The organism is Arthrobacter sp. 147(2020) (genome assembly GCF_013116715.1).
GTDB lineage: Bacteria > Actinomycetota > Actinomycetes > Actinomycetales > Micrococcaceae > Arthrobacter_D.
Genome location: NZ_JABFOM010000012.1, coordinates 1 through 57,156, shown reverse-complemented (window position 1 = coordinate 57,156; position 57,156 = coordinate 1). Strand labels below are relative to the sequence as shown.

General features: G+C 64.7%; 49 protein-coding genes and 2 pseudogenes. 28 read left to right on the top strand and 23 right to left on the bottom strand.

Features of this window, described 5'->3' with window-relative positions:
- Window positions 1-49: 49 nt before the first annotated feature.
- On the top strand, window positions 50-1,531 hold the full coding sequence (locus HMI58_RS09985) for a glyceraldehyde-3-phosphate dehydrogenase (RefSeq protein ID WP_318779182.1): 1,482 nt from the start codon (window positions 50-52) through the stop codon (window positions 1,529-1,531).
- A gap of 155 nt (window positions 1,532-1,686) precedes the next feature.
- On the opposite strand, the gene HMI58_RS09980 is transcribed toward HMI58_RS09985, so the two are convergent.
- Window positions 1,687-2,475: an NAD(P)H-binding protein gene (locus HMI58_RS09980; protein WP_171619450.1), complete on the bottom strand. Its 789-nt coding sequence runs from the start codon at window positions 2,473-2,475 to the stop codon at window positions 1,687-1,689.
- Between the two features lie 107 nt (window positions 2,476-2,582).
- On the opposite strand from HMI58_RS09980, the gene HMI58_RS09975 reads away from it, so the two are divergent.
- Window positions 2,583-3,566, top strand: a complete 984-nt coding sequence (locus HMI58_RS09975) for an aldo/keto reductase (protein ID WP_171619448.1) — start codon at window positions 2,583-2,585, stop codon at window positions 3,564-3,566.
- A 206-nt stretch (window positions 3,567-3,772) separates the two neighbouring features.
- Here the strand turns inward: HMI58_RS09975 and HMI58_RS09970 are convergent, their stop codons facing one another.
- From HMI58_RS09970 to malQ, 5 genes are all read right to left on the bottom strand, one after another.
- Window positions 3,773-5,176, bottom strand: a complete 1,404-nt coding sequence (locus HMI58_RS09970) for an OFA family MFS transporter (protein WP_171619446.1) — start codon at window positions 5,174-5,176, stop codon at window positions 3,773-3,775.
- 151 nt (window positions 5,177-5,327) lie between these two features.
- On the bottom strand, window positions 5,328-6,116 hold the full coding sequence (locus HMI58_RS09965) for a class I SAM-dependent methyltransferase (protein ID WP_318779183.1): 789 nt from the start codon (window positions 6,114-6,116) through the stop codon (window positions 5,328-5,330).
- A 9-nt stretch (window positions 6,117-6,125) separates the two neighbouring features.
- Window positions 6,126-7,703, bottom strand: a complete 1,578-nt coding sequence (locus tag HMI58_RS09960) for an EAL domain-containing protein (protein WP_171619444.1) — start codon at window positions 7,701-7,703, stop codon at window positions 6,126-6,128.
- Window positions 7,704-7,706: 3 nt separating this feature from the next.
- Window positions 7,707-8,063, bottom strand: a complete 357-nt coding sequence (locus tag HMI58_RS09955) for an STAS/SEC14 domain-containing protein (RefSeq protein ID WP_318779186.1) — start codon at window positions 8,061-8,063, stop codon at window positions 7,707-7,709.
- 146 nt (window positions 8,064-8,209) lie between these two features.
- Entirely contained in the window at window positions 8,210-10,339 is a 2,130-nt protein-coding gene (gene malQ / locus HMI58_RS09950; protein ID WP_171619440.1) for a 4-alpha-glucanotransferase, read from the bottom strand.
- Between the two features lie 46 nt (window positions 10,340-10,385).
- Here malQ and HMI58_RS09945 point away from each other — a divergent pair, with 46 nt between their 5' ends.
- Window positions 10,386-10,670: an acylphosphatase gene (locus tag HMI58_RS09945; protein ID WP_171619438.1), complete on the top strand. Its 285-nt coding sequence runs from the start codon at window positions 10,386-10,388 to the stop codon at window positions 10,668-10,670.
- Between the two features lie 80 nt (window positions 10,671-10,750).
- Complete coding sequence (locus HMI58_RS09940) at window positions 10,751-12,733, top strand: acyl-CoA dehydrogenase family protein (RefSeq protein ID WP_171619436.1); 1,983 nt, start codon at window positions 10,751-10,753, stop codon at window positions 12,731-12,733.
- A gap of 42 nt (window positions 12,734-12,775) precedes the next feature.
- Here the strand turns inward: HMI58_RS09940 and allB are convergent, their stop codons facing one another.
- Window positions 12,776-14,152: an allantoinase AllB gene (allB, locus tag HMI58_RS09935; protein ID WP_171619434.1), complete on the bottom strand. Its 1,377-nt coding sequence runs from the start codon at window positions 14,150-14,152 to the stop codon at window positions 12,776-12,778.
- 165 nt (window positions 14,153-14,317) lie between these two features.
- Between allB and HMI58_RS09930 the strand changes: the two genes are divergently transcribed.
- From HMI58_RS09930 to xdhC, 9 genes are all read left to right on the top strand, one after another.
- Entirely contained in the window at window positions 14,318-15,601 is a 1,284-nt protein-coding gene (locus HMI58_RS09930) for an aldolase/citrate lyase family protein (RefSeq protein ID WP_171619432.1), read from the top strand.
- Window positions 15,594-16,409 carry a bifunctional allantoicase/(S)-ureidoglycine aminohydrolase gene (locus HMI58_RS09925; RefSeq protein ID WP_171619430.1) on the top strand — a complete coding sequence of 272 codons (816 nt, stop codon included), beginning with the start codon at window positions 15,594-15,596 and terminating at the stop codon, window positions 16,407-16,409. The genes HMI58_RS09930 and HMI58_RS09925 overlap by 8 nt, the downstream gene beginning before the upstream one ends.
- 178 nt (window positions 16,410-16,587) lie before the next feature.
- Complete coding sequence (gene uraD / locus HMI58_RS09920) at window positions 16,588-17,082, top strand: 2-oxo-4-hydroxy-4-carboxy-5-ureidoimidazoline decarboxylase (RefSeq protein WP_171619428.1); 495 nt, start codon at window positions 16,588-16,590, stop codon at window positions 17,080-17,082.
- Window positions 17,079-17,411, top strand: coding sequence for a hydroxyisourate hydrolase (gene uraH / locus HMI58_RS09915; protein WP_171584409.1), 333 nt, complete (start codon window positions 17,079-17,081; stop codon window positions 17,409-17,411). The genes uraD and uraH overlap by 4 nt, the downstream gene beginning before the upstream one ends.
- Before the next feature lie 2 nt (window positions 17,412-17,413).
- A complete protein-coding gene (gene pucL / locus HMI58_RS09910; protein ID WP_171619426.1) occupies window positions 17,414-18,361 on the top strand; it encodes a factor-independent urate hydroxylase in 948 nt (315 codons plus the stop codon).
- A 120-nt stretch (window positions 18,362-18,481) separates the two neighbouring features.
- Window positions 18,482-20,089 carry a nucleobase:cation symporter-2 family protein gene (locus HMI58_RS09905; RefSeq protein ID WP_171619424.1) on the top strand — a complete coding sequence of 536 codons (1,608 nt, stop codon included), beginning with the start codon at window positions 18,482-18,484 and terminating at the stop codon, window positions 20,087-20,089.
- Between the two features lie 99 nt (window positions 20,090-20,188).
- Window positions 20,189-21,736, top strand: a complete 1,548-nt coding sequence (locus HMI58_RS09900; protein WP_171619422.1) for an FAD binding domain-containing protein — start codon at window positions 20,189-20,191, stop codon at window positions 21,734-21,736.
- A complete protein-coding gene (gene xdhB / locus HMI58_RS09895) occupies window positions 21,733-24,150 on the top strand; it encodes a xanthine dehydrogenase molybdopterin binding subunit (RefSeq protein WP_171619420.1) in 2,418 nt (805 codons plus the stop codon). Before HMI58_RS09900 ends, xdhB begins: the two co-directional genes overlap by 4 nt.
- A gap of 43 nt (window positions 24,151-24,193) precedes the next feature.
- Window positions 24,194-25,021, top strand: coding sequence for a xanthine dehydrogenase accessory protein XdhC (gene xdhC / locus HMI58_RS09890; RefSeq protein WP_171619418.1), 828 nt, complete (start codon window positions 24,194-24,196; stop codon window positions 25,019-25,021).
- Here the strand turns inward: xdhC and HMI58_RS09885 are convergent.
- Window positions 25,018-25,566 (bottom strand): acyl-CoA thioesterase, encoded by a 549-nt coding sequence (locus tag HMI58_RS09885; RefSeq protein ID WP_171619416.1) that lies wholly within the window; start codon window positions 25,564-25,566, stop codon window positions 25,018-25,020. The two genes, xdhC and HMI58_RS09885, sit on opposite strands and share 4 nt — an antisense overlap.
- A gap of 102 nt (window positions 25,567-25,668) precedes the next feature.
- On the opposite strand from HMI58_RS09885, the gene HMI58_RS09880 reads away from it, so the two are divergent.
- A complete protein-coding gene (locus HMI58_RS09880) occupies window positions 25,669-26,409 on the top strand; it encodes a maleylpyruvate isomerase family mycothiol-dependent enzyme (protein WP_171584402.1) in 741 nt (246 codons plus the stop codon).
- Window positions 26,410-26,466: 57 nt separating this feature from the next.
- On the opposite strand, the gene HMI58_RS09875 is transcribed toward HMI58_RS09880, so the two are convergent.
- Complete coding sequence (locus HMI58_RS09875; RefSeq protein WP_171584674.1) at window positions 26,467-27,423, bottom strand: ribose-phosphate pyrophosphokinase; 957 nt, start codon at window positions 27,421-27,423, stop codon at window positions 26,467-26,469.
- Between the two features lie 156 nt (window positions 27,424-27,579).
- Here HMI58_RS09875 and HMI58_RS09870 point away from each other — a divergent pair, with 156 nt between their 5' ends.
- Window positions 27,580-28,968, top strand: a complete 1,389-nt coding sequence (locus HMI58_RS09870; protein ID WP_171619414.1) for a TIGR00366 family protein — start codon at window positions 27,580-27,582, stop codon at window positions 28,966-28,968.
- Between the two features lie 28 nt (window positions 28,969-28,996).
- Here HMI58_RS09870 and HMI58_RS09865 read toward each other — a convergent pair whose 3' ends face one another.
- From HMI58_RS09865 to HMI58_RS09855, 3 genes are all read right to left on the bottom strand, one after another.
- Window positions 28,997-29,827: an SGNH/GDSL hydrolase family protein gene (locus HMI58_RS09865; protein WP_171619412.1), complete on the bottom strand. Its 831-nt coding sequence runs from the start codon at window positions 29,825-29,827 to the stop codon at window positions 28,997-28,999.
- Window positions 29,828-29,874: 47 nt separating this feature from the next.
- A complete protein-coding gene (locus HMI58_RS09860) occupies window positions 29,875-31,008 on the bottom strand; it encodes a glycosyltransferase family 1 protein (RefSeq protein ID WP_171619410.1) in 1,134 nt (377 codons plus the stop codon).
- 151 nt (window positions 31,009-31,159) lie between these two features.
- Window positions 31,160-31,825: a pyridoxal 5'-phosphate synthase gene (locus HMI58_RS09855; protein ID WP_171619408.1), complete on the bottom strand. Its 666-nt coding sequence runs from the start codon at window positions 31,823-31,825 to the stop codon at window positions 31,160-31,162.
- Between the two features lie 40 nt (window positions 31,826-31,865).
- Between HMI58_RS09855 and HMI58_RS09850 the strand changes: the two genes are divergently transcribed.
- Window positions 31,866-32,645: a phosphatase PAP2 family protein gene (locus HMI58_RS09850; protein WP_171619406.1), complete on the top strand. Its 780-nt coding sequence runs from the start codon at window positions 31,866-31,868 to the stop codon at window positions 32,643-32,645.
- A 209-nt stretch (window positions 32,646-32,854) separates the two neighbouring features.
- The gene (locus tag HMI58_RS09845; protein ID WP_171619404.1) at window positions 32,855-33,253 is read left to right on the top strand and encodes a hypothetical protein; all 399 of its coding nucleotides are present in this window, start codon (window positions 32,855-32,857) and stop codon (window positions 33,251-33,253) included.
- A 117-nt stretch (window positions 33,254-33,370) separates the two neighbouring features.
- On the opposite strand, the gene HMI58_RS09840 is transcribed toward HMI58_RS09845, so the two are convergent.
- Window positions 33,371-34,756, bottom strand: coding sequence for an alpha-amylase family protein (locus tag HMI58_RS09840; RefSeq protein WP_171619402.1), 1,386 nt, complete (start codon window positions 34,754-34,756; stop codon window positions 33,371-33,373).
- Between the two features lie 461 nt (window positions 34,757-35,217).
- Window positions 35,218-35,757, bottom strand: a complete 540-nt coding sequence (locus tag HMI58_RS09835; protein ID WP_171619400.1) for a CPBP family intramembrane glutamic endopeptidase — start codon at window positions 35,755-35,757, stop codon at window positions 35,218-35,220.
- 239 nt (window positions 35,758-35,996) lie between these two features.
- On the opposite strand from HMI58_RS09835, the gene HMI58_RS09830 reads away from it, so the two are divergent.
- Window positions 35,997-36,584, top strand: a complete 588-nt coding sequence (locus tag HMI58_RS09830) for a TetR/AcrR family transcriptional regulator (RefSeq protein WP_171619398.1) — start codon at window positions 35,997-35,999, stop codon at window positions 36,582-36,584.
- A 294-nt stretch (window positions 36,585-36,878) separates the two neighbouring features.
- Here the strand turns inward: HMI58_RS09830 and HMI58_RS09825 are convergent, their stop codons facing one another.
- The 3 genes from HMI58_RS09825 to HMI58_RS09815 form a co-directional block, all read right to left on the bottom strand.
- Window positions 36,879-37,961 carry a TerC family protein gene (locus HMI58_RS09825; RefSeq protein WP_171619396.1) on the bottom strand — a complete coding sequence of 361 codons (1,083 nt, stop codon included), beginning with the start codon at window positions 37,959-37,961 and terminating at the stop codon, window positions 36,879-36,881.
- Between the two features lie 234 nt (window positions 37,962-38,195).
- Entirely contained in the window at window positions 38,196-38,525 is a 330-nt protein-coding gene (locus tag HMI58_RS09820) for a hypothetical protein (protein WP_171619394.1), read from the bottom strand.
- A gap of 110 nt (window positions 38,526-38,635) precedes the next feature.
- Window positions 38,636-39,760, bottom strand: coding sequence for a Vms1/Ankzf1 family peptidyl-tRNA hydrolase (locus HMI58_RS09815; RefSeq protein ID WP_171619392.1), 1,125 nt, complete (start codon window positions 39,758-39,760; stop codon window positions 38,636-38,638).
- 186 nt (window positions 39,761-39,946) lie between these two features.
- Between HMI58_RS09815 and HMI58_RS09810 the strand changes: the two genes are divergently transcribed.
- From HMI58_RS09810 to HMI58_RS09800, 3 genes are all read left to right on the top strand, one after another.
- On the top strand, window positions 39,947-40,624 hold the full coding sequence (locus tag HMI58_RS09810; protein ID WP_171619390.1) for a phosphoribosyltransferase family protein: 678 nt from the start codon (window positions 39,947-39,949) through the stop codon (window positions 40,622-40,624).
- Window positions 40,625-40,705: 81 nt separating this feature from the next.
- Window positions 40,706-40,954 carry a hypothetical protein gene (locus HMI58_RS09805; protein ID WP_171619388.1) on the top strand — a complete coding sequence of 83 codons (249 nt, stop codon included), beginning with the start codon at window positions 40,706-40,708 and terminating at the stop codon, window positions 40,952-40,954.
- 45 nt (window positions 40,955-40,999) lie between these two features.
- Complete coding sequence (locus tag HMI58_RS09800; protein WP_171619386.1) at window positions 41,000-41,644, top strand: alpha-ketoglutarate-dependent dioxygenase AlkB; 645 nt, start codon at window positions 41,000-41,002, stop codon at window positions 41,642-41,644.
- Between the two features lie 25 nt (window positions 41,645-41,669).
- Here HMI58_RS09800 and HMI58_RS09795 read toward each other — a convergent pair whose 3' ends face one another.
- Entirely contained in the window at window positions 41,670-42,191 is a 522-nt protein-coding gene (locus tag HMI58_RS09795) for a DUF664 domain-containing protein (RefSeq protein WP_171619384.1), read from the bottom strand.
- Window positions 42,192-42,233: 42 nt separating this feature from the next.
- Window positions 42,234-42,911, bottom strand: coding sequence for an FCD domain-containing protein (locus tag HMI58_RS09790; protein WP_171619382.1), 678 nt, complete (start codon window positions 42,909-42,911; stop codon window positions 42,234-42,236).
- Between the two features lie 143 nt (window positions 42,912-43,054).
- Between HMI58_RS09790 and HMI58_RS09785 the strand changes: the two genes are divergently transcribed.
- Window positions 43,055-44,284, top strand: a complete 1,230-nt coding sequence (locus HMI58_RS09785) for an alpha-hydroxy acid oxidase (protein ID WP_171584384.1) — start codon at window positions 43,055-43,057, stop codon at window positions 44,282-44,284.
- Window positions 44,285-44,297: 13 nt separating this feature from the next.
- On the opposite strand, the gene HMI58_RS09780 is transcribed toward HMI58_RS09785, so the two are convergent.
- Window positions 44,298-45,224 (bottom strand): alpha/beta hydrolase, encoded by a 927-nt coding sequence (locus HMI58_RS09780; protein ID WP_345890619.1) that lies wholly within the window; start codon window positions 45,222-45,224, stop codon window positions 44,298-44,300.
- 156 nt (window positions 45,225-45,380) lie between these two features.
- On the opposite strand from HMI58_RS09780, the gene HMI58_RS09775 reads away from it, so the two are divergent.
- The 3 genes from HMI58_RS09775 (at window position 45,381) to HMI58_RS09765 (ending at window position 49,809) form a co-directional block, all read left to right on the top strand.
- A complete protein-coding gene (locus tag HMI58_RS09775) occupies window positions 45,381-45,698 on the top strand; it encodes a hypothetical protein (RefSeq protein WP_171584382.1) in 318 nt (105 codons plus the stop codon).
- Between the two features lie 210 nt (window positions 45,699-45,908).
- Window positions 45,909-47,747 (top strand): S-layer homology domain-containing protein, encoded by a 1,839-nt coding sequence (locus HMI58_RS09770; protein WP_171584381.1) that lies wholly within the window; start codon window positions 45,909-45,911, stop codon window positions 47,745-47,747.
- A 430-nt stretch (window positions 47,748-48,177) separates the two neighbouring features.
- Window positions 48,178-49,809: a ribonuclease J gene (locus HMI58_RS09765; protein WP_171584673.1), complete on the top strand. Its 1,632-nt coding sequence runs from the start codon at window positions 48,178-48,180 to the stop codon at window positions 49,807-49,809.
- Window positions 49,810-49,900: 91 nt separating this feature from the next.
- Here HMI58_RS09765 and HMI58_RS09760 read toward each other — a convergent pair whose 3' ends face one another.
- Complete coding sequence (locus HMI58_RS09760; RefSeq protein WP_171619378.1) at window positions 49,901-50,329, bottom strand: DUF1801 domain-containing protein; 429 nt, start codon at window positions 50,327-50,329, stop codon at window positions 49,901-49,903.
- A 609-nt stretch (window positions 50,330-50,938) separates the two neighbouring features.
- On the opposite strand from HMI58_RS09760, the pseudogene HMI58_RS09755 reads away from it, so the two are divergent.
- The 3 genes and pseudogenes from HMI58_RS09755 to HMI58_RS09745 all read left to right on the top strand — a co-directional run.
- Window positions 50,939-51,859 (top strand): annotated as a pseudogene (locus HMI58_RS09755) (ABC transporter substrate-binding protein); the annotation flags it as partial.
- Between the two features lie 56 nt (window positions 51,860-51,915).
- A complete protein-coding gene (locus HMI58_RS09750; RefSeq protein ID WP_171619376.1) occupies window positions 51,916-52,809 on the top strand; it encodes a glycoside hydrolase family 43 protein in 894 nt (297 codons plus the stop codon).
- The gene (locus HMI58_RS09745) at window positions 52,806-54,929 is read left to right on the top strand and encodes a hypothetical protein (protein ID WP_171619374.1); all 2,124 of its coding nucleotides are present in this window, start codon (window positions 52,806-52,808) and stop codon (window positions 54,927-54,929) included. Before HMI58_RS09750 ends, HMI58_RS09745 begins: the two co-directional genes overlap by 4 nt.
- Before the next feature lie 944 nt (window positions 54,930-55,873).
- Here HMI58_RS09745 and HMI58_RS14685 read toward each other — a convergent pair.
- Together HMI58_RS14685 and HMI58_RS09735 are read right to left on the bottom strand one after the other, a co-directional pair.
- A pseudogene (locus HMI58_RS14685) lies at window positions 55,874-56,149 on the bottom strand (transposase); the annotation flags it as partial.
- 200 nt (window positions 56,150-56,349) lie between these two features.
- On the bottom strand, window positions 56,350-56,889 hold the full coding sequence (locus HMI58_RS09735; protein WP_171619372.1) for a GIY-YIG nuclease family protein: 540 nt from the start codon (window positions 56,887-56,889) through the stop codon (window positions 56,350-56,352).
- Between the last annotated feature and the right edge of the window lie 267 nt (window positions 56,890-57,156).

Sequence of the window (57,156 nt, the reverse complement as noted above, 5' to 3'; positions counted from 1 at the left end):
GCTGGCCGGACACAGCGCTGGAACCCCCAGCGGCAGGAAGGGACTGATAGTGCACCGCGACCCATCGGAATGCCTTGACACATGGATGAGCCGAGAGGCTCTGGCCGAGGGAATGATCCCCGTCATCGGGCGGCTGTACCGCGAGAACAACGTGGTGATCAGCATTCACGGGCGGAGCCTCATCAACAAGTCGGCGATGAACATCCTCAAAGCCCACCGGTTTGCCCGCCGGATCAGCAAGGAAGAGCTGTTCCTGGAGGAGACCGCACCGCTGCTGCGCACCCTGGTGGACCTGGATCTGGGTGCCGCGGCCATCGATATCGCCCGGCTCACCCAGAAGTTCAAGGCCGACGGCGGCGGGGCCTCCCTGGAGGACTTCCTCCGGGCGGAACTGGCTGACGTCGTCGACAAGCGCGGCGCTGACGAACGCACCAGCACCGACGTCGTGCTCTACGGGTTTGGCCGTATCGGCCGCCTGGTCGCCCGACTCCTCATCGAGAAGGCCGGCGGTGGCCACGGGCTGCGCCTGCGCGCCATCGTGGTCCGCAAGGGCGCCGACAATGACCTGATGAAACGGGCCAGCCTGCTCCGCCGCGACTCGGTGCATGGCAGCTTCGAGGGCACCATCCGGATTGACGAGGAAGCCAACACGATCACCGCGAACGGTGTCCACATCCAGGTCATCTACTCGAACGACCCCTCCACCGTCGACTACACCGCCTACGGCATCAGGGATGCACTGCTGGTCGACAATACCGGCCGCTGGCGCGACGAGGAGGGACTGTCCAAGCACCTGCAGAGCAAGGGCATCGCCCGCGTGCTCCTCACCGCACCGGGCAAGGGCGCCCTGAAGAACATCGTGCACGGCATCAACCACAACACGATCCTGCCCACCGACCAGATCGTCACCGCCGCCTCGTGCACCACCAACGCCATCACCCCGGTGCTGAAGGCGATCAACGACCGGTTTGGCGTCGTGCACGGGCATGTGGAGACGGTGCACTCCTTCACCAACGACCAGAACCTGATCGACAACTTCCACCAGGGCGACCGGCGTGGCCGTTCGGCGGCGTTGAACATGGTCATCACTGAGACCGGCGCAGCGAAGGCCGTCGCGAAGGCGCTACCCGAGCTTGAGGGCAAGCTGACGGGCAGTTCCATCCGCGTACCAACTCCCGACGTGTCGATCGCCATCCTCAACCTCACCCTGGCCGACGGCACCAGCAAGGACGAGGTCAACACCTACCTCCGCGAGACGTCGCTGCACTCCGATCTGCGGAAACAGATCGACTACATCGACTCGCCCGACGTCGTTTCGACCGACTTTGTCGGCTCGCGCCGGGCCGGGATTGTTGACGGGCTGGCAACCATCGCGAACGGCACCAACCTGGTGCTCTACGTCTGGTACGACAACGAATTCGGCTATAGCTGCCAGGTGGTTCGCGTCATGGAGGAAATGGCCGGCGTGAACCCGCCGTCGTTCCCCGCCAAGGAACCCGTCGCGGCCACCGTGCGGTCCTCCGCGGTCTAAGACACGCCGCCCGCACCACAGCACCGCCACCAGAATCGCCGGTTAGGATCAGGTTCGCCGCTTGCTAGCGGCGGATCTTGCCCTAACCGGCGATTCTGCGTTCGGCGGCCCCGGGTCGGCGGCCGCGTCAGGGGATCTTGCTCGGAACAGGGTCCTTACGGCGAGCGGTGGCGGAGCCAGTCCTCGAAGGAGAGCCCGTCGACCGGGCTGTCCGGGGCGAGGTTGTCGCCGCTGCTGAAAAATTTGCCCAGCGCACCGGGCAACGGGACGGTGACCTGCCGGCTGGTGGTTCCGGTGACGTCGCGGTAGATCCGGGCAAGCTCGGCCATGGCGAGCACGCGCGGTCCGCCGATGTTGATCACTCCGGTGGGGGCAGGCTCGTGGGTTGCCGCATCGGCCAGGGCGCCCGCCACATCCTGGACGGAGATCGGCTGGAACGCTGCGCCCTTCAGGACCGGCAGAAGTCCCACCTTCCCTCCGGCGTCAAACACTCCGGCCACGAGGTTATGGAACTGGGTGGCCCGCACGATGACTGAGGGGACCGCCGAGTTCTGGTAGATCTTCTCCTGCCGCACCTTCGCACGGTAGTACGAGAAGTCCGCGCGATCCGCGTTGACGATCGAGAGCAGCACCGCCCGGTGCACCCCGGTCCGGAGGGCGGCCGCCAGCAGGTTCAGCGCGCCGTCGTCGAGCGCTCTTGCCCCTTTCCCGACCCGGCCGTCCAGGACGTCGATCAGGACGTCGGCCCCGTCCAGCGCCTCAGCCAGATTGTCGCCTTCCGTCACATCGGCCTGGACGTACTCGGCACCTGAGACCCAGCGGCGCGAGTGATGGGCGGGAACGTGGCGGCTCACTGAGCGTGTTTGGTGGCCGCGTCTGACGCACTCGTCCACCACGTGGTGACCCACCAGGCCTGTGCCCCCGACAACCACTACTTTCGCCATGGCCCTCAGGGTACGCGAGGGTGGAAGGACGTGCCAGAGGGCGGAACCTAGGCCGTCCGGACTCCCGGAAGCGGAGGTTACCCGCGCCGGACTACTAGAGTCGAAGCATGGAACAACGAACTCTAGGCAAAACCGCACGCTCCGTTTCGACCGTAGGGCTGGGCACCTGGCAGCTCGGCGCTGACTGGGGGGATGTCGACCCGAAGGACGCCACCGCGATCCTCCACGCCGCAGTCGACGCGGGGATCAACTTCTTCGACACCGCCGATGTGTACGGCGATGGGCGCAGCGAACAAACCATCGGCGCCTTCCTGGCGGACAACCCCGGGCTGGACATCACCGTCGCCACCAAGATGGGCCGCCGGGTGGAACAACAGCCGGAGAACTACACGCTGGCCAACTTCCGCCAGTGGATCGACCGGTCGCGCACCAACCTCCGCATGGACACCCTCGACCTGGTGCAGCTGCATTGCCCGCCGTCGTCCGTGTATTCGGACGCGGAGGTCTACGATGCGCTCGACACCCTGGTCAGCGAAGGCGCCATCCGCAACTACGGTGTCAGCGTTGAACGCACCGACGAGGCCCTGGGCGCCCTGAAGCACGGCAATATTGCCACCATCCAGATCATCCTCAACGCCTTCCGGCTCAAGCCTCTCGACGAGGTGCTGCCGGCAGCGAAGGCCGCCGATGTCGGCATCATCGCGCGGGTCCCGCTGGCCTCGGGCCTCCTGTCGGGCAAGTACTCGAAGGATACGACGTTCGCCGAGAACGATCACCGGAACTACAACCGCACGGGGTCAGCATTCGATGTCGGTGAGACGTTCTCGGGCGTCGACTTCACCACCGGACTCACCGCGGTGAAGGAGTTCGAGGAACTGGTTCCCGACGGCGTCACCACCGCCCAGGCGGCCATCGCCTGGATTGCGGCCCAGGACGGAGTCACCAGCGTGATTCCTGGTGCCCGCACCGTGGAGCAGGCACGCGCCAACGCCGCGGCTGCCGACACCGGCGCTCTCGGCGCTGAGCTCAACAAGGGTGTCGCCAAGATCTACGACCGGCACTTCCGCGAAGCCATCCATCCCCGCTGGTAGTTTCTCGGCCTCCGGCTAGCACCGCATTAACGACGGCGGCCCCCACCCTGCGAGGGTGGGGGCCGCCGTCGTATACGGTGCTGTTAGTAGATGCCCGGCGTCAGGCGCCGAACAGTGCCGACACGCGGGTCATGGTCTGGAAGACCCCGTAGGCCAGGGGCAGTGCCACCAGGGCCCATACGAAAATGGTGCTTGCTGCCTTCATCTCATACCTCCATTGCAGGTTCTTTAGCGCCGGTCCCGGTCTCGGGTGCCGCCTTGGGTTCGTGGAACTTCGAGTCGACGGGCTTGATCATCAGGTTGGCGATGAAGCCGATGATCAACAGGCCGACCATGGTGAGCAACGCTGGCTGGTAGGCAGCAGCGGTGAGCTCGCCCGGGATGCCCTGGGCGTCGAGGAAGCCGTTGATGATCAGGGGTCCGGCGATACCGGCTGCGGACCAGGCGGTCAGCAGTCGGCCGTGGATGGCGCCCACCTGGTAGGTGCCGAAGAGGTCACGCAGGTACGCGGGAACGGTAGCGAATCCACCACCGTAGAAGGACAGGATCACGAAGGCCAGCACCACGAACAACAGGGTGGTGCTTGAACCGAACAGTGAAAGCACTGCGTACAGTACCGCGCCGGCACCCAGGTAGACCATGTAGATCCGCTTGCGGCCGACAATGTCGGAGGTGGAGGACCAGACGAACCGGCCACCCATGTTAGCGATCGAGAGCAGACCCACGAAGCCGCCAGCGACGGCGACGGTGATTGCCGTGGTGCCGTCCGGTTGGCGGAAGAAGTCCTGGATCATCGGGGACGCCTGCTCAAGGATGCCGATGCCGGCCGTGACGTTGCAGAAGAGCACGATCCAGACCAGCCAGAACTGCTTGGTCTTGATGGCGTTCTTGGCTGAGACGTTGTCGGTGGTGACAAGAGGCTTGGACTTCAGCGTTGACGGGTCGAAGCCTTCCGGCTTCCAGTCAGCTGCGGGCACCTTGATGGTGAACGCGCCGAACATCATGTACACGAGGTAGACGGCAGCAAGGGTGAGGAAGAGGAAGCCGACCGCTTCGCCGCTGGCAACCCAGCCCTCGGCGTCCGAGTTCGGGTCGTACATCCGCAGCAGCTGGGTGGACAGAGGGCTGGCGATCAGCGCGCCGCCACCGAAGCCCATGATGGCCATGCCGGTGGCCAGTCCTGGCCTGTCCGGGAACCACTTGATGAGGGTGGAGACAGGCGAGATGTAACCGATGCCCAGGCCAATGCCGCCGATGAACCCGTAGCCCACGTAGACGAGCCACAGCTGGTTGGTGAAGATGCCGAGCGAGCCGATGAGGAAACCGCTGGTCCAGAACAGGGCTGAGGTGAACATGGCCATGCGGGGGCCGTTCTTGTCCACCCAGGTGCCCATCACTGCGGCGGAGAGGCCCAGCATCACGATGGCGATCGAGAAGATCACACCGATCTGGGTCAGGCTCGCGTCGAAGTGCTCAACCAGTGCGGTCTTGTACACGCTGGTGGCGTAGGCCTGGCCGATACACAGGTGCACCGCCAGCGCTGCGGGGGGAATCAGCCAACGGTTAAACCCGGGCGGGGCGATGGTGTGTTCACGGGCAAGCCAGCTCATCAAGTACTCCTTCGTCACGGAGAGCGTGGGGGTGCAGCCTGGACGGCAGCCACGGACGCTACGTTCAAATGTTCAATGTTCAACTTCCTAAGGGTAGACGAAGATCACACCGTCTGTTGAACAGCCGTTGAGTGCCCGAAATCCCCGGGGATCAGGCCCGCGGCGCGAGCGCGGCGTAATAGCCGGGGATCTGCTCCGGCTGGCCCTTCGTCCTCATGGCCACCGCGTCAATGGTGACCGACCCGTCCTCGAGGACTGTCCAGTCGCTGTCGTCAAACGCCGCCAGCCGTTCGGCGGGCCCGAAATGGCCGGGTTTCGGCAGGCCGGCGATCGCCAGTTTAAGCGGCCGGGGAATCCGACGCGGCGAGGCACCCAGACGGGCAATGTAGTCCAGAGCGTTGCCCCGGAAGTTCGTTTCGACAAGGAAGACCCGCCCCTGCTGGCCCACCAGGGGCAGCAGGTTCGCGGCCAGGGCAGACCGTGCCGCGGGATCGAGGATGTGGAAAACCCCGCGGACAAATACGTTGCAGTCGCCCAACTCGGCAGCCAATAGGTCTCCGGCACCCGCGGCCGTGCAATCGAGGGCACGAAAATCGACGTTAGGCAGGTCGGTGGTTTGCTCCCGGGCTCGGGCAACCGCGCCGGGCGCGACGTCAACGCCGATGGCCTGTGGGAAGTGGCCCGCCAGGAGGCGGGTGAAGCTGCCGTGGCCGCACCCCACATCCACCACGGGCAGGGCCGGGTTCAGGGTCCGCTGCAGTGCGGGCAAAAAACTGGCGAACTCATGGTCAGTGCCGGCGTCCCACAGCACATCCCCGTCGGCACCGGTTCTCTGGATCCGCCCCCAATAGCCCTCCCAGGCCGTGTTCCGGTTCCTGGGCACCCGTGAGGACAGCCTGATGATGGAGGGCAGCAGGAGGTACTTCTTCAGGGGAGACACCCGCCTAGCCTATGCCCTGGGTTCGTCGTTGGTCCGATTCCTGGCCGGGGCGTCGCGGTCAACAGCGCCGTCCAGTCCGCCCGTGATGACCCCCGCCATGTTTGCGGCCTTCATCGGTCTGGCGAAGAAGTAGCCCTGGCCCAGGCAGCACCCCATGTCGGCGAGGATCCGGGCTTGGTCAGCGGTTTCGATTCCCTCCGCGATGGAGGTGAGCCCGGCCGCTTCGATGAGTTGCAGGCCGGCTGCAATGAACTTCTGCTGCCGCGGATCCTTCGCAATGTCCTCGATGAGCGAGCTGTCCATCTTCACGGCCTGCGCCGGGAGCTTCCGCAGGTAGCTGATGGAGGAGTACCCGGTACCGAAGTCGTCAATTTCGACGCCGACCCCCAGCGCGCGCAGCGCCCGGAGGTTCGCGGTGCTGGCACCCGGGTCGGTCATCAGCGACGTTTCGGTGATCTCGACGATGAGCCGTCCGGACGGAACCGCGTGATCGACCAGTCTCCGTTTGATGAGTCCGAGCAGTCCCGGGGTGCTGCTCGTGGCGGCCGAAAGGTTAACCCGCACCGCGAAGTTGCGGCCGGTGAGCAGGCGCTCCCAGTCTCCCAACTGGGACGTGACTTCCCCGATCACCCATTCGTCAACGTCCAGGACCAGCCCGCTCTCCTCGGCGATCCCGATGAAGTCCTCCGGATGGAGGAGCCCACGGCGGGGATGCTGCCAGCGGACCAGCGCCTCGGCCCCCACCACTGCAGAGGTGGTCAGCGACACTACTGGCTGGTAGTGCACCCTCAACTCGCCGACCGGAATTCCCCGGCGTAACTCCTCGAGGGTGTTGAACCGCTCGTGCGTGGCCTTCAACATGGCTGGGTCGAATACCTGGACATTGCCCCGGCCCCGCTTCTTGGCCACATACATCGCGGTATCCGCGTCCCGCATCAGGTCCTCACCGGTCTGACCGGTTTCACCACACCGCACGCCGATGCTTGCGAAGGTGCGGATACTGATTCCCGACACCATCATCTCCGGGCGCAGGGCTTCCAGGGCGCGGCCCGCGATCTCCAGGGCAATCCGGTCGGAGGTTTGCGGCAGCAGCACCGCGAATTCGTCGCCTCCAAGCCGGGCAACAGTGTCGGTGTCCCGCACCGCCGAGGTCAGGCGCCGCCCCACCTCGATCAGGACCTCATCTCCCGCCGAGTGGCCGAGGCTATCGTTGACGGCCTTGAACGCGTCGAGGTCCAGCAGGATCAGCGCGGCCGGGTCCATCCCTTGCGCGGCGGCGACCATCTCGGAATCGATCCGACGCCGCAGCATATAGCGGTTGGGCAGCCCCGTCAGACTGTCGTACATTGCCAGCCGCTCCAGTTCGACCTGGGCTGCGTGCAAGCTGGCGGTCCGGTCCTGCACCCGCTGTTCCAGCTCCTTGTATAGGAACTCCAGTTCCTCGGCGAGCAGGTTCACCCCGCTGATTACCGCGTCTACTGAATCCCGGGCGGGTGACACCTCAAGCCGCGCCGACAGATCTCCCGAGGACAGCCGGACGATTCCCTCGACAAGGGCGTCGAGCCGCTGGTCGGGGAGATCTTCCACTGGCTATTCCTGCCTCAACCAGTCGGTCGCATCGGTCTCGGAGGTGAAGAACCTGGTGGGACAGGGGAGGGCGCTGACCCCCAGGATAAAATTGGCGATCACCTTGTCCACCTGGGAGGACCCCAGCAGCGCGATCCTGGACGCCGCACACGGCAAACCAAACACTTCCCGAGCACCACGGCTCACGGCCTTGGTGGTCGCCATGTCGACCAGCATCGGATGGCGCGCGCCAGCGCACAACTCGTTTACCCAGTCCATCGCGCGGCGGGCATCTTCCTCGGCGATCGAGATTCCCCTCGCCCAGCGCAGCCGCAGGATGCTGTCGGTTCCCAGCGCAAGGGTCGCGTCAATCCCCTCAATCCCGTCCGGAAGGGACTCAGCCACGACGGATCGCCGGATGTTCCCATCGGGCTGGCACGCGCGGGGCGCGCACCGGTGGAGCTAAGACCATGGATATAGCATAGATCTCCACGACGCCCGCCAGGTACTAAAGAGCGTCGTGTGAATCAGCCGGCCATTACCCGGGCGAGCGCGGCGAACCGCTCACTGCCGGGGAGGTCGTCGATCAGCACCGATTTGCCGTCCGGACCGGCGAGTGGGATCCGCCAGTTGGGGTACTCATCCTTGGTGCCGGGCTGATTCTGGGTGCGCCGCTCCCCGACCGCATCGGTCAACGCGACACCCAACAGGACCGACGGGGTCCGCACGATGAACCGGTGCAACGCCTCGACGGTTTCCTCCACGGTGCCTGCCGATCCTTCGGCGGTCGGCCCGGTCACCGACCGCACCAGGGACAGCACCGACTCCTGGGCGGCCTGGTCGGCGGCCCGCTCTTCCTCGACCGGACGGTTGAGCAGGCCCAGCGACTCGCGCAGGTCAACATGCTCACCGGCCAGGTACCCGGCGGTGGGCGGCAGATCGTGGGTGGTCACGGACGTGAGGCACGCCTGACGGTAGTTTTCGGGCCGGCGGGGGCCGCCGTCGTCGTGCTCGAACCACAGGATCGAGGTGCCGAGGATCCCGCGCTCGGCCAGGTAGTCCTGCACCCCCGGCTCAAACACGCCGAGATCCTCACCAATGACGACGGCGCCCGCCCGCTGCGCCTCGAGGGCGAGGATGCCGATGAGGGCCTCGTGGTCGTAGTACACGTAGGTCCCGTCACCGGAAGAGCCGCCCGCGGGGATCCACCAGAGGCGAAACAGCCCGAGGATGTGGTCAACGCGAATGCCGCCCGCGTGTTTGAGGACGGTGCGGAGCATATCCCGGTACGGCGCGTACCCGGACTCGGCGAGCCGGCCGGGGTGCCAGGGTGGCTGGCTCCAGTCCTGGCCCTGCTGGTTGAACATGTCAGGTGGTGCGCCGACGCTGATCCCGTCGGCCAGGACGCCGCGCAGCGACCAGGCATCGGAGCCGTGGGCGTGCACTCCGACGGCCAGGTCGTGGATGATCCCAATGGTCATCCCCGCGTCGAGGGCGCCCCGCTGCGCGGCCGCCAACTGCTCGTCGCAAAGCCACTGCAGCCACAGGTGGAATCGGATCCGGTCGGCCAGTTCAGCTCGCTGCGCCTCAATGTAGTCGGGGTCATCCCACTCGGCGGCCCCCGGGGCGAGGGTTTCGGCGAGTGCGCACCACAGGGCGAAGCTGTCCAGCCCCGGCCCTTCCTGGCTGAGGAACTCCTCGAAGCTGCGCTGACGCTCGGCGGTGAGCGGTAACTGGTGGATGGCTTCCAGGGCGCTCAGCTTGGCCGCGTAGCTGCTGTCCCGGTCGAGGATCTCAGCGTTCTGGTTGGCTTGTTTCAGGGCGGCTGCCTGCTGTTCGATGGCGTAGCGTTGCTCTGTGGTGAGCGCGGCGAACTCCGGCACCTCTTCGACCCGCAGGTAGAGCGGGTTGAAGAACCGCCGGGTGGAGGGCAGGTACGGGGAGGGTTCGACCGGCGGCGCGGGCTCCGCGGCGTGCAGCGGGTTGATCAGCACAAAACCGGCGCCACGGCTGGCCGAGAACGCGGCGAGCTCCCGCAGGTCGGCGATATCCCCGATACCCCAGGAATCCGCGGACCGCACCGAGTACAGCTGCGCCATCAACCCCCAGGTTCGGGTCAGGCGCGCGGTGGTGTCCAGCCGCTGCGGGGTGATGACCAGTGTGCACTGAGCGGCGTCGCCGTCATCCACTGGTCCGGCGTGCAGGGTGTGCCAGCCCAGGGGCAGATCTGCCGGGAGCGCGAAGTGCACTCGCTCCCGGGCTTCGCCGTCGACCTCCGCATGCTCCCCGGGCACGTCGGCGAGCGCCAGGTCCCGGTGCCCGCCGTCCTCAAGCACCACGCGGAGGGTGGGCGTGGTCCCGGCGGGAACGGTGACCGGAACGTTCTGTGCCACGGCTTCCCTGCCGACGACGACGGGTGGAAGCGTCCGGCGCCACGGCGCCGTCTCGGACTCGGTCAGTGACCGCGTGGCCTCGTCCCCGGTCTCGCAGGCCACGCCGAGCGCGGTGAGCACTTTGGTGAGGGCCTGCGGGCTGACGCTCTTCTCGGTGCCGTCCCAGCCGCGGAATGCGGTGCCCACGTGGTGAGCTTCGGCGAGACGGTGCAGCAGGTCAGGCTCGGGCGGGGTGGACGAAGGGGGTGCTTCTGTTGCAGGCATACCTTCAAACCTAGGGGGTCGGAGGGTGGTTCGCTACGCTGGGGTGATGAACGACCAGCAGTGGACCCGGCTCACCGCCTCCATCAGCGGAACCGTCCAGGCGGTCGGATTCCGTTACTACACCCGTGAAAAGGCGCGCCAGCTGGCCCTGACCGGCGTTGCCTCAAACCGGACGGATGGCTCGGTGCTGATTGTCGCCGAAGGGCCGGAGACCGCCATCCGCTCGCTGGTGGAGTGGCTCAACTCCGCTGGCGCCCCCGGCAGGGTGGACAACGTCATCGAAACGTACAGCGTGCCGACCGGGGAATTCGCCGATTTCCGGACCGAATAAAGCTACCCGGGAGTAGCATAAGGGCACAGCTCCACTGGGTCACCGACCCGCGGCGACCCACCTGAGCAAAGGGGTCAGCCATGAGCGCCGAAACTCAGCCACAGTCCGATCAGGTACTCCCCGATGCGACCCCGCCGGTTGCGCCGGACGCTGGCGGCCCGCCGGTCACCCACCGCAAAGCGCGCGAGGTGGCCGAAGCGGCCCGTGAAACCGTGTGGACCCGGCCCAGCTTCGCCAAGGGCCTGTACCTGGGCAGCTTCGATCTGGGGCTGATCCACCCGCACCGGGTGTCAACCACCGCCGATCGGGAGCACGGCGAAGCGTTCCTGAAGGACCTGGCCGCTTTTGCAGCCACTCTCGACGGCGGTCGGATCGAACGCGACGCGCAGATACCTGACGAGTACCTCAGCGGGTTCGCCGCTCTCGGCGTCTTCGGGATGAAAATCCCTCAGGAGTATGGCGGCCTCGGGCTGTCACTGACCTACTACGGGCGGGCGCTGATGCTGCTGAGCTCGGTCCACCCCAGTATCGGGGCGCTCATCTCGGCGCACCAGTCAATCGGTGTCCCCGAGCCGGTGAAGGTCTTCGGCACCCCCGAGCAAAAACAACAGTATCTGCCGCGCTGTGCTGCTGGCGCGGTGACGGCGTTCCTCCTCACCGAGGCCGACGTCGGCTCCGACCCCGCGCGGATGGGCGTCACCGCAACGCTCGACGGGGACGCCTACGTCCTCAACGGCAGCAAACTCTGGACCACCAACGGCGTCATCGCCGAACTGGTGGTGGTGATGGCAAAGGTCCCGCCGCACGATGGCGGCAAAGGCGGCATCTCCGCCTTCGTGGTGGAAGCCGACTCCCCCGGCATCACCGTCGAAAACCGGAACACTTTCATGGGGCTGAAAGGCATCGAAAACGGGGTCACCCGGTTCGACAATGTCAGGGTGCCGGTCGCCAACCGGCTGGGACGGGAGGGTCAGGGACTGAAGATCGCCCTGACCACGCTGAACACCGGCCGGCTGTCGATCCCGGCCATCTGCGCCGCGTCGGGCAAATGGTCGCTGAAGATCGCCCGCGAATGGTCCAACGCCCGGGTGCAATGGGGGCACCCGGTGGGTCAGCACGAGGCCGTGGGCCAGAAGATCGCATTTATCGGGGCAACAGCCTTTGCCCTCGAGGCGGTCTTCGAACTCTCCGCGGCGCTGGCCGACAGCAACCAGGTGGACGTCCGGATTGAGGCAGCCCTGGCGAAGCTGTGGTCGAGTGAGATGGCGTGCCGGGTGGCCGACGAACTGGTGCAGATCCGTGGCGGTCGGGGCTATGAGACCGCCGACTCGTTGCGTGCCCGCGGGGAGCGCGCGGTGGCCGCCGAGCAGCTGCTCCGGGACCTGCGGATCAACCGGATCTTCGAGGGATCCACCGAAATCATGCACCTGCTGATCGCCCGGGAGGCAGTAGACGCCCACCTGTCGGCGGCCGGCGACCTGGCGTCGTCGGACGCTGACCTAGCCGCGAAGGCCAGGGCGGCGGTCGGGGCGAGCGGGTTCTACGCCCGCTGGTTACCCAGGCTGGTGGCAGGCCAGGGACTTAATCCTGCGGCTTATGGCGACTTCGGGAGCCTCGCCAAACACCTGCGGTTTGTGGAACGGTCCTCCCGGCGTCTGGCACGCAACACCTTCCTCGGGATGGGACGGTGGCAGGCCGGGCTGGAGCACAAGCAGGTGTTCCTCGGCAGGATCGTTGACATTGGCGCCGAACTCTTCGCGATGGCGGCAGTCTGCACGCGCGCCGAGTTGCTCCGCTCGGAGGACCCAGACGAGGGCCGCACCGCCTATCAGCTGGCCGACGCGTTCTGCCTGCAATCCCGGGGGCGGATCGGACGGCTCTTCACCGACCTATGGAGCAACACCGACTCCTCCGACCGCCGGTTGTCCCGGCAGATCCTCGACGGCACCTACACCTGGCTGGAGGAGGGGATCATTGACCAGTCCGAGGGCACCGGGCCGTGGATCGCACCCCGGCCAGAGGGTCCCTCAACCCGGCCCAACCTGCACCGGAAATACCGCTGACACCGCCGCGCGCGCCGCTGGCCGGGCCGCGAGGTCGGGACGCTACGCCGAGCCGTGGCGGAGGAGCCGCCCGGACGGAACCGAGAAGTCGATGAGCCGGCCGCGAAGGAAGGTCCGGCGCACCACCCCCGCGAGCTGCTTCCCGGCGTACGGGGTGATGGGATTCTTGTGGTGCAGCTTCCCCGGGTCGACGACAAACACGTCGTCGGGCGCAAAAATTGCCAGGTCCGCGTCAAAGCCGACCGCAAGAGCGCCCTTCGTGGCAAGCCGGGCCAGCTGCGCCGGCCGGGCGGACATCCAGTCGCTGACCTGGCGAAGCTCGATCCCTCTTTGCCGCGCCTCCGTCCAGATCAGGGGAAGGCCCAACTGCAGCGAGGAGACCCCTCCCCACGCCACCGCGAAGTCACCGTTCTCCAGGTCCTTCAGATCCAGGGTGCTCGGCGAGTGATCGGAGACGATGCAGTCGATGGTGCCGTCCCGTAGGCCAGTCCACAGCAACTCGCGGTTGCCCGCCTCCCGGATCGGGGGGCAACACTTGTAGGCGGTGGCGCCATCGGGGATCTCCTCCGCCGTCAGGGTCAGGTAGTGGGGGCAGGTTTCCACCGTCAGCCGGACGCCATCCTGCTTCGCCGCGGCAATCAACGGCAGGGCATCCGAGGATGACAGGTGCAGGATGTGGGCGCGTACACCCGTGCGACGGGCACGCTCAATGACCTCGGCGATCGCCACGTTCTCGGCGCCGCGCGGCCGGGAGGCCAGGAAGTCCCCGTAGATCGCTCCCGCCGCCGAAGGTGCCCGTTCGATCGCTCCCGCGTCCTCCGCGTGCACGATCATGACCGAGTCGAAGTCCGCCAGGACCGCCATGTCCCGCTCCATTTCCGCGGGATCAAGGGCGGGGAACTCATCGACCCCCGAGTGCAGCAGGAAACACTTGAACCCGAAAACCCCCTCGTCGTGCAGGGGCCGCAGCTGGCCGGTGTTCCCGGGGACTGCCCCTCCCCAGAAGCCGACGTCGACGAACGCCTGGTCCTTCGCGACCTCCTTTTTGGTGTGCAGGGCCCCGAGGGTGGTGGTTGGTGGAATGGAGTTCAGCGGCATGTCGATGATGGTGGTGACCCCACCGGCGGCTGCGGCACGGGTGGCAGAGGCGAATCCCTCCCACTCCGTCCGGCCCGGCTCGTTGACGTGCACGTGGGTGTCCAAGACCCCCGGCAGCAGGACTTCGCCGCTGGTCAGATCGATGATCTCACTGCCTGACAGGCCACTACCGAGGGGTTCAACCGCACTGATCCGACCGTCAACGATTCCGACCTCGCGGGCCAGCTCACCGGTGGGCGTCATGATCCGCTCGCCCCGGATCACCAGGTCATAGTGCGGCCGGGTTCCCCCCGGTGAGCGGTTTTCGGTGGCGTGGGGCATGCTGTCTCCTGACGTCCGTCTGACCCATCAACGTACCCGGTGCTGCTACATTCGCCTAGACATATACTTCCACTCAGCAGAGAGTGGTATCCATCAGGCGAAATCGACGCGAGGAGATCCGGTGAACATTTCCCAAGGCTTTCCTGGTGGGAAGTGGATAAGCCGATGACCAGCCCCACGCTGAGCGCAGCCGACCATACGGCAATCGACACCGTACTCCAGTCAACCGACCGGCTCCTGTCCGAGAACTATCCGGGGGATGATGGCACCCGCCAGCCCGTCCACACGGTCTATGTGCCCGCCGACCGGTTCACCGAAACCCTGGTTGCGGACTGGGGCGCTGAGGCGCTCGCCGCCCTCGGCGCGCAGGGCGGCATAGAGGCGCTGTGCACCGCGATGGGGCTGCCGGCCCCGTTGATCGACCAGGTCAGTGGCCGGGTCACGGCCAAGCTCCACAGCGAACCGATCGAAGACCTCCGGCTGGACTTCGAGGACGGGTACGGGCTCCGCCCGGACGCCGAGGAGGACAGCGATACGCTGCGCGTCGCCGACTTGGTGGCCGCCACTGCAAAGGATGGCACCAGTCCACCGTTCATCGGCATCAGGTTCAAGAGCTTTGAGGAATCCACGAGGGCCAGGGGGCTGAGGACCCTCGACCTCTTCATCGCCCGGATGATGGAGCGTGGCGGCCTGCCCGAAGGTTTGGTCCTCACCCTGCCCAAGGTCAGCACGGCTGCCCAGGTCGAAGCGATGGTCTATGCCTGCGAAAAGCTCGAACAGTCTCACGCCCTCCCCGCCGGCCGGCTGCGCTTTGAAGTGCAGGTGGAAACCCCTCAACTGATCCTCGCCGCGGACGGCACAGTGCCTGTGGCGAAGCTCCTGCACGTGGGCAACGGACGCGTATCGGCTCTGCACTATGGCACCTACGACTACAGTGCGTCACTGGAGATCGCCGCAGCCCACCAGGCCATGGATCATCCCGCTGCCGACTTTGCCAAGCAGGTGATGCAGGTGGCCGTCGCGGGCACCGGCGTGCGGCTATCGGACGGCTCCACGAACATCCTGCCGCTGGGCTCGGACGAGAACATCCGCAGTGCCTGGAAACTGCATTCGACACTGGTGCAGCGGTCCCTCGAGCGGGGGTATTACCAGGGGTGGGACCTTCACCCGGCCCAGCTTCCCAGCCGCTTCGCCGCCACCTACCTGTTCTACCGGCAGGGTTTCGGCGCTGCCGCCGCACGCCTGCGGAACTACGCGCACCGGCTGGAGAGCACAGTTCTTGATGAACCTGCCACCGCGCGTGCCCTGGCCCGCTTTCTGCAGCGGGGGCTACTCTGCGGTGCCGTTGATCCGCAGGACATCGAAGATGAGGTCCGTATTTCAGCGCACCAGCTCGCAGCGCTGGCCCGGACCGGGTTGATGCCTACCGTCGAGGAGAATAATGACTGATCCCAGCTACTACGCCCCGCAGACCGGGCTGCCACCCCAGTCGGCGCTGCTCACGGACCGCGCCATCGTGACCGAGGCGTACACCGTCATCCCCCGCGGAGTCCTGCGGGACATTGTCACCAGCGTCCTCCCCGAATGGACGGGTACCCGCGCGTGGATCCTCAACCGGCCGGTGGCAGGAGGGGCGACCACGTTCGCCCAATACCTGATGGAGGTCGCCCCCGGCGGCGGATCGGGTGCACCCGAGCCGCAGCGGGAGGTCGAGTCGTTTGTCTTCCTCCTCTCCGGGGAGCTCGACGTCACGATCGACGGCACCGCACATACCCTCGCCCCCGGAGGGTTCGCCTACTTGCCCGCCGGGTCGGACTGGCAGGCGGAGAACCGTGCAGCCGACCTGGCGAAGTTCCAGTGGATCAGGAAGCGCTATGAGCCCCTCGCCGGTCACACGGCCCGGGCCGTCGTCGGCAATGAGCGCGACGTCGAACCGGGCGCCATGCCGGACACCGACAACAAGTGGCGCACCACCCGCATGCTCGATGTTCAGGACCTCGCCTACGACATGCACATCAACGTGGTCACCTTCGAGCCGGGTGCGTCCATCCCGTTCGCTGAAACACACGTCATGGAGCACGGGCTGTACGTCCTGGAAGGCAAGGCCGTGTACCGGCTGAACGGGGACTGGGTGGAGGTTCAGGAAGGGGATTACATGTCCCTGCGGGCCTTCTGCCCACAGGCCTGCTACGCCGGCGGACCCACCAACTTCCGCTACCTGCTGTACAAGGATGTCAACCGTCAAATCGTCCTTTAAATCAGTAGTGTCCAGCTGACGAAGGTTTTTCCGGTGAAATGCTTGACACTTCCGGTGTGACTGGGATTACACTTTCGTGAAATAGATATTCCGCACTGCAGAAACATCGAATCAAGTCGATTCGTCGATGGTCAAGGGTGTTCAGCGCTGCAGTGGACAACGACGAAAGCTGACACCCATGCGCCTGAACGACTTTAATTCAGCCCCTCCCACCGCAGCCGCTGCGTTCCTCAGTCCCTGCGCGGATGTTCCCCGCTGGATCACCGCCATCGTCGAGGCCAGGCCCTTCGCCTCGCCTGCCGATCTCCTGGCCCATGCCACCACCGCGGCGCCCGCTTGGACCGAAGCTGAACTGGACCGGGCCCTGCAGCACCATCCCCGCATCGGAGAACGCGCCCAGGGCGCCTCCACAGAAAATGAGATGTCCCGCCGCGAGCAATCCGGCGTGGACACCTCAGCCGACGCCGCTGGACAGTTGCTCACCGGCAACCGGGAGTACGAAGCGAAGTTTGGCCGCGTGTTTCTGATCCGGGCTGCCGGCCGCAACGCTGAGGAGATCCTCACTCACCTGCAATCCCGGCTGAATAATACGCCCGAGCAAGAGCTGCCCGTGGTTGCCGAACAGCTCAGGGAAATCGCCCTCATCCGTCTGGAAGGCCTCTTCACATCATGAGCCACATCACCACCCACGTCCTCGATACGGGCACCGGCCGTCCAGCGCAGGGCATCACCGCACAGCTGTCAGCACGATCCGCCTCCGGGTGGGACCCGGTAGCGGAGGGAACCACCGACGCCGACGGCCGGATCCGGTCTCTGGGCCCGGAGCAGGTGAACCCTGGGACCTACCGGATCACCTTCGCCACCGGCGACTATTTCGGCGGCACCGGCACCGAGACGTTCTTCCCCGAGGTGACCCTGACCTTCAGCGTCACCAGCACCGAGCACTACCACGTACCGCTACTCCTGAGCCCATTCGCCTATTCAACGTATCGAGGGAGCTAACCATGACTACAACGAGCCACCAGGACACCGATCAGACACCCGGCACGGGTTCCGCCGACACCGGACGCATCGTCCTGGGGCGCAACCAGTACGGGAAGGCGGAGGTGCGGCTGGTCCGGATCACCCGGGACGCCAACCGGCACACCATCGAGGACCTCAACGTCACCTCGCAGTTGCACGGCGATTTTGCAGCCGCTCACACCGACGGCGACAACTCGCACGTCGTCGCGACCGACACCCAAAAGAACACGGTGTATGCCTTCGCGAAGGACGGCGTGGGCTCCCCCGAGGCCTTCCTCCTGCGCCTCGGCGCCCACTTCACCACGAGTTTCGACTGGGTGACCGGCGGTCGGTGGTCAGCGGAGCAGTACAGCTGGGACCGCATCAACGACCACGATCACGCTTTTTCCCGCAACAAGTCAGAGACCAGGACCGCCCTCCTGCTGGTCGACGGGCAGCATCGGCACATCGTGGCGGGAATCCAGGGCCTGACGGTCCTGAAGTCCACCGGGTCCGAATTCCACGGGTTCCCCCGTGACCGTTACACCACGCTGGCCGAGACGACTGACCGTATCCTCGCCACCGATGTCACCGCCAAGTGGAGGTATAACACCGAGAACACCGTCGACCTTGATTTCGACGCCGCCTACGACAGTGTGCGCGGGATCCTCCTCGAGACCTTCGCCCAGACACACTCGCTAGCCCTGCAACAGACCATGTTCCAGATGGGCAAGAAAGTTCTTGAGGCGCACCCGGGAATCCAGGAGGTGAGGCTGTCCCTGCCGAACAAGCACCATTTCCTGGTGGATCTGGCACCGTTCGGACTGGAGAATCCGAACGAGGTCTTCTTTGCCGCCGACCGCCCCTACGGCCTGATCGAGGCGACGATTGAGCGCGAAGGTGCGGCCAGCGAGTCAGCAGTCTGGGCCGACACCCCCGGATTCTGTTAGCCAGCCACACCTCACGCCGCCCAGGCGACACCAGACCCGCCCAACGCCCCCTCCCGAAACCGGGAATGACACACCAAGGAACCAGCAGCGTAGTGACCCAGCAGACAAGGGAAGTCAGCTATGAAACGACTGAAGACCAGAAAAGGGAACACCGTTCCGCAACGACCCGAAGATGAGCGGCTGCCGCTCGGCCGGTCGTTCACCTACGGGTTGCAGCACGTCCTCACTATGTATGGGGGAATCATTGCCGTGCCGTTGATCGTGGGGGCCGCCGCGGGAATGACGCAGGATGAGATCGCCCTCCTGATTGCGTCCTGTCTCTTCATTGGCGGGATCGCGACGATCCTGCAAAGCTACGGACTCCCCTTTTTCGGCTCGCAACTGCCGCTGGTCCAGGGGGTGTCCTTCGCTGGGGTGGCGACAATGATCGCCATCCTTGAGGGAGGTGGCGGCATTCAGGCGGTGTTCGGTGCCGTCCTCGTGGCCTCCGTCATCGGCCTCCTCATTGCTCCCTTCTTTGCACGGATCATCCACTTCTTCCCGCCGGTGGTCACCGGGATCGTCATCACCACCATCGGGCTGACGCTGCTGCCGGTCGCCGCCAACTGGGCCATGGGAGGCAACTCCGAAGCGGAGGACTATGGGTCCCTGACGAACATCGGGCTGGCCGCGTTCACCCTGGCGCTGGTTCTCCTGCTGAGCAAGCTCGGCAACGCGAGCATCTCCCGCCTCTCAATCCTCCTGGCGATCGTCGGCGGTGCAGTTATCGCAGCGATCTTCGGCGTCGCGGATTTCTCCGGGGTGATGGACGGTGACATCGTGGCCTTCCCCCAGCCAATCGCGTTCGGCTGGCCGACGTTCCAGCTCGCCGCCATTATCTCGATGGTCATCGTGGTCCTCGTGACCATGACCGAGACCACCGCCGACATTCTGGCGGTTGGCGAGATCGCGAAGACCAAGGTCGATTCGCGCCGGATTGCCGATGGCCTGCGCGCCGATATGCTCTCCAGCGCGGTTGCCCCCATCTTCAACTCCTTCACGCAGACCGCTTTCGCCCAGAACGTGGGTCTGGTGGCGATCACCGGAGTCCGGAGCCGTTTCGTGGTCACGGCAGGAGGCGTCATCATGCTCGTGCTGGGACTGTTGCCCCTGCTGGCACGGATCGTGGCGGCGGTACCCACACCTGTGCTCGGCGGTGCAGGCGTGGTCTTGTTCGGAACCGTCGCTGCGAGCGGGATCCGCACCCTCGCCAAGGTCGATTATCAGGACAACATGAACCTGATCATCGTCGCAGTGTCGCTGGGCTTCGGAATGATCCCGGTGGTCTCGCCCACGTTCTACGACGCTTTCCCCACCTGGTTCGGAATCATCTTCCACTCCGGAATCAGCTCCGCCGCCATCATGGCAGTCCTGCTGAACCTGCTGTTCAACCACCTGAAGGCGGGAAACTCCAGCCAGCAGTCGGTGTTTGTCGCCAGCCCGCCGCGAATGGTCAGGGCCGAGGAGCTCCAGGCGTTCCGCGACGGTGACCACTACGATGGCGGCAAGCTCATGGACGCACACGGCGCCGAAGTGCCGGTGGTCAACGCCGCGCAGTTCGTCCTGGTCCAGGAAAAGATGAAGAAGGGTGAGATCACTGATTCTGACGATATCCGCCGGATCTGCGACTCCACTGGATCAGCGAATGGCACACCGGACGGCCCAGGGGCGGAGGGACGGAACAGGTAGGAGAAGTCTTAGGCACGGAAGGGACCGACCGGTCCCTCCACCGGCCCTGCAGGGCCGGACGATTTCACGAAGTACATCAGGGGAGTGTTGAGGAGCGCGATGGTACGGATAGAGGTTACGGTCAACGGCCAGGTTCGGGGGTGCGACGGCGTCAGCCCGCACACCAACCTGCTCGACTGGCTGCGCGATGCTGGGCTTACCGGTTCCAAGGAAGGCTGCGCGGAGGGTGAATGCGGTGCCTGCGCGGTAATGGTTTCCCGCCCCGACGGCCCCGACGGCAGCCGCTGGACCTCAGTCAACGCCTGCCTGCCGCCCGCGCTGGCCTTTGACGGCCAGGAGATTGTGACGGCCGAAGGACTCGGCCGCGCAGCCGGAGCCTGCACCGGGAAGCAACTGCACCCGGTCCAGCAGGAGATGGCGGAACGGGGTGGATCCCAGTGCGGCTACTGCACCCCTGGGTTTGTCTGCTCCATGGCGGCTGAGTACTACCGTCCTGAACGCTCAGCCAGCACCGCCGACGAATCCGGTGACCTGATCCCTGACCCACCGGACCCGCAGGAGAAGTCCCACACCGGAACCTCCGCCGTCGGCGAGGAACACACCACTGACCACGAGAAGGGCCCCAACGGGTTCGATCTGCATGCGCTGAGCGGAAACTTCTGCCGCTGCACCGGCTACCGGCCCATCCGCGACGCCGCGTTTGCCCTCAGCACCCCTGATGCATCAGATCCGCTGCTGCTTCGCCAGGACAACCCGGCGCCGGCGGCCCGTCCCACCCACAGGGCCGTCGACGGCGTAGAGTTCGTGCGACCTCACACCATGGCTGAGCTGTTCCGGCTCCTGGAGAGGGACCCCGATGCCAAGCTGGTGTCCGGCAGCACCGATCTGGGCGTGGAGATCAACCTGCGGCACTCCCGGCCCGCCCTCGTGGTGGCGATTGACCGGCTTGAGCCCCTGCGAACCCTCACCGTCTACGCCGACAGGATCGAAATCGGCGCCGCCCTGACCCTTTCCGAGGTGGAACGTGGCCTTCACGGGCGGGTCCCCCTGCTGGATGAGCTGTTCCCCCGGTTCGCCTCCCGGCTCATCCGCAACGCGGCGACCTTCGGTGGCAACCTGGCGACCGGTTCTCCGATCGGCGACTCGGCGCCGGTGCTGCTGGCACTGGACGCCGTCATCGTCCTGGCGTCGACGGACGGCGACCGGGAGGTGCCGCTCAGCGAGTACTACACCGGATACCGGCAGAGTGTCAGGAAGCCCGGTGAACTGGTGCGTTCAGCGCGGATCCCGCTCCCCCTCGCCGAACAGAGCGCCTTCTACAAGATTTCCAAACGCCGCTTCGACGACATCTCAAGCGTCGCCGTCGGCTTCGCGGCACAACTCGACGAGGGAGTCGTGTCCTCAATCCGGATTGGGGTCGGCGGAATCGCGGCCACCCCCCTTCGTGCCCGCCGGACCGAGGAGGCGCTCCAGGGGCACCCGTGGACGTCGGCGAATGTCACTGCCGCCGCCTCAATCCTGGCCACCGAGGGCACCCCGATCGATGACCTGCGGGCCAGCGCCCGGTACCGTTCGGCAATGCTTGAGCAGTCACTGCTCAGGTTCTTTGCGCACACGCAGCGCTCCACTGTGGAGGTGGCCCGGTGAAATCCCTCGCAAACCGCCCCATCAACCCCGTGGTGGGCCAGCCGGTCTCCCACGAAAGCGCCGACCAACACGTCACCGGGGAAGCGCTCTACACCGATGACCTGGTGGTCCGCAGCGCGAACGTGCTACATGCCTGGCCCGTGCAGGCGCCGCACGCCCACGCTCTGGTCGAGTCGCTGGGCACCGATGCGGCGTTGACGGTGCCGGGGGTGGTCCGGGTCCTCACCGCAGCGGACGTCCCCGGAATCAACGACGCCGGCATCAAGCACGACGAACCCCTCTTCCCCACCGAGGTCATGTTCCATGGCCACGCGGTGTGCTGGGTGCTGGGGGAAACCCTTGAGGCGGCTCGGCTCGGAGCCGAGGCCGTGCAGGTGCACTACCGGCCGCTGCCGTCCCTGCTGACCCTGACCGAAGCCATCGAGGCCGAGAGTTTCCAGGGCAACCAGCCCACGTTGAGCAGGGGCGAGGCGGATGCTGCGCTGGACGCCGCCGCGCACCGGTTCAGCGGCGACATCGAGTTCGGCGGGCAGGAACACTTCTACCTTGAGACCCATGCGTCCTTCGTCTACGTGGATGAGGGTGGTCAGGTCTTTGTCCACTGCAGCACCCAGCATCCCTCCGAGACGCAGGAAATCGTCGCCCACGTGCTCGGCTTGCAGAGCCACGAGGTGACGGTGCAGTGCCTGCGGATGGGCGGCGGATTCGGTGGAAAGGAAATGCAACCCCACGGTTACGCGGCCATTGCCGCGCTGGGCGCCACCCTGACCGGCCGTCCGGTGAGGCTGCGGCTTAACCGGACCCAGGACATCACCCTCTCCGGTAAGCGGCACCCGTTCCACGCCCGCTGGGAGGTTGGCTTCGATGAGGAGGGCCGGATCCAGGCCCTCAAAGCCACGCTGACCAGCGACGGCGGGTGGAGCCTCGACCTGTCGGAGCCGGTCCTCGCCCGGGCCCTGTGCCACATCGACAATGCCTACTGGATACCCAACGTAGAGGTTCATGGCCGGGTGGCCAAGACCAACAAGACCTCCCAGACGGCGTTCCGCGGCTTTGGCGGTCCGCAGGGCATGTTCGTCATCGAGGACATCCTGGGCCGCTGCGCGCCGCTCCTGGGCGTCGACCCCGGCGAGCTCCGGAGGCGAAACCTCTACGTCCCCGGGCAGACCACCCCGTACGGCCAGCCGGTCCGGCACGCCGAACGGCTCCAGGCCATCTGGCGGCAGCTCCACGACAGCGCCGACGTCGTCCGCCGGCAGGAAGAGATCCGGGAATTCAACGCGACCCACCCGCACCTGCGGCGTGCCCTCGCGGTCACGCCCGTCAAGTTCGGCATCTCCTTCAACCTCACCGCCTTCAACCAGGCTGGGGCACTGGTCCACGTGTACAAGGACGGCTCTATCCTGATCAACCACGGCGGCACCGAGATGGGGCAGGGGTTGCACACGAAAATGCGCCAGGTGGCGGCCACGGCGCTCGGCGTGCCGCTGGGACTGGTCCGGCTGGCACCCACCCGTACCGACAAGGTCCCCAACACATCGGCAACCGCCGCCAGCTCGGGTGCCGACTTGAACGGCGGGGCGGTAAAGGACGCCTGCGAGCAGATCCGTGACCGCCTCGCCGAGGTGGCCGCGCGGAAACTGAACATCCACCCCGAGGACGTCCGCTTTGTGAACGGGGTGGTCACCGGCATCGGGTTCACCGACAGGGAGATCGGGTTTGCGGAGCTGGCCCGCGACGCGTACTTCCAACGGGTTTCCCTCTCCGCCGCCGGGTACTACCGGACGGAGGGTCTGCACTGGGACATCTCCCGCATGCAAGGCGAGCCGTTCAAGTACTTCAGTTATGGGGCTGCGGCCTCCGAGGTTGAGGTCGACGGGTTCACCGGGGCCTACCGCCAGGTGCGCACCGACATTGTGCATGACGTCGGCGACAGCCTGTCACCGCTCATCGACGTCGGGCAGATCGAGGGTGGGTTTGTGCAGGGCGCTGGTTGGCTGACCCTCGAGGACCTGCGCTGGGATACGTCCGACGGCCCGCAGCGGGGACGGCTGGCCACCCAATCGGCGAGTACCTACAAGCTGCCCAGCTTCTCTGAAATGCCCGAAGAGTTCACCGTGCACCTCTTCGAAAGGGCCACCGAGGACGGCGTGGTCTACGGGTCGAAGGCGGTGGGCGAACCCCCGTTGATGCTCGCCTTCAGTGTCCGGGAGGCGCTCCGCCTCGCGGCGGCAGCGTTCGGGCCGGGCGACCGGGAAGTCCAACTGGCCAGCCCAGCCACCCCGGAAGCGGTCTTCTGGGCGCTCACGGAGGCCCGGGAGGCGCAGACGGCGCGGGACCGCCGGACCGCCAGCACGCAGGCCGGTCCTGCGTCGCTACCCACCCCCGAACCAGCCCACCAGGGTGGAATCTAGAGTGGACTCACGGGGACGGACTGACTGAGCTACATTGACTGACATGGACTGGTTGGAAGCGCTGCAGCGTCTGCGCTCGACGGATCAGCCCGGGGTGCTCGCCACGGTCACCGGGGTGCGCGGTCATGCACCACGGGAGGCGGGGGCGAAGATGCTGATCGCGGCGAGTGAGTCGTGGGACAGCATCGGCGGCGGCAACCTGGAGGCCACAGTGATCGACCGTGCCCGCGTCATGCTCGACGGCGGCAGCACAGTCCCCGAGAGCCTCACCTTCACGCTCAACGAGCGCGCTCCCACCCAGCATGGGAAACAGTGTTGCGGCGGCGTCGTCGAGGTCCTCCTCGAACCGTTCCTGCCCCGACCCACCGTGGCGGTGTTCGGTGTGGGCCATGTGGGCCATGAACTGGCGCGGATCCTGTCCCGTCTCCCCGTCCACCTGCATCTGGTGGACAGCAGGGCGGACCAGGTGGACCCCAGCCGGCTCGCCGGCGTACTGGGCGGGGTGGCCGACGTCCACCCCGTGCACACCCCCGTCCCGGATTCGGTGCTGGGCACTTTGCCCGCCGGGGCGCACGTGCTCATCATGACCCACGACCACGCCGAAGACTTCCTGCTGTGCGACGCCGCGCTGCGACGCGGCGACCTGGGCTCGGTCGGTCTGATCGGGTCCAGCGCCAAATGGTCGCGTTTCCGATCCCGGTTGCAGGCGGAGGGTCATACGGGGACGGTGATCGAACGGATCAGCTGCCCCATCGGGCTCCCTGACATCTCCGGCAAGGCGCCCGCCGTAATTGCGGTCAGCGTCGCGGCACGGCTGGTGCAGCTCCTCCCGGACACGGTCCCCAGCGTCGAGAAGGGTGGAAGGAGCTAGCGGCCCCAGCTGTGCGGCGCGGGACGGCGGGTACTGGGGAGCGAGTTGTTGAGCCGCCACTCGTGAATCCACTCGGGGAGCACCAGATCCGCTGGCGGCTCGCCGAGGGCGGCGAAGATGTCCTCGTTGCTGACAGGACCGCTCCTGGAGACCAGCCGGGTGGCGATGATCGCCTTCGCATAGATCTCGCCAGCGCTGACCATGCGCTGCTCGAAGTAGATGGCCCGCTCATCGAAGCCAATGATCCGGGTCTCGATCGAGTAGCGCTGTCCCAGCGTCAGGGACTTGCGGAAGCTGATGGTCTCGCCGTTGGCTACCGGGCTCCATCCCCGTCGGCGCATCTGGGACCAGGTGCCACTGCGGATCATCAGGTCAAACCGCCCGAGGTCCATCAGTGAGAAATACATGCCGTTGTTGACATGCATCGCAATGTCAATGTCGGTGGGCAGCACCCGCAGGGGCAGTGACGACTCCCCCCAGATGCTGAGGCGTGGGCGTCGTCGGGAAATGAACAGGGTCAGCAGGGTCCGAAACAGAAGATGCATACCCCTACATTACCGGCCAGTAACATGCAGGAAGGTAGCCCGGGGTGAACGGCGGGGCGCCGCCTGAAGGGCACACCGCGGCTATGTGCCTAGACTCGGGTAATGACCGCACAGTACCCGTACGCCCTGTCCTTCGACCTGTACCGCGCGCTGCTGGACCGTGATCACTCCCGGATGGTCGAGTTGGCGCCCTCCGCGCTCACCGCGCAGATCCCGGCCTGCCCGGGCTGGACCGGCGAGGATCTCATCCGGCACACCGCGATGGTTTACCTGCACAAGGCCGAGTCCATCAGGACCGCCGCCAAGCCAGCCGGCACCTGGCCGCCCGCCGAGCTGGCCCAGCTGGAGCCGGTTCACGCGCTGCAGCAGTGCTACGCCCGGCTGATGGACCAGTTCGACACCCACGCACCGGAGGACCCGGCGTTCACCTGGATGAAGGACGACCAGAGTGTTGGTTTCTGGATCCGCCGGCTCGCCCACGAAACTTCCATCCACCGTTACGACCTCGAATCGGCACTGGGCATCGCGGAGCCGATCGACCCGGACCTCGCCGTTGACGGGATCGATGAGGTACTCACTGTCATGCTGGTCCGCAGCAAGCCCGACGACGCCGCCACCGGGTCCACAGTCACGCTGCGGAGCGCCGGGCTCGCCTGGACGGTGACAATCAATTCAGCCGTGGTGACACTGGAGCGGCAGGTCAGTGATCGGGCGGACGCCCAGGTCAGTGGAAAACCAACTGAAATGCTGCTCTGGCTCTGGGGACGTGGGCCGTTTCCCGAGGGCGCCCACCCCAGCGACGCTGCAAACGAGCTGCGCCACCGGCTGGCAACAGCCACCTAGACCGCAACTGTTAGAGGCATCGGTTCTCTGAAGCTTCAGTTGTCAGAGGCGTCAGCCCTAAACGTTGATGCCCTCCGCCTGGAAGAGCGCGCTCACCGACTCGCCGGTGTGGATCCGACGGATCGCCTCGGCGAAGGCGTTGGCCACCGAGATCACCTTCAGCTTCGGGTGGGTCTTATCCGCACCGATCGGGACCGTGTTGGTACAGAGCACCTCGATGACGTCGTCGCGCTCGGCGATGCGTTCCACCGCCCCGTTGGAAAAGATCCCGTGGGTGCACACCACCCGCGCCTTCCGTGCACCCATTTTGGCCAGGTGGTCCAGGAGCTCCAGGACGGTGCTCCCATTAGCGATCTCGTCGTCGAGCACCACAATGTCCTTGTCCCGGACATCGCCGATGATCGAGGTGATCTGCACGCGATCGTTCTCGAACCGTTCCTTCGCGCCGGCCGCCACGGGGGTGCCCAGGAGACGCGAGAACGCCGTCGCGGCCTTCGCGTTACCCAGATCCGGGGAGACCACGATGGTGTTGCTCAGATCCAGGTCCTGGAAGTGCGCCGCGAGTTCCCGGAGGGCGTGCAGCTGATCGACGGGCACCCCGAAGAAGGCCTGCACCTGCGGGGAGTGCAGGGTCATGGTGAGCACCCGTGAGGCACCCGCCGTGGTCAACAGGTCGGCCACCAGCTTGCCGCCGATCGAGATCCGCGGGGCGTCCTTCTTGTCGGACCGGGCGTAGGAATAGTGGGGCATCACCGCGGTAATCCGACCGGCGGAGGCACCGCGGGCCGCATCGATCATCATCAGCAGCTCCATCAGGTTCTCCTGGACCGGCTTGACCAGAGGCTGGATGATGAACACGTCCCGTTCCCGGCAGTTCTCCAACAGCTGCACCTCCAGGCAGTCGTTGGCGAAACGCTGCAACCGGGAGGGAAGGAGCGGCACGCCCAGGTGCCCGCAGATCTCCGCCGCGAATCCCCCGCTTGCTTGTCCACTGAAAACGGCGATCTCTTTGATCAACGACTTACCTTTCACGGCAGTTGGTGGGGATCATGCTGTGGACACCATTGTCGTACAGATTGGCCCGCGGTGGTTCCCGGTGAAGTAACGTTGATGCCGGATCGGCGCCCCCACCGAACCGACAATGACGTCACCTCACAGGAGAACACACCCATGGCACCCTCTGGTCCCCCACCCAAACAGCAGACCTCAGTGGTGTCGGCGGCCATGCGGCCGATCAACTCGGTGGTTGAACGCTTCCTGCCGAGCGCCCTGGTGTTCGCAGTGGTCCTCAGCCTGGTGGTTGCTGTCGCCGCACTGGTCTTCACCGATGCTGGCCCCGTGGACGTACTCAACGGGTGGGGTGACGGGTTGGCCGGGTTGCTCGCGTTCATGACCCAGATGGCGCTGATCCTGCTGCTGGGGCATGCGCTGGCCCACACCGGCCCCGTCCGGAAACTCCTGGCCCGCCTCGGCGGGATCCCCCGGAGCCCCATGCAGGCGTACGTCTTCGTGTTCGTGGTCGCCGCCACGGCGTCCCTGATCACGTGGGGACTCGGCCTCGTCGTCGGCGGTCTGCTGGCCAAGGAGGTCGCTGCCCAGGCCCGCGAGCGCGGCATGGCGCTGCACTTCCCGATGCTCGTCGCCGCCGGGTTCTCCGGCTTCGTGGTGTGGCACATGGGGTACTCGGGGTCAGGACCGCTGACCGCCGCCACCGAGGGCTCCTTCATCGCCGAGCAGCTGGGCCGCACCATTCCCATTACGGAGACCACCTTCTCCTGGTGGAACATCACCGCCGCTGTGGCCACGATCGTCCTGGTCGCGGCCGCGCTGGCCCTGGTTTCGCCGCGTGCCGGTGACAGGATCACCGAGCTGGAGGTGGATGCCCGCCGCTCCGACGATGTGGCAATCGACGACGACGTCGTCACCCCCGCCGACCGGATCGACGCCAGCCGAATCCTCACCACAGTGGTGGGCCTGGCCCTCGTTGCCTACCTGGTGGTCCACTACGTGCAGGGCGGCACCGCCACCCTGGACATCGTGAACTGGACCTTCCTGGCCCTGCTGTTCCTGCTGGTCCGTAGCCCGTTCGAACTGATCGCGCTGACCAAGAACGCAGCGTCGAATGTCGGCGAGATCCTCCTCCAGTTCCCCCTGTACGCGGGGATCATGGGGATGATGACGACGACGGGCCTCATCAACGTGGTCTCCGACGCGTTCGTGAACATTGCGAACCCAACGACGTTCGGCCTGTTCGCGCTGCTGTCCGCCGGTCTGGTGAACTTCTTCGTGCCCTCCGGTGGTGGCCAGTTCGCGGTCCAGGCGCCGATCATGCTCGACGCCGCCGAACGCCTGGGCGTGGACCCCGCGATCGCGATCATGGCAGTGTCCTACGGTGACCAGTGGACCAACATGATCCAGCCGTTCTGGGCGCTGCCGCTGCTGGCTATCGCCGGGCTGAAAATGCGGGACATTCTGGGGTACACGATGGTGACCCTGGTCGTCTCGGGTGTGGTGTTCGCGGCGATCCTGCTGATCGTCGGAGCAGGGCTCGCAGGATAGCGCGGATACCCGGGACGGGAAAGGGACGCTACGGTCCCGGCGTCGCCGTCGGGAGTCCCTCGTCCCTGACCAGCCGGCGGAGGCCGCCCTTCGGCGGCACCACCACAGGGATCGGCCACCGCGGGGGAAGGTTGTCGCCCAGGGTGACCCTCCGGATCTTGCGGCCAGCCAGCGGGAGCACCCAGTCGTGGATCCAGCGGCGCTGCTCGCGCTCCCACTCCCTGAAGGTCTTCGGGACCGGCGGATCCCAGTCCGTCAGCTTCACGGAATGCGGCACCCCCAGCAGGTCCAGCACCTGGGAGGCCATGTATTTGTGGCCGGCCTTGGACATGTGGAGCCGGTCGGGTCCCCACATCCGCCGGTCCTGGTAAGCGCTGAAGGCCCAGTAGTCCACCAGAACCGCGCCGTAGGCGTCGGCGATCCGCCGGACGCCGTCGTTGTAGAGCTGGTGCCTCTTGCGGAGCAGCCGGAGGGCGGGTGTCACGTTGACGTCGTACCCGGTGAAGAGCAGCACCCGGGCGCCGGTGGCGGCCAGAGGCGCCACCAGTTCCTCGTAGTCGGCCAGCAACTGTGGGACTGACGTGCCGGCGTCGAGAATGTCGTTGCCCCCGGCGTACAGGGTGATCAGGGTGGGGCGCAGGTCGACGGCCCGCTCCAGCTGTTCGGCGGCGATGTGGCGCAGGCGTTTGCTGCGCACAGCAAGGTTCGCGTACTCCCAGCCCGGCTGGTCCTTGGCCAGCTTCTCGGCCACCCGGTCTGCCCAGCCGCGGACCCCGTTGGGCAGGTGCTTGTTGGGATCCCCCACTCCCTCGGTGAAGGAGTCGCCCAGAGCGACGTACCGCAGCCTATGCTCGCTCATGACAGGTGGGCGGCCCGGCGGTGAGGGCAACGGCGAGAGTTCCGGGGTCAGAGACGCAGCAGGGCGTGTTCAACCAGAACCTCCTCGTAGTGCTGGACGAGCAGTTCGCACAGCACCGGCCAGGTGCGGCCCTGCACGCTCGCGAACGCGGCTTCGGCGAAGGCTAGACGTTTGGCGTCGTCGCCGATCAGGTCCACCACCTGGCGGCGCATCTGGTCCAGGTCGCCCGGCCGGTAGAGCCACCCGGTGCGGGAGGCATCCACCAGATCCACTGGTCCGCCTTTACCGGTGGCCACCACCGGTACACCCGAGGCCATTGCCTCCTGGATGGTCTGACAGAACGTCTCCAGCTCACCAGGGTGGACGAACAGGTCAAGGCTGGCCACCGCCGTCGCCAGTTCCCCGCCGCCCAGGAACCCAGTGAAGATGGCATTCGGGAGGGCGTGTTCGAGGGTGCCGCGCAGCGGGCCGTCGCCGATGATCACCAGCCGGGTGTTCTCGATGTCCGCGAGGACCCTCAGGTCCTCGACCTGTTTCTCGGCCGCGAGCCGTCCCACGTAGCCGATCAGCCGTTCTCCACCCGGGGCGAGCCGGGTCCGGAGTTTCTCATCGCGCCGGTCCGGGTGGAACCGTCCCGTGTCGACGCCCCGACGCCACAGCTGAACCCGGGGGATGCCGTGTCCCCGCAGCTGGTTCACGGCCGCGGTGGAAGGTGCAAGGGTGCGGGACGCACCCTCGTGGATGTTTTCCACCCGCTGCCACGCCCAGTTGGTCAGGAACGGCACGCCGTATCGCGCAGCGTACCCGGGCACATCGGTCTGGTAGACCGCGACCACCGGAATGCCGAGCTGTTCGGCTGCCCGGATGGCACGCCACCCCAGTTCGAACGGCGACGCCAGGTGAACGATGTCGGGTTGAAAATCGGCGAGGATGCTCCTCACCCTGGCGACTCCGCCCAGGGCAACCCGGACACTGTTGTACCCCGCCAGTGGAACTGCTGGAAGGCGGTGGACGCGCACCGTTCGGCCACCCACCTTCTCGTCGGTGGCACCCGCACCGGAGGGGGCGATCACCAGCACCTCGTCACCGCGTGCCGCGAAGTGCTCGAGCATCTTCTGGACAGAATGGGTGACCCCGTTGACGGCGGGCAGGAATGTTTCGGCAACAATCACGATCCTCACACCACGACGGTGACAGCCCCGAGTGGGGAGCCGGTGACGATCAGGTGGCTGGCGGTGGAAGCGTCAGTGAACAGCAGGAGACCGGGTCTCCGCCAGCCCGTCGCTGGCGCCCAGTCCGTGCCCGGCCCGGTCCGTGTCGGGTTCAGACGGCCTAGGGCCAGAGCAGCGTGCGGGACCAGCCAGCACCGTCCCGGGCATACCGGAGCCTCAGGTGGCGGCGTTCCGGGTCGGCCTGCCAGAACTCGACACTGTCCGGGGACAGTGTGTACACGGTCCAGGTGACCGATCCGGGTGTCGGACCATCCCCTTCCAGGCGCTGTACCTGGGTGGCGACGGCGTCGTCCAGTTCTTCCCGGGAGCGCAGGACGCTGCTTTGCTCGCCGGCAAGCACCAGGGCGCGGGCGACAGGATGGCGACGGCGGAAGTCGGCGTCGTTCTCCCCAGTACCCGCCGGGCGAACGGCACCGCGGATTCGGATCTGCCTGCCCACCGTCGGCCAGAACAGGTTCAACGCCGCGGCCGGAGCGTTTTCCAGCTGGCGGCCCTTGGGACTGTCACTGCTGGAAGCAAAGGAAAAGCCGAAATTGTCGACGTCTTTCAGGATCACCACCCGGGCATCCGGCATACCATCCCGGTCCACCGTCGCGAGGGTAAGGGCGTGCGGCGCCGCCACGCCGTCCTCGACCGCTGCCGCCAGCCACTCAAGGAACAGGTCGGTCGGTGACTCAGGTGCAGCGGCAGGGTCGAAAGCTGGAAGGGTGTCGGGGAACGCGGGGACCCCGCGGAGGAGGTCACGCATCGATTGGTGTTCACTCATGGCACCAGCCTAGGCCCCGACGTCGCGCTAAAGTCGAGAAATGACACCCGAGAAGGACAGTTTCACCGGCGGTAAGGATTACACCCGCTGGACCACCCCCGTGGGGCGTTTCCTGGTCCGGTGGGTCCGAGTCCTGGCGGGTTGGATCGGGCCGCACTGGGCGATGCTGCTGATCCTGGTCATCGGTGGCGGGCTCGCGGTGTCGCTCGCCGTCGCGTCCGCCGAGGTGTATGAGGCGGTCGCCGAGACGGACGGCGTTGCCATCCTGGACCAGCCCGCCCTGGACGCGTCGGTGGAGCTGCGCAATCCGGTGGTGGTGGCACTGGCCAACGGGTTCACTTTCCTGGGCGGTCCCATCGCGATGCCGGTCCTTGCCGCCGCAGCAATTGCCGCGCTCTGCTTCCGGCGACGGTCGGTCACCCCGCTCATCCTCGTGGCTGTCGCCGCCGCCGGATCCCTGCTGATGACAGTCCTGGGGAAGAACGCGATTGGTCGGTTGCGGCCACCCCTGGAATTCGCTGTTCCCCCGTACGAATCGTCGCCGTCGTTTCCCAGCGGTCACACGCTGAATGCAATGGTGATCACCGGGATCATCGCCTACCTGCTGGTCCTGAGTGAACACCGCAAGCGGACCCGGGTCCTCATTGTTGCTGGCGCGCTGCTGTTCACCTTTTTGATGGCCGCCACCCGTGTCTATCTAGGTCATCACTGGGTGACCGATGTGTTGGTCGCCGCGACGCTGGGGCTCGGTTGGCTGGCGGTGGTGATCACCACGCACCGGTTGTGGCTCACCCTCGCCGACCGGCGGAGGGACAGATAGGTCGTTGCCGGGGAGCACACCTCGTCAGAAGATTCCTCAGCGAGAGGGTCCCCCTGAGCAGCAGTGGCAGTTATGCTCGTCCGATGGGGACATCCAAGGTACAGACGCGCAACCGAGCAACGATAGTTGGGGCGCTGAGCGCTTTGTCTCTCCTTATGATGAGCGGCTGCGGGGTAAGCGAGCAAGCTCCGGAGGCGGCAAGTGAGACGGTGACTGCCACAGAGACAGCGACGGCCGACCCTGAGGTGGTTGGTGATCCCACCGAACCCAAGGCACAGCCCCTCGATCTGCAGCTGGACTCAGCGAGCATCATTCAGGCGGGCGACGGCGACTTTAGTACCCTGAACACAATCGGCTGGCCGGACACCGCCCTCCAGCCCGGCGACTACACAGTTCATGTTCGATGCGTTGGAGCCGACGGACTGACTTTCGCCTATACATCCGAAGCCCGTCAGGAGGGAATGTCACATTTGGCGTGCGGCGAGCCGGGGTCATTCGACATCTCAGTCCCAGAAAGTGGCTACTACGTGACGCTCAGCGGGGACCCCTCCGCTACCGGCGACGTTGAGTACGTCTTCGCGGTGACTCACCAAAGTTCTGACCCTTAACTTAAGGATGCCGGTGCCCTAGAGAGAACTTAAGGGTGCCGGTGCCCTAGAGAGCTGGGGGAAATCTCTAAAGCACCGGCACAGCGAGCCGAGGACTCTCGTTCGGCTTCCGAAAGACTACATGTTCTGAGCCTCAGCCAGGCCCAAAATGGCCCACCCCTTCGGCGGTAGGGTCAGCCAACCGCCAGGGACGTCCAGTCCGCCCGCACCGGCCAGAACTTCGCACGCCGACGCGGGAATCTCCAGCGTCACCGAGTTTTCCTCAAGATTCATTGCCACGAACAGGGCATGACGGGCGTCGTACACCTCGTAGACCAGGTGTTCGTTGCTGAGCGTATGTACCCGGGTACGGGATGCGTGCACCCAGTGGTTCCGGCGCCGCAGCCCGATCAGTTCCTGGTGCAGCGTGTACAGCGATTGCCCGACGTCCGAGAGGTCGGCGGGGGAAGCGGGGAAGGAGGGTCGGACGTCGTCGTCGCCCCCGGCCCTTTCCTCCTTGATGCCCCGATAGCCCTGCTCATCCCCGTAGTAGATCACAGGCGTACCCGGCAGAGTGAAGAGCAGCACCAGTGCATGAGCCAGCCGGCCCGACGGCGCGAGCCTGCTCGCTATGCGTGTGACGTCATGGTTGCCGATAAACGTCAGCGGTACAAAGGTGTCCAGGAAGCTGTTGTGGCGCTCCAACGCTGCGGTCAGCTCGTAGAAGTTCGCTTCCGCCAGCGCACTCCAGATCGCCTTCCACAACTCATACTGGGTGACCGAATCCAGGTGCCCGGCGCGGACATCCGCGGGATAATCGCCGTGGATATACTCCCCCACGAAATACGCCTCCGGGAACTCCGAGCGGACCTCGTCAAGGACGCCAGCCCAGAACGACGTCGGCACCGCGTAGGCGGCGTCGAGGCGCCACCCGTCGGCACCGCGGCGCAGCCAGTGCTTCATCACATCGGCCACGAAATCCGCCACGGCCGGCTCCGCATGGTTCAGAGCCGCAAGGTGGTGATGGCCCTCAAAGTCTTCATAACCGGGTTCGGTGCCCGGCACCCAGGTGTCCGGCCAGGAGAAGCTGAACCAGGCCGCCGTCGTCGCGCCCGGTCCTTGTTCGAGCGCCTTCTGGAAGGGAGCGAAGGAGCGGCCGGTATGGTTGAACACGCCATCCAGGAGGACCCGGATTCCGCGTGCGTGGGCCTGCGCTACCAGTTCGTCGAAGTCGGCATCGCTGCCAAGCCGGGGATCGATGCGGTAGTAGTCAGTGGTGTCGTAGCCGTGGGTTTCCGAAGCGAACACCGGCCCCAGGGCTAGGCCGGAAGCGCCCATTTCGACGATGTAATCGAGCCAGGCCACCAGGTGCGTCAGGCCGCGTCGCGCGGGAGCCGAGTCCCCGTCTTCATGACGATCATTGGCATTGTCCGGTGTCTGCTGGGCCGATTTTTCGGCTCCGGTAAAGCCCAGCGGATAGACCTGCCACCACACCACGTGCTCCACCCAGTTCGGTGTCCTCATGTGTCTTGGTCCCTTCGCGTGGTGGAGTAAAGCAACCTACAGTCTTCCACCAGCACCCTTGACATCGGGAAATCCGGGATCGCCGCCGTCCAGCTGGCACGGGACATAGCCACAGAGCCCCCCTCACCGCAGATGGGGATCCTCCGCCTGCCAGCGATGCTTTTACATCAACCCGCCACCACCCCGGCCACGATGATGACGCTGCCCCTCATCGTCCGAAGGTACTTTGACCGCGCTCTCCCGGAGGCGTGCCGTCACCAGGACGACTAGCAGTCCTACTGCTACCGCGCCAGCGGCTTCTACGAGAGTTATCCAGGTCATAGTCCACGCGATAGTGGCTAAGGCTGTAACCGCAACCATTGATGCAATAACAAAAGTCTTCATGTTTTCCCCCTGGAAGCATCCTGTCATAACCCGAAAACGTAGGGACCTTCTGGTCAAACTCGACGACTTTTCGGAGCTCATGTTCCGATGTGCTGGGCGATCGTGGGAATGAGGATCGGCAAGTTGATGCAGAGGTGCAGGAGCATGCAAACAAGTAGATTTCGAGTCTTTGCATAAAGGACAAAGAGCGCGATCGCTCCGATGCCTTGGGTCCATAGCCACTGCGGGCCGAAGAAGGCGACGTGGGGTGCCATGAACAGTGGGACGGTGATGAGGAGTGCGATCCATCGGTGCCCAGTCAGCTCAGTCAGCCGCTCGATCGGGTAGCCCCGGTAGAGGACTTCCTCGAATACCGCTGCTGAGACGATGAGCGCGAGGACAGCTGCGATGGACATGGAAGTGATGGCCGCGGTCCCCGAGTCTGCCGGCGGCGGGAAGAAGGTGAGGACGATCCACTGCCATCCCATATAAATCCCAAACAGGTACAACGCCCACTCGACATGCTTCTGCGAAGGCTTAAGCAGACCAACTGAGGCCAATGGGCGGCGGCGTTCGATGAAGACCATGTAGGCGACGAGCACGAGAACAGCGAGGGCGTTCCAGAGGATTGATGCCATAGGACCTGTCAGCCCGATGTCGACCCCGATAGGTTCGCGCACCCTCGGTAACCACATCGGCGAGTACGAGATTGCCAGGCCCCCCGGGACGATCACCCACAGCAACGAGGATCGCCGTTTACCGGCATCCAGAGATTGGGGGACAGGGCCAGCGGATTCCATGTTCACATTCCTAGAGTATTCACTCTAGAGCAACTGATCTAGAGTATCTGCTCTACTGAGGCGGTAATCTTGATGGCATGTCTCGTCCCGTCGATCGTGAGAAGTACGAAGCGAAACGCTCAGCGATCGTCCGTGCAGCCTCGAAGCAGTTCGCAACGCTTGGGTATCAGCGCTCGACCACTGCTGGGATCTGTCGTGCGGCCGGTGTCTCCTCGGGAACGTTCTTCCATTACTTCCCGAGCAAGCTCGATGCACTCGTCGCGGTCCTCAATTCAGGTTTCAAGGATCTTCAAGACCGCCTAGCCCAGCTCGAGCATGATTCAGGAGGACTGGAGGCGGTGATGAGCTACACAAGCATGCTTGAAACGGAAATCGGCGAGACGTCCTACCCGGTCTTCGTCGCCGGACTCGCTGGTGTCGAGTCAGAGGCGTCGGTTGCGACGGCCCTGAGCGCGGAAACCGACCTCGTCAGCCATTTCCTCATCAGGAACATCGAAGAGGGCCAACACTGCGGACACATCCGCGAAGATTTTCAAGCACACGAGCTCGCCACATGGGTGTCCTGGCTCCTCGATGGTGCAGCTCAAACAGCCGCAACCGGACCCTCACCACCAGGGTTACAAATTCACCGCGGCGTCCGCGTCATCCTCGAATTACCTCGGTAAGCGGCCGCCCCATGAATGACGCGACGGTAGTTCGAGCCGTCGGCGTCGATATGCTCATCGCGCCCTGCCCCCGACGAGCCGCCCCGCAGCTTTAACGCGGCGGTGCCCTGGACAGCCGGAGGAGGCAGGACCAGGGCACCAACGCAGGGAGCACTCGCAAACTCCCGTATCACTCACGTCTTCAACAAGACATAAACGACGCTACTGACCTTTTCTGAATGCGACCAGAACGGCAGCACGGTGGATGGTGTGAACAATCGCCAGAGGTGCCCTGACCTGGACCGCAGCGAAAATCTAGCGGGACCGGTCCGCGGAAGATGCCGGCACACCATCCACCTCAGGGTCGTCATCCCGGTCCTGCGGGTGGGCGGTGATGACCGGTTCGCCGTCGACCACTGAGCGGTCGTCCTTGCTGTCGTCACCGCGGGTCTTGAGGAGACTAGCGACGGTTGCTACAAAGATGGTGGCGCCGATGAAGAGCAACGAGAACCAGATGGGGATCTCAGGCACCCAGAGCAGCGGCTCTCCACCGTTGATGAAGGGAAGTTCGTTGACGTGCAGTGCGTGGAAGACCAGTTTCACCCCGATGAAGCCGAGGATGACGGCTAGACCCTGCGCGAGGTACACCAAACGCTCCAGCAGCCCCCCGATGAGGAAGAACAGCTGACGCAGACCCATCAACGCGAACGCGTTGGCGGTGAAGACGATGTAGGCCTCGTTGGTGAGACCGTAGATCGCGGGAATCGAGTCGACGGCGAAGATCAGGTCCACGAAGCCGATCGCGATGATGGTCAACAGCATGGGCGTGATGTAGCGCTTCCCACCCTTTTTCACGGTGAGCTTGTCCTGGTGGTATTCATCGGTGACGGGTAGGACTCGGCGTACCAGGGTCATGAACTTGCCGTTTGCCGGGTTGGATTCGTGACTGCCAAACGCCTGCCGGTAGGCCAGGACGAGCAGCAGGGCGCCGAAGATGTAGAAGACCCAGGAGAAGTTCTCGATCAGGGCGGCACCGATGGCGATGAACCCGCCGCGCAGGATCAGGGCGATGATGATGCCGATCATCAGCACTTTTTGCTGGTACTTCTTCGGGACCGCGAAGCCGGTCATCACGATGAGGAAGACGAACAGGTTGTCGATCGACAGTGCCTTCTCGGTGAGGTAGCCGGCGAAGTACTCGCCACCGAATGTCCATCCCGACACCGTGCCGATTCCCACGCCGAACAGCAGTGCGAGGCCGATATAGAACGCTGACCAGCGCGCTGATTCGCCGATAGTCGGCTCGTGGGGTTTGCGTACGTGGGCAAAGAACTCATAGACAAAGAACAGAATCGTCACGGCAATCGTGATGAGCCAGATCATGGGTGAGATCTGCATGAAGGTACTCCAAAGGGTAGGCGTTGGACAGCTACGCCAAGGTCTCCTCCGCCCCGGACGTTGCCGGAACCAATGACCCGAGATGCTTCAGTGCATCCGTATTGACGGGCCGATCACAGACGGGAGTACTCCCCTTGATATAAAAATCCTAACCCACCCCAACCTGTCCTTCCAACCGGCATCAGGAACACAGTCCCCGATCGGTAGGTTCGACCGGGTGTTTGATGGCCGGTTCTAACAGCTTGGCTCCAGAAGCCAGGCGATGGCTTCTGCCTCGTCGGTGAAAAACCGGGTGGGAGTTGCCGAGGTGTAAGCGAAAGCGGTCATGACCATGCTCACCCGATCCATCCCCAGCACCGCTGTCTTCGTGGAACACGTGTCGTCGATCAGCAGCTCCCGGGCTTCGCGAGTGATCCGTTCAACTGAGCCGATGTGAACCAGGAGGGGCCGTTTCCCAGCACCAGAAACCGCGTCAACAGCCCCAATGGTCTCGCGCACATCGCTGCCGGTCATGGTTACCCCCGGAGCCCACCTGATCCTGTTGAAACCCGGTTCGCTACTCATCGCGAACTTCCTGGCAACCGATCCCTCATTCATGTCCACATCGTCCATGTCCACAGCATTACACAGAGCCCCGACACAATCGGGACCGGGAAGAGGGGTCCGCGTGGGTACTAAACCGAGGATCCGTTCGGCCAGCGCAGCAGCGCCGCAATCCGGTGCGGGTCCAGCGCCCCCGGCGGAAACAGGACCACATTGGCATCGGTAAGCGCCGCCGCCCGAAGCAGGGCGGAGGGTGCGGTGATCGTCCCGATCAGACGGGCACCCGCGGTCTCGTTCGTCGACGCTGAAAGCCACGGTTCGGCCGCAAGCGCCAGAAGGCGCTGCTCGTCCCATGCCGCCCGCTCCAACAACAGCGTTTCCACCTGGGCGCGCTGCAGGGCGTGCACCACCGCGCCGAGGCCCACCGCGGACTCCGGATGGTCACGGCCCAGCTGGCTCTCCAGCTTCTCCAGCAGCCGCTGCTGCTCAGCCTCGATGCTGGCCGCCACGCGTTCGGCGACCTGCCGCGCAAACGCGTCACGGTCCGCCCCGTCCGTGCGGGTATGACTTTCGATGACCGACAGGATGGCCTTGCTGGCCTCTGACAGTTGGTCGGCGACCAGATTCCTTGCTCGGATATCCCCGGCGATGATCAACAGCCTGGCCCGGCAACTGCGGACCACCCGGTCAATTTCCCCCGCCAGTTCCGCAGCGTTCGCCCGCCAGATGTTCTCTGTCCGGTGAAGGTAGCCGCCCTGCGATGCCCCGCCACCCGGAATTTTCTTAAGGTTCTCCGTGGAACCTTCCACCTCGGTGCTCACATCGTCCGCCATGTGGGCGTGATGCAGGTGGATGACTCCGCCGTCGCGCCCCGCCTCCGCCACCACGTAGGCGAATGCCTCCGGACGGTGATGCACCAGTGGCACCAGGTTGGGGACCGGGCCGACGTCGATCACCTGCGGCATCACCAGCCGCCCGGGGAGGAACTCGTCAAACTCAACCTCACCGTCATTGACCAGAAGGAACCGCGCAACCGGGTCCGGCAATCCCTTCGCCGACCGAGTCAGGGCCACCCGGACCGCCTTCAGGTCCGTCTTGTCCGCACCCGCCCGGTACAGCGCGCCCGCGATCAGTTCGGGGCGGGCGTCGTCGGCATGCAATGAATCTCCAGCACCCGTGCTGGCATCGGTATAGACGGTGACCCACGGTCCCGGCCGCTTATACAGGCCGGCATGCGAGTGCAGTGCGCTACTCATGTCATCTCCCCCACCGTCCGACACCCGCAACAACGGCGCCGCAGCGCCTTGGCTCGTTCTCCTGCGGTGTCCCGCTCATTCATGGCGGGCCTCCTGGTTCCTTGAGGTGATCGACTTTCGTCGGCCCGGAAATGTAGGGTTGCATTCGGTCTACCACTCTTCGACCCTGATGAACAGACCCATAAGATGCGAATCAAATCGACAGCTCCGCACAGGTTCGACGACAGGCAGGACGCCGGCCGCCAGCTCTCCCGTGAGCTGCACACACTGGGCGGAATCCCGGACCTCCTGGTGCTGGGCCTCCCGCGCGGCGGGGTGCCCGTCGCCGCGGAAATCTGCCGGGTGTTGCGGTGCCCGCTCGACGTCGTCCTGGTCCGCAAGGTGGGGGTGCCCGGATTCGCTGAACTCGCGATGGGCGCCGTGGCGGTCACTGGCGGCAACCGCAGCACCGTCCGGAACGAGCGGGTACTGGCCGGTTTGACGGGTGACGGGACGGCCATCTTCGAGGCGGCCGCAGCCCGCGAGTGGATCGAGGTGGCGCGTCGCGACCTGCTGTACCGGGAGGGACGGCTTCCCCCCGCGGTGGAGGGCCAGAAGGTGGTGCTGGTCGACGACGGCGTCGCCACCGGGGCGACCCTGCGTGCGGCCGTCGGGGCCGTTCGGCAGCTCCGTCCCAAGGAGCTAATGGTGGCCGCGCCGGTGTTCCTGGGCCAATCCCTGGCCGACATCCAGACAGTGGCTGACCGGACCTTCTGGCTGTGGAATGCGTCGTCGCTCGGGTCGGTCGGGCAGGCGTACCGGCACTTTGAGCCGGTCCCCGACGAAGAAGTCATCGGACTGTTGCGTGGCGGCCCACGGGAATAGATCGGATCGGCGTTCGGTTGAAATAACTAGATAGCTGGCACGAGCTGGCGCCATCGGCTCAACAAACCCCTGGAGGCCAGCATGCCCACCGCTTGCATCAACACCGAACCCTGCCGCACCGACCCCACTCCCGGCACTGGCAGCCGAATCCGCAGCCTGCGCGCCCTTAAACGGGGAGACCGGATCGAGGCTCGGATGCAGGCAGGTGTGCTCTACCGCGGGCTGGTCGAGGAAACCGCACCCGGACTCGGCACCGTCTGGATGCGCGACGAAGCTGTGGACTCGCGGTTGGCACTCAGCCAGGACGACTTCACCTTCTGGACCACCTAGGCACTTCCCACCCCGCCGGGAACAGATTTCGGCCAGAATAAGGGAATGGATTCCTTATTGCCGCGGGAACGGACCGAACCCTCGCCGGGCGCCGTTCACCTGCCCGGATGGCTCAGCCTGGAACAGCAGCGGGAACTGATCGACGCCTGCCGCGGCTGGGCCGTGGGCCCCGTGCCCATGCGTGCCGCACGGATGCCCAATGGCTCGATGATGTCGGTCAAGACCGTGTGTCTGGGCTGGCACTGGCAGCCCTACCGATATACCAAGACCGCCGACGACGCCGGAGGTGGCCAGGTCGCCGAGTTCCCCGATTGGCTGGCCCAGTTGGGGCGTGACGCGGTAGCCGCCGCCTACGGCGACCCCGCCGAGTACGCCCCGGATGCCGCCCTGATCAATTTCTACGACGACGGCGCCGCCATGGGGATGCACCAGGACAAGGATGAGGTGGCCGCCGCACCGGTGGTCTCCCTGAGTATCGGGGACTCCTGCGTCTTCCGTTTCGGGAACACCGAGACCCGGAACAAGCCGTGGACCGACCTCACCCTCGAGTCCGGTGACCTGTTTGTGTTCGGCGGGCCCTCACGCTTCGCCTACCACGGCGTACTTAAGACCTATCCCGGCACGTCGGATCCCGCGCTCGGGCTCAAGGGCCGGCTGAACCTGACCCTGCGCGAAACCGGACTATCGTAACCCGGAAAATGATGTCCCGGACGTCCTAGATCAGCAGTCCCCGGACGTACGCTGCCTGCCCCGCATGCTGCATGCAGTCCTCCACCACGCTGACCAGTCGCACTCGCAGGGTGACGGGCGGGTCCCAGGACGCATCGACAATGCGGTCCAGATCCACCTCACCAAGACCAGCGATGAACTCCAGGGTCCGAGAGTGGACGGCGTCGTAGTACTCCACCAGGAGGTCAGCGGAGACGGGTCTGACTTTCTCCACCTGCGCCGAGATATGCCCGTACCCGGTGTCAGTGGAATCCAGGTCCAGTCCGAACCGCTCCTCCCACCCCTGATTCAGCCACAGTTCCGGGAGGTGGGCGGCGTCGGCGATGTGGTTGTCCTGGACCCGGGTAAGGTGCCAGATCAGCCAGGCGACCGAGTTTCCCTTGCCGCTGCCGGTGGCGGTGGCGGTGGGACGGACCACTAACTGGTCAGTATCCAGACCGCTGACTGCTCGGCGGATGGCATCCGGCATCCTTCCGAACGCCTCCTCGAGGATCTCGATTGAACTCATGGTTCCTGCCTCCTTTGTGTGTGTTGTCCGGGTCGATCCAGACTATAAGCCAGCCTCGCGGTAGAAGCCTTCGATGTGAGCGGCGATCAGGACGGCCGGGTCGCCGCCGTCGCCGCCGATCGCCCGGTGGATGGCCCGGTGTTCGGCACGGAGACGCTCGGCAGTGGTATTCCAGTCCGGGAGTCGGCTGGTGAGTTGCTGAGTGTAGGTCTCGATCGACCCGCGAAGCGAGGACATCATCGCGCCGATCAGCACGTTTCCGGCAGCCTCGGCGAGCGCCACGTGGAAGAGCGCGTCGAGGCGCAGGAACTCGGCGGTCGCCAGGCCCGGAGCGTCCATGTCATCAAGCAGCGCCGCAGCGGTTTCCATTGACGGGGCTGTGGTGCTGGCGTGGCCAGCGGCCCACGTCTCAAGCAAGAGCCGGGTCTGGACAATGTCCTCGACCGGGAGATGCGAGCTGGCGACGTGGAAGCGCAGGGCCGAGCCGAGGGCCACGGCAGGATTCGCGGTGATCACCGTGCCCGCGCCCGGACCGGACCCCACCCCCGCGCGGACCACCCCCATCGCCTCAAGGACGCGGATGCCTTCCCTCGCCGAGGCGCGGGAGACATTCAACTGCTCGGCCACGGCCCGCTCGCCGGGGAGGCGCTGCCCCACGGCCAGGCGGCCGGCGGCCAGCTCCGCTTCGATCCACGATAGGACCAGCTCATGGTTCCGCATCCCCCCATCGTAGCCAGTGGTCCGACCACACACGTGGAGGGATCGGAAAACACGGATTCAAGGGTTGCGCGGCCAATCCCGAGGACGGTAGGGTCAACCTCACGCCCTGTGGTCCTACCACACCGGAACGAAGCGAGGTCAGCATGCCGTCCCAGATTCCTCCAGCACTCAAGCGACGTATCCCGAAGGTCGGTGACCTGGCGCCCCTCATGCAATTCAGGAAGCCGGAACTGGGCTCCGCCGCGCGGCTGAGGCGGGCCAGCACCATCTGGGACCTGCGCGATCAGGCGAAGCGGCGCACCCCCACCGCACCTTTCGACTACACGGATGGCGCAGCCGAAGCCGAGATCACGCTGCGCCGGGCCCGCGGCGCCTTCCTGGACCTGGAGTTCCGTCCGGGAATCCTCCGCAACGTCGAGACCGTCGACTCCTCCGTATCGGTGCTGGGCCAGCAATCCTCCCAGCCGTTCGGGATTGCCCCCACCGGGTTCACCCGGATGATGCAGTCGGAGGGCGAGTACGCCGGGTCACAGGCGGCCGAGGCGGCGGGGATTCCCTACACGCTGTCCACGATGGGCACCGCGTCGATCGAGGATGTCGCGGCGGCCGCCCCCAACGGGCGGAACTGGTTCCAGCTCTATCTCTGGACCGACCGGGACCGGTCGATGGAGCTCATCGACCGGGCGGCCAAGGCGGGCAACGACACCCTGATGGTCACTGTCGACACCGCCGTCGCCGGGTCGCGGCTGCGGGATGTACGCAACGGCCTCACCATCCCGCCAGCGCTGACCGCTAAAACCGTCCTGGACGCGTCCTACCGTCCGGCCTGGTGGTTCAACTTCCTGACGCACGAGCCGCTGGCCTTCGCCTCGCTGTCCCGGTACTCCGGCACGGTGGCCGACCTGATCAATTCCATGTTCGACCCCACCCTGACCTACGAGGACCTTGATTGGCTCCGGGATGTCTGGAAGGGCAACTTAGTGGTGAAGGGCATCCAGACGGTCGACGATGCCAAGAAGGCCGTCGACCACGGGGTGGACGGGCTGGTGCTGTCCAACCATGGCGGCCGGCAACTCGACCGCGCCCCGATTCCCCTGCACCTGGTTCCTGACGTTGCTGCGGCGTTGAAGGGCAAGACCACCATCATGCTGGACACCGGGATCATGAGCGGAGGCGACATCGTGGCGGCCCTGGCTCTCGGCGCAGATTTCACCCTGATTGGACGGGCCTACCTGTATGGGCTGATGGCCGGCGGGCGGGCGGGCGTGGACCGGACCATCGAGATTCTCAGCAAGGAGACCGCCCGGACCATGCAACTCCTGGGCGTGAACCGGGTGGAGGACCTGAACCCTGACCACGTCCGGCTGCTCTAGCAGCACGGCCTGATCAGTCTCCCCGTAGTGCGCGGCGGGCCTCGGCCTGCCTGTTTTTCCCCTCTTCCACCAGGGCGTCGCTGTCCCTCGCATTGCCGCTCACCTCGGTGGCCGCACCCTTGATCTCCTCTGCGACGATCTCCAGGACTTCCTTCGGATCGACTTCCGTCCCCTCTTCCGGGAGTTCAGCGATCCGGGCGATGCGGCCGTCGTCGGACACTGACCCACGGCTGGCGTGATCGACGCAGAGACGCGCCACTTCCCGGGCGTGGGCATGCATGACTGAGTGCGCCGCACCCTCCACCTCGAACGCGCTCGACGTCGGGAGCCGGGCGGATAGGGCCTCGATCCACTCCGGCGGGCAGACGTCGTCGTGCTGCCCGCGGATCAGGAGCGTGTCGGCCTGAATCTTGGCCGCCGCATCCTCGATCCGGTAGGTCAACATGTTGGGCAGCACCCGGAAGAACCAGTTGAAGCCGCAGAACAGGTAGGCGGTCACCGCCAGCACTTTCACGCGGAACGGTTCACGCCAACTGGACGTGGCGAAACGCCAGGCCTGGGCCAGCAGGGTCCGGTGCTGGGCGTCGACCACCGGGCTGATCAGGACGATGGTGCTTAGTTCGGGTCGCCGGGAAGCCAGATCAGCGACCACCTGGGTTCCCATCGAGTGGCCGACCACTATCGGATCGGGAGCATCGAGTGAGTCGATGACGTCGCCGAGAAGATCGGCATACTCACTCATCGATAGGCCGCTCCCGTTGTGGGGCACGCCGCCGAAACCCGGCAGATCCAGCGCATACACGGGCCCATACTGCTCCAGATGGGGCGCGAGTTGCTCAAAATTGTGGGAAGACACCCCGATGCCGCAGACCAGGACGAACGGGCGGTCCCCGCGGTTGCCGACAGAGCTAACCCGGGTCCAAAGATTCCCGCTATACACACGATCGACGCGAATTCTTTTCGCTTTATTTCTGGCCACGTTCTATTGTCAACCACAAAACTTGCGGACGCCCGATTTGGGTCTAGTATCAATCTTGAATCCGTCCTTTGAAGCGGATTTCAATCACGCTTGGGGACAACCGAATGGAGCAGGCGGATGCATTATCCGTTGCAGTACCGCCGTGCCCGCGCGCTGGTCTACGCGGTCCTCGTGTTCTGGCTATGGGCCTGGCTGGGTAGCGGCTATTTCATCACCAGCCTGTTCGGGTCGCCCGTTTACGCCCTCCTGGCCCTGTACGCGCTGGCCGTTGCGATCCTTGTCTCCTTCCCGATTTTCCTGCTCGCCGCCACCCGGATGCTGCTTAACCGCCCACGCCGAACCACCGGCGTCGTCACCTCCCTGCGCACCAAACGGACCTCATCTCTGCCACCCTCTCCCCAGTCCGGATCCTGGATTTCAGACAAAGCGTCCTGACCGAGGGAAAACCTGCGGGAATCCTTCGGGTATTTCGGAAAGGCTATGAGAAATTAGGCGGTGCCCGCCAGACACACAAATCTATGCTTTTGAGGTGACCTTTAGAGGTTCGGTACCCATCGGTGCCGAACCTTGTTTTGTGTAGGACCTCCCGGGATCTGCCGCAAAGCGGTCGAGTCTCTCGCCCCGGTTGAGTAAGGGAATAAACATATGCGCGTCTTCACGCGATCCGCGGCGGCCCTCACCGGCCTGATTCTGCTGGCATCGAGTTTTACCACCATGACGGCCGCACCAGCGGTCGCGGCACCGGTCTCCCCGGAAGACAAAGCGATTGTTGAACCGGCCGACGGTACACCGCGCTCCATTCACACGTACGAACCCGGCTACGACTTCGAAACCGGTGGGCACCCAGAGGAAAAGCTCGGCCAGGAAGTACTGGGTGAGGGTGGGGCCCAACCCCAGGACGTTCCGGCCAGCCTTGAACCGATGCAGCGCCAGGGCGCCATCAAGGTGAAGCTGGTGACGGTTCAGCTTGCTGACAACTCCAGCCAGATCTCCATGGCCAACGCCGTGAACGCGGTGAACGTTTCCAGCAGTTACTGGAAGTCGATGTCCAACAACCGGCTCTCGATGTCGGTCACCTCCCAGGTCGCGGGACACAAGACGAAGGCGCGCTCCACCTGGTCCTATAACGAGATCATGAACCAGGTCACCAGCGAGCTGCGCTGGACTTACAGCCCTTACTCGGCCCTCGTGGTCTTCATCCCGTCAGCCCTCCCCGGCGGCATCCTCGGGTACGGCTGGAGCAGCAACGGCACCAGCGGCCGCATCCTGATGCCGCAGATGAGCAACTTCACCACCAACGTGGTGACCCACGAATTTGGGCACGTCCTCGGCCTCATGCACGCTGACGCGCTGCAGTGCGGCAGCGGCGCCTCCGACACCGGCGTCACCAACGGCCGGTTCACTGACCCCACCTGCTATATCCGCGAATACGGCGACACGATGGACCTGATGGGCTCGGCCCAGTGGTTCCAGACCCCGGTCATCAGCGCCAGCTTCTGGGACTACGGAAAGTTCGGCCGCGGGGACGAGATCCGCAACACCGGTGTCGCCTCCGGACGCAAAACCTACACGCTGAGGCCCTGGGCAGGAACAGCCGCCAACCGGGCAATCAAGTTCACCGACCCGAAGAGCCGCGAGGTGTACTACCTCGAACACCGGGCCCCGGTCGGCTACGACAAGGCGCTGGCCGTCAACGGCAATTTCGGGGTCAAGATCACCCAGCTCGGGGGGTCCGCAGCGAACGCCTCGCTCATCCTGATGCCCTCCACCAAACCGTTCGCCGGGTACTACGCGGCCAACCACTCCTGGAAGGCGGGCAGCACCTTCGTCACCGCCGCCGGCACCCGGGTGACCATCAACTCCGTGTCCACCACGGCCGCCACCGTGACCGTTGAGGTGGGTGGGCCCTTCTGGGACATCGGAACGTCGGGCTTCCGCGGCGAGATCGAGTGGCTCTACTCCAAGGGCCTGACCACCGGGTACACCGATGGCACCTACCGCCCCCTGGCGACCATGAACCGCGACGCAATGGCGGCGTTCATCTATCGGCACGCCGGTAGCCCCCGCTACACTCCCCCCACACGCAGCCCGTTCAAGGACGTGCCGACCAACAGCCAGTACTACAAGGAGATCGCCTGGATGGAGTCCGTGGGACTCGCGACCGGATGGGATGACGGCACCTACCGGCCGTTGACCTCCATCAACCGCGACGCCATGGCCGCATTCTTGTACCGGTACACCGCTGACGCCTGCAACCTGGGCGGAGCGGCCGGATTCACTGCCCCCACTACCTCGCCTTTCAGGGATGTGCCCCGCGGCGCTGAGTTCTACAAGGAGATCTCCTGGATGAAGCATTCCGGGGTGTCCACCGGATACGGTGACAAAACCTTCCGCCCCCTGGAAGGCATCACCCGCGAAGCAATGGCCGCATTCGTGTACCGCGTCGACGGTGTGCAGAAGCAGCTGGGCGGCTGCAAGCTCTGACACGTTGAATTGAAGTACTCCGCAAGGGCGGCAGGGTCACCTGCCGCCCTTGTGGGTTTAACGCTTCCAGGCATCCTGGTGGAACAGTGCAGGTCACCGGCCGCCCGGAATACGGCGTGGTAGCGTACCTTCCAGTAAGGTAAATAGGTGGACTTCTCCCTCGACCTATCGGCAGGACGCGTCTATTCCTGCCCGATGACCCCGCAGCCGACGCTGCAGTCATCCGAGCGAACCACCACTTCCGATCTAGCGGCAGTCTCCCGCTATCGGGCAAGCGGCTTGGTTGCCGGCGCCCATGAGAGACGACAGATTTCGGCCGGTCACGGCCACCCTGCGGCAACCCGCAGCTCGCACACCCCATTGAAAACGAGTTAATACAGTGAATAACAAGACCACCCTGAAAACCCCTCCTACCCTCGCGCGGGGCGCGATGCGCATTGTCGCCCTCGGCGGGCTTGGTGAGATCGGTCGGAACATGACCGTGTTCGAGTTCAACGGGAAACTTCTCATTGTCGACTGCGGCGTCCTCTTCCCCGAAGAGGTCCACCCGGGCGTGAACCTGATCCTCCCCGACTTCTCGGCTATCCGGGACCGCCTGCAGGACATCGTCGGCGTCGTGCTGACCCACGGCCACGAGGACCACATTGGCGGTATTCCCTACCTCCTGAAGGAACGGGCCGACATCCCCCTGATCGGTTCCCGCCTGACGCTCGCCTTCATCAAGGCGAAGCTCAAGGAACACCGCATCACTCCGAAGACCATCCAGGTTGAGGAAGGCGCCCGGAAACCGATGGGCCCCTTTGACCTGGAGTTCCTCGCCGTCAACCACTCCATCCCCGATAGCCTCGCCGTCGCAATCCGGACCAGCGCCGGAATGGTGCTGCACACGGGCGACTTCAAGATGGACCAGTTCCCCCTTGACCGCCGTATTACTGACTTGGTGGGGTTCGCCCGGCTGGGTACCGAGGGCGTTGACCTGTTCCTCACCGACTCCACCAACGCCGACGTCCCCGGCTTCACCACCTCGGAGAAGGACCTGTTGCCGGCTATCGATACGGTTTTCCGTACCGCCCCGCGCCGGATCATCGTGTCCAGCTTCGCCAGCCACATCCACCGGATTCAGCAGGTCATCGATACGGCGCACCGCCACCACCGCAAGGTGGCCTTCGTGGGCCGTTCGATGGTCCGCAATATGACCATTGCCCGGGAACTGGGCTATCTGACCATTCCCCGCGGCATCCTCGTGGACTTCAAGAAACTGCAGCAGGCAGACGACCACAAAGTGGTCCTCATCTGCACCGGCTCGCAGGGTGAGCCCCTGGCCGCACTGTCCCGCATGGCAGGTGGCGACCACGCCATCCGCATCGGAGAGGGCGACACGGTTCTGCTGGCCAGCTCACTGATCCCGGGCAACGAGAACGCCATCTACGGTGTCATCAACTCCCTCACCCAGCTGGGCGCCAACGTGGTCCACAAGGGCAACGCGAAGGTGCACGTCTCGGGTCACGCGAGTGCCGGCGAGCTGGCTTACTGCTACAACATCGTCAAGCCACGCAACGTGATGCCGGTGCACGGAGAATGGCGCCACCTTAAGGCCAACGAGGCCATCGCCGTCGCTACCGGCGTCGACCCCAAGAATGTGATCCTGGCCGAAGACGGCACCACCATTGACCTGATCAACGGCAAGGCAACCATATCGGGCAAGATCGCTGCCGGGCTGGTCTTCGTCGACGGCGACAGCGTGGGCCACACCACCGAGGACACCCTTGAGGAACGGCGCCAGCTCGCCGAGGAGGGCGCGATCACTGTGCTCGCCATCATCGATGCGAAGACCGGCGAAATGGCCGAGCCACTCGAGTTCTTCACGAAGGGCTTCGAGTGCACCCAGGAGGACCTGGACAAGGCGTCGGACGCGATCGAGAAGTCGCTGGCCAACCCGGGCGGTCGCCGCGGCGGCGGCAACAACGATCCCGAAGAGGTCATCGAGCGGGCTACCGCGTCCTGGATGCGCCGGTTCTACAACCGGACGCCAGTGGTAACAGCGATCGTCGTCGACGCCTAAGTAGCGCCTACTTCGGCATAACCGAGACCCATCAGCTTCAATCCGTTTCAGGATGGAGGCTGGTGGGTTTTTCGCTGTCCCCCGGTGCGGTCTATCGCTCAGCCGCAGAACCCTGGGTCTCGGCGAGGGAGCGTTCCAGCAGTTCGCGGAGCGCGCTGCGGTCCACCCCGGTCAATCGTGTGAGATAGAGGCACGCCTTGCTCGCACGGTACTTCCCGACGCGGGCCAAGAGATCAGGCCAACGCACCGAGAAATCACTGACGAGGTAAATCGTGTGCTTGGTAGGACCAGGCGCGAAGGCCAGCAGAGGAGCCCGGCCACCGTGCCCGCTCTCGTAGCGGTACTCGTGCTCTCCGAACCCGATGATCCGCCCGGCCCAGACGACCGGTTGCTCGCCGCTGATCTCCCCCATGATGGTGAGCAGTTCATCAGCCTCGGCACAACAGGGGCCAGTGGCACGGTCGAGTACCTCCGCGACTGGCTGGTCGGACGGTGACATTACGGGAGGTTTCGCTGCCATGGGTCTCCTCTGGATCTGGCCGGATAACCCAGCGTACTCGTAGAGCAGTCACCAACCCCATCAAACGGCAAGCCGACAAGTGCCCCAGACAACTCGACCAACACGGATGTGACGAGATCTCGATGCGGCCCCTGGTTCTGGTCCACCTGTCCACGGACGACCCCTGACGAAGAAAGCGTTTTCTGAGTAAATGAAACGATACAACTACGCAGACCGGCTCAATGAGGAGATCGCCATGAAGAAGCCAACCCGCCGCAATCTGACTATTGTCAGCGCAGCCGCAGCCCTGATGCTGGGCATCTCAGCCTGCGGCGGTAGCTCCGGGGACGAGGAAGGTGGCGACGTCGAGCTCAGGTTTTCCTGGTGGGGAAGCACCGAACGCGCGGAAATCACGCAACAGGCAATTGATCTCTTCGAAGAGCAAAACCCCGGAATCACCGTCCGTCCCGAGTACACGGACTTCGATGCGTACTTCGACAGGCTGGCCACAACCGTCGCTGGAAGGGATGCGCCGGACGTCATCACCCTGGGAGGGGCCTATCCGCGGGAATACGGGGATAGGGGCGCGCTTCTCGACCTCGATGAAGTCTCAGAAACCCTGATCTCAGCAACCTTCCTGACTCGGCACTCGGTAGCGGAGAGTTCAGCGGAACGCAGTATGGCGTCCCCACCGGAGTCAACACCTACGCCATCCTGGCGAACCCTCGAGTGTTCGAAGAAGCGGGCGTCGAGATGCCCGACGACGAAACCTGGAGCTGGGAGGACTACGTTGACCTCGCGGAAGCCATCGGAGAAAACAGCGAGGAAGGCGTCTACGGTACCGCCGATCCGACTGCCGCCGACACACTGGACCTGCACTCGCGCCAATTGGGTGAGTCCCTCTATACCGAAGAGGGAGGGTTGAACATCAGCACTGACACGTTGGAATCGTGGTGGGAGATGACCACCAGCCTCAGCGAGTCCGGCGCTGCTCCCGAAGCGTCGATCACCACCGAACTGGCAGGCCAGGCCGCGCCTGAACAGAGTCTGATGGGTCGGGGCCTGGCAGGTATGCAGTTCGCCTGGAGCAACCAGTATGCCGCGTATCAGACTGCCGCCGGTGAGCCCCTGGAACTCCTGCGCGCACCCGGGGAATCCCAGCAGGAGCCGGGAATGTGGCTGCAGGCTTCGCAGATTTACTCCATCAGCGCGCAGTCTGAGCACCCAGTTGAGGCGGCAAAACTGGTGGACTTCCTCGTCAACGATCCGAGCGCATCAGAAATCGTCAAAACGGACCGCGGAGTTCCTGCCAACCCCGATGTCTTGGAAGCAATTCAGCCTGAACTCAGCGAAACCCAGCAAGTCGAGACCCAGTTCGTGGGCCGGATGGGTGAGCTGGCCGGGGATCCCCTGGTGGTCGGCCCGCTCGGCTCCACTGAGACTCCCCTCACCTTGGACCGGTTGAATTCAGAGGTGCTGTTTGACAGGCTCACTCCCGCCGAAGCGGCCAGCCAGTTTGTCGAGCAGGTAAACGCCGCGATCGGCCAGTAGGAGCACATCGCCCCGGTGCCCCGTCAAAGCGACGGGGCGCCACCTTGAAAGGAACCATGCTGCAGCTGCAGGAAATTCAGATCCGCGACCCGTACATACTGCCCGTCCCCGAGGAAGGCAAGTACTACCTCTTTGGCAGCACAGACACCAATATCTGGTCTGGGCCGGGAACCGGATTCGACTGCTACACAAGCAACGACCTCGAGTCCTGGGAAGGTTCTTTGCCAGCTTTCCGTCCTTCCAATGGGTTTTGGGGCACTACAGAATTTTGGGCACCCGAAGTCCACGAGCATGACGGCAGGTATTTCATGTTTGCAACCTTCCACGGCGAAGGCACATTTCGAGGAACACAGATCCTTGCAGCGGACAAGCCGGAGGGCCCCTATGAACCCTGGTCGGAGGGACCAGTGACTCCTTCCAACTGGCAGTGCCTCGACGGAACGCTCCACATTGACGGCGAGGGTTCCGCGTGGGTCGTGTTCTGTCAGGAGTGGACGCAAATCCACGACGGCGCAATCTATGCCAGGAAGCTGACACCGGATCTGCGTTCAGCGGCTGGCCGCCCCATCTTTCTCTTCAACGCCTCGGAGGCGCCCTGGGCGAGGCAACTGAAGCGGAACGAACCGTTGAAGTTCCCGGTATTTGTCACCGACGGCCCGTTCCTGCATCGCACCGGGGCCGGAACACTCCTGATGCTGTGGTCAAGCATCGGCACGAACGGCTACGCGATGGGAATAGCCCGCTCTGAATCGGGAACCGTCTTGGGTCCGTGGACGCAGGACGAGGATCCTATCTGGGGGCATGATGGCGGACACGGGATGATCTTTCGGTCATTCGATGGCCACCTGTACCTTGCGCTTCACCAGCCAAACCACACTCCGGATGAACGCGCCGTCCTTCGCCCGCTCGCCGTGAACGGCGATGCCCTCTCCTTGGAGGCTGCATCATGATCGACCGTCAGGAACTGGTCCGCCGCCACAACGTGGTGCAGACGTCCGTGGACCCCCGGAGTCCCGTGTCGGTGGGAAACGGTGAATTTGCGTTCACCGTGGACCTCACCGGGCTACAAAGCTTTCCGGATGAGTACCCAGTTGGAGCGCGCTCCGCCCTCCCCAGCGGCACCCTGTTGGGTACACAGGCTCAGTGGGGTTGGCACGCCACCCCCACACCCGAAGAGCACAGTCTGCTGGATTCGGCCGTTACCTACGAATCACCTCGCGGGCCAGTGCCGTACATCGACATGAGCGGGTCGATCTCTGGCGACACCGAGAACAGCGTTCCGGAGCGCGAGCTGTGGTTGCGTTCCAACCCGCACCGACTGGATCTCGGGCGATTGGGCTTCGCGGTTGCGGACTCCGCGGGCGTTAGTGCCCTGCGCAGCACTGACATTTCGAATCCGACGCAGACCCTCGATCTCTGGACCGGCGTCGTCACCAGCACCTTCACTCTTGGTGCTGACGCCGTTCAGGTAACCACGTCCTGCCATCCACACCGCGACCAGCTGGGGATCCAGGTGGCCTCGGCAGCGCTAGCCAAGGGTCTTGGGCTCTCACTGTCGTTCCCTTACGGCTCGGAGGCATGGCACAACGCCGCAGACTGGAACTCGCCACAGGCACATCGCACCACTGTGGAACAGAACGACGACGGCTGGCGGGTTCGCCGATCGCTCGATGGGTCCGCGTACGAGGTGCAGATTACGGGTGCGCAGCTTGAGATCGAACAGCTCGGACCCCATGAACTGTGGCTGACCACCAAGGACGCGGCTATGGACGTGACCGTCCACTTCCTCAGCACCGGAGCAGGCGAGTGCACAACACGCGGCATCACGGAGCCGGACGCACAGAAAGATGACCTTGGAACAAGCACTGCTGCCGACGTCGTCCTTGCCTCCGCTGACCACTGGCCGCGGTTCTGGAAATCCGGAGGCGCCGTTCAGCTCAACCGCACCCGCGACCGGCGGGCCCACGAGCTTGAGCGCCGCATCGTCCTGTCCCAGTACCTGACTGCCGTCAACTGCGCCGGTTCCATGCCATCGCAGGAAACGGGACTGGTGTGTAACTCGTGGCGTGGCAAGTTCCATTTGGAGATGCACTGGTGGCACAGCGCGCATTTTGCGCTGTGGGGGCGCCCGGAACTGCTGCTGCGGAGTCTTCGCTGGTACCACGGGATTCTCGAAGATGCTCGCGGGACCGCAAAGTGGCAGGGGTACGACGGCGCCCGCTGGCCAAAACAGGTCGGTCCCGACGGGCGGGAAACGCCAAGCACTATCGGGACGTTCCTGATCTGGCAGCAGCCGCATCCCATTTACCTTGCTGAACTGATTTACCGAGCCGCCCCGTCGCGCGAAATCCTTGAAGAATTCTCAGACATCATCTACGAAACGGCTCAATTCATGGTGAGCTTTGCGCATCGAACGGATAAAGGCTTTGAGCTCGGTCCGCCCCTTGTGCCCGCGCAGGAAAGCTACGGCTCAACGCGCAGCCGAACGTCGAATCCCACGTTTGAACTCGCATACTGGCAGTGGGCACTTCGGACCGCCTCCGCCTGGCGCGAGCGCCTGGGCCTCGACCCGATGCCGGAATGGGATGAGGTCGCCACCGGCATGGTCGCACCGCATGTGGCGGACGGCGTGTACAGCGCGATCGATGTTGAGCCGTTCACCCTCCGGTCGGACCATCCCTCGATACTGTGCGCACTCGGATTTGTCCCTCAGACGGATCTAATCAACCCAGAGATCATGCGCGCCACTCTGTCCGATGTTCTGGCAGATTGGGACTGGGACAGCACATGGGGCTGGGATTACCCGGTTCTCGCAATGACTGCGGCCCGGCTGGGCCTCCCAGAGACCGCTGTGGAATCCCTTTTGCTCGAAGCCGGCAAGAACACGTTTCTTCCCAACGGCCACAATCGTCAGACAGACTCGCTTCCACTGTATCTTCCGGGCAACGGGGGCCTGTTGGCTGCCGTTGCTCTGATGGCCGGAGGATGGGATGACGGGCCGGTTGGACCCGCGCCCGGATTCCCATCCGACTGGTCAGTGCAGGTGGAAGGACTTGTTCGCTCGGCGTGAGCTGCGGAGCGGTCTTCACCGGTGCCACCAAAGAAACCGGTTCAATGAGTCATGCGCTCCTTGAATGAAGCCCAGATCCGCGGGACAAGTGGAGCTTAGGGGAATCGAACCCCTGACCTTTTCTCAGGGGACGGCCCATTTCGACGCCTGCCAAAACCTCGCAGTGTGCCAAAAATCCGCGGAATCTAGACGATTTTGTCGATTTGCAAAAACCATGACATGTCACCGTATTTCATCGTTTCCGTGTGGTAAACGTGTGGTGAACACCGCCCCCGTCGATGATCCCTACACACGGCCGCGGGCGAGACCAACATCCCAGTCTGCCTCCTGAGAGGCCTTGACCCTCAAGATTCTTTCTACTAATCCCAACCGTGATCTGTCTAGACCTATCAAACTCTTCGTCCGCTCATGACCAGCGGAGAGTCACCGAGGCCGCTTCGTGACTGGAATGGCCTGGCCGGCTACGTCGGTTCCGTTTCGGCTTGTCAGGGTACTGTCCGCCCTTCTCTTGGCAAGTCTCCACTGGGAGCTTTCGCGGCATATCCTCACTCGCAAGCTCCCTCCGGTATTCCACGGTCCCCCAGCTCCAACTTGCCAATTCACTTAGCGTCCAAGTGAATTGGCCCTGCCGAAAGGAACGGCAAAGATGGCAAACGAACGCCAGCAAACAGGTTGACCTCCTCCCCACTTCGGCGCCGGCAGCGGCCCATGGCAACCGGCACACTACGCAGATCCACGGATGAATCACCGCTGCCGCTGAGAGTGAAGCCGTGGGAATTTTGCGCCAGCACAGCTCACCAATGAGTGCTGACGGGCTATTGAACATCCTGAACTACACCACCTAGACGCGGGACGCGGGCTCGCTGGTGTAGTTCAGGTGCAGGGAACGAACTCAAGTCGTTAGGGGAAGTGTTGCGGTGAGGGGTCGATGCTCCTATGGATCGTCAAGTGGCTTTGATGGGTGCCTTCGTCGCGTGGGTGGGTTGTAGGGCGGCGTAGATTTCGCGGGCGACATAGCGTTTGAGACAGCGGATGATTTCGGGTTTGGAGAGGCCTTGCTGGGTGCGCCGGCCAGCCTAGGCGCGGGTGCGTGCGTCGTAGCGTAGGCGGCCGAGAACGACGATGTAGAGGGCGTTGTTAGCTGCGCGGTCGCCGCAGCGGTTGAGTCGATGACGGTGGGTTCGACCGCTGCTGGCAGGAATAAGAGCGGCTCCGCAAAGGGTATGGAGCGATTGGAGCGGAACACCATTCACAGGTGCTGCCTTGGAAAGAGTCATGATCTTCGAAGCGCTTCCGAGAACCTAACCGCCCGAACTTCACCACCTTGGACTACCACCGACGAACTTGTCCCGTAGACCGATGCGGTATCGCCCGATAGGCGCGAATGGCCGCGGTGGCCTCCCTGTCCGTAGGTTGAGGGCTACACCCGGTTCAGCGGCGGCCGAAATACATGCCGAATCCGAGCCTCCAACGCGGCAGCGTCACGCTCAGTACGCGCTCGGAGCCAGGAAACATCACAGCCCAGCAACCAACTCCGAATCGCTGTCGCCTGACCAGTCGTCACCTTCTGCCGGGTCGGATTGCCCGTGACATTGGGCGGGATCTGAAACAGCAGCTCACATACATTCCGGCGCAACGAAGATCCCGCAAGGCTCACACCTCCGCCAAGGTGTGCCGAAAGCCGCTTCTGCAGACTCGTCGCCGTACCGACATACTGCGGAACCCCACCACGCGACCACAGGTAAACCCCCGGCTCATTCGGCAGATCCGCGCGGGTCAAACCACTTGCAGCACGTCTCGGCACCGCAAGGAGCCGACTCCAATCCTTACCCGCAGGCTCAGCGGAGTCGAGCGTCATCGACGAAGTCGCCCTATCAATGGAATCGAGGATGACGTCCATCTCGAAGTCATCCTCGGCACCGTAGATGTTCAAATCGCTTTGGTCATAGCTATTGGTCACGACACAACAGTATCGCCAACTAAATAGCAGATACGAGCGGGAGAGTCAGGCTGACCCTTCCTGCGCAGCGGGCCCGATAGACGGTCCCCCACCGCGACTTATCCGCCCTTCGAAATCCCACATGGAAACTGGTCACGCTGATTCGCGTGTACCCCGCCCGAGAAATTGTCTCGCTTAGATAGCCCTGTCGGTGACGGTCGAAAATTGAGCCGTTGTGACGGTTGAAAACTGAGCCACCTGTTCCGAACGATTGGATGGGTGATTACT

Excerpts from the sequence above, each read along its gene's own strand:
- HMI58_RS09775 (WP_171584382.1), top strand. The coding sequence starts at position 45,381 with ATGCATTATCCGTTGCAGTACCGCCGTGCCCGCGCGCTGGTCTACGCG.
- HMI58_RS09815 (WP_171619392.1), bottom strand. The coding sequence starts at position 39,760 with ATGAGTAGCGCACTGCACTCGCATGCCGGCCTGTATAAGCGGCCGGGA.
- HMI58_RS09930 (WP_171619432.1), top strand. The coding sequence starts at position 14,318 with ATGACCAGCCCCACGCTGAGCGCAGCCGACCATACGGCAATCGACACC.
- HMI58_RS09830 (WP_171619398.1), top strand. The coding sequence starts at position 35,997 with ATGTCTCGTCCCGTCGATCGTGAGAAGTACGAAGCGAAACGCTCAGCG.
- HMI58_RS09870 (WP_171619414.1), top strand. The coding sequence starts at position 27,580 with ATGGCACCCTCTGGTCCCCCACCCAAACAGCAGACCTCAGTGGTGTCG.
- HMI58_RS09840 (WP_171619402.1), bottom strand. The coding sequence starts at position 34,756 with ATGAGGACACCGAACTGGGTGGAGCACGTGGTGTGGTGGCAGGTCTAT.
- HMI58_RS09805 (WP_171619388.1), top strand. The coding sequence starts at position 40,706 with ATGCCCACCGCTTGCATCAACACCGAACCCTGCCGCACCGACCCCACT.
- HMI58_RS09880 (WP_171584402.1), top strand. The coding sequence starts at position 25,669 with ATGACCGCACAGTACCCGTACGCCCTGTCCTTCGACCTGTACCGCGCG.
- HMI58_RS09795 (WP_171619384.1), bottom strand. The coding sequence starts at position 42,191 with ATGAGTTCAATCGAGATCCTCGAGGAGGCGTTCGGAAGGATGCCGGAT.
- HMI58_RS09945 (WP_171619438.1), top strand. The coding sequence starts at position 10,386 with ATGAACGACCAGCAGTGGACCCGGCTCACCGCCTCCATCAGCGGAACC.
- HMI58_RS09940 (WP_171619436.1), top strand. The coding sequence starts at position 10,751 with ATGAGCGCCGAAACTCAGCCACAGTCCGATCAGGTACTCCCCGATGCG.
- HMI58_RS09980 (WP_171619450.1), bottom strand. The coding sequence starts at position 2,475 with ATGGCGAAAGTAGTGGTTGTCGGGGGCACAGGCCTGGTGGGTCACCAC.
- HMI58_RS09970 (WP_171619446.1), bottom strand. The coding sequence starts at position 5,176 with ATGAGCTGGCTTGCCCGTGAACACACCATCGCCCCGCCCGGGTTTAAC.
- HMI58_RS09785 (WP_171584384.1), top strand. The coding sequence starts at position 43,055 with ATGCCGTCCCAGATTCCTCCAGCACTCAAGCGACGTATCCCGAAGGTC.
- HMI58_RS09745 (WP_171619374.1), top strand. The coding sequence starts at position 52,806 with ATGATCGACCGTCAGGAACTGGTCCGCCGCCACAACGTGGTGCAGACG.
- HMI58_RS09905 (WP_171619424.1), top strand. The coding sequence starts at position 18,482 with ATGAAACGACTGAAGACCAGAAAAGGGAACACCGTTCCGCAACGACCC.
- allB (WP_171619434.1), bottom strand. The coding sequence starts at position 14,152 with ATGCCCCACGCCACCGAAAACCGCTCACCGGGGGGAACCCGGCCGCAC.
- HMI58_RS09835 (WP_171619400.1), bottom strand. The coding sequence starts at position 35,757 with ATGGCATCAATCCTCTGGAACGCCCTCGCTGTTCTCGTGCTCGTCGCC.
- xdhC (WP_171619418.1), top strand. The coding sequence starts at position 24,194 with ATGGACTGGTTGGAAGCGCTGCAGCGTCTGCGCTCGACGGATCAGCCC.
- HMI58_RS09770 (WP_171584381.1), top strand. The coding sequence starts at position 45,909 with ATGCGCGTCTTCACGCGATCCGCGGCGGCCCTCACCGGCCTGATTCTG.
- HMI58_RS09900 (WP_171619422.1), top strand. The coding sequence starts at position 20,189 with ATGGTACGGATAGAGGTTACGGTCAACGGCCAGGTTCGGGGGTGCGAC.
- uraH (WP_171584409.1), top strand. The coding sequence starts at position 17,079 with ATGAGCCACATCACCACCCACGTCCTCGATACGGGCACCGGCCGTCCA.
- HMI58_RS09855 (WP_171619408.1), bottom strand. The coding sequence starts at position 31,825 with ATGAGTGAACACCAATCGATGCGTGACCTCCTCCGCGGGGTCCCCGCG.
- HMI58_RS09975 (WP_171619448.1), top strand. The coding sequence starts at position 2,583 with ATGGAACAACGAACTCTAGGCAAAACCGCACGCTCCGTTTCGACCGTA.
- HMI58_RS09790 (WP_171619382.1), bottom strand. The coding sequence starts at position 42,911 with ATGCGGAACCATGAGCTGGTCCTATCGTGGATCGAAGCGGAGCTGGCC.
- malQ (WP_171619440.1), bottom strand. The coding sequence starts at position 10,339 with ATGCCTGCAACAGAAGCACCCCCTTCGTCCACCCCGCCCGAGCCTGAC.
- HMI58_RS09825 (WP_171619396.1), bottom strand. The coding sequence starts at position 37,961 with ATGCAGATCTCACCCATGATCTGGCTCATCACGATTGCCGTGACGATT.
- HMI58_RS09810 (WP_171619390.1), top strand. The coding sequence starts at position 39,947 with ATGCGAATCAAATCGACAGCTCCGCACAGGTTCGACGACAGGCAGGAC.
- HMI58_RS09800 (WP_171619386.1), top strand. The coding sequence starts at position 41,000 with ATGGATTCCTTATTGCCGCGGGAACGGACCGAACCCTCGCCGGGCGCC.
- HMI58_RS09865 (WP_171619412.1), bottom strand. The coding sequence starts at position 29,827 with ATGAGCGAGCATAGGCTGCGGTACGTCGCTCTGGGCGACTCCTTCACC.
- HMI58_RS09760 (WP_171619378.1), bottom strand. The coding sequence starts at position 50,329 with ATGGCAGCGAAACCTCCCGTAATGTCACCGTCCGACCAGCCAGTCGCG.
- HMI58_RS09885 (WP_171619416.1), bottom strand. The coding sequence starts at position 25,566 with ATGCATCTTCTGTTTCGGACCCTGCTGACCCTGTTCATTTCCCGACGA.
- uraD (WP_171619428.1), top strand. The coding sequence starts at position 16,588 with ATGCGCCTGAACGACTTTAATTCAGCCCCTCCCACCGCAGCCGCTGCG.
- HMI58_RS09820 (WP_171619394.1), bottom strand. The coding sequence starts at position 38,525 with ATGAGTAGCGAACCGGGTTTCAACAGGATCAGGTGGGCTCCGGGGGTA.
- HMI58_RS09925 (WP_171619430.1), top strand. The coding sequence starts at position 15,594 with ATGACTGATCCCAGCTACTACGCCCCGCAGACCGGGCTGCCACCCCAG.
- pucL (WP_171619426.1), top strand. The coding sequence starts at position 17,414 with ATGACTACAACGAGCCACCAGGACACCGATCAGACACCCGGCACGGGT.
- HMI58_RS09750 (WP_171619376.1), top strand. The coding sequence starts at position 51,916 with ATGCTGCAGCTGCAGGAAATTCAGATCCGCGACCCGTACATACTGCCC.
- HMI58_RS09850 (WP_171619406.1), top strand. The coding sequence starts at position 31,866 with ATGACACCCGAGAAGGACAGTTTCACCGGCGGTAAGGATTACACCCGC.
- HMI58_RS09765 (WP_171584673.1), top strand. The coding sequence starts at position 48,178 with ATGCGCATTGTCGCCCTCGGCGGGCTTGGTGAGATCGGTCGGAACATG.